We start from the raw sequence: 55,523 nt of genomic DNA on the forward strand, positions 1-55,523 counted from the left end.
GGACAGAAAAGCTTCAAGGTCACCGGCTACAACCTGACCGGCCGGCCGCTGCACGCGGTGATGACCGGATGGGACGTCGCGGCCGGCCAGTGGTCGGTGACGCGGGCCGTCGATGGGACCGCCGAGCCCGCGGCTTCGGTGGCGTTCGAGCGCACCACCGGCCTGGACGTGACCTTCGCGCCCGGCAAGACCACGACCTGGGAGTTCACCCTGCAAACGCCCGCCGCCACGCCCGTGACCGAACGCCCCGACCTCGGGATCGGCCGCGACGACGTCAAGGTCGGGCGGTCTGGGCTGACCGTCACGGTCCACAGCCTGGGCGCCAAGCCGGCCCCGGCCTCGGTCGTGGTCGTCGAGGACGCCTCGGGGAAGGAACTGGCGCGGGCGACCACGCCCGTCCTGCCGGCTCCCCTCGACCTGAAGCCGAAGACCGCCCAGGTCGCGCTAAAGGCCGGCTGGAAAACTGGCTACCGCGTGCGCATCATCCCCCCGGCCGGCGCGCCGGAGATCACCCAGCTCAACAATATCGTCACCGCCCCCTGATTTAGCTTGGAGACCCCGGAGCCGATCCGCTCCGGGGGCGTTGCTTCGCCCATGGCCGAAACCCTCACCGTACCTCGCGACCTCGTCCAGCGCCTGCGCGCCCGGCTGCCCGCCGTGACGCGCGAGCACCTGTTCGACTGCTACGCGATCAGCGAAACCACCTGGACCAAGCTGCGGGACGGCAAGCCGATCAAGCGCTCGACCCTCGAGCGGATCCTGCAACGCTACGAACGGCTGCTCGCCCACGCGGCCTGACGGCGGACGGTCTCGCGCCTACGGCCAAGCTTTAGCGGGGCGGCCATCGGGCCGATTCTCTGGATTCGCCGTCGTTCTTCGCAGGCGCACAATCGGTTCGCACCTGCGTAGAAGCGATTTCGCCGCCGGTCATCGGCTCCGGTGCTTTCCTTTAGAGGGTTGATATAGCACGCGTTTTCCGCAACCTAACGCCCGCCGACTTCCGCCGAACCGGCGTCTTAACCCTCATTCTCATGATGAGGTGACAAAGCGCGTCCGGCCCGGCAGGGTTGGCTCTCTTTTGATTCCCAGCAGATGAGCTGATTTATGAACGTTTCGGATCTGGTCGACGCCGCCGTGGCCGCCGACGACAAGCTGACCAAGACTCAGGCCAAGGCCATCATCGACGGCGTCTTCAAGTCGCTGACCGAGGCCGCCGTGAAGGGCGAGGAAGTCTCGATCCCGGGCTTCGGCAAGTTCAAGGTCCAGGCCAAGCCGGCCCGCACCGGCCGCAACCCCTCGACGGGCGCCGCCATCGAGATCGCGGCCAGCAAGAAGGTCGCCTTCACGCCGGCCAAGCAACTGAAGGACGCCGTCAACGGCTGATCCCTCGGCGAGCGGCCGGTCTCACCACCGGCCGCTCATCCTGGCCCGCCTCGCGCCGCCAGATGTCTTCCGGGTCGCCCGCGCGCCCGATGCAGGGGCTTCGCCCCTCTCCGACCTTCTCTCGACAATTCGACCATCCCGACAGCGCCTGGCCTGTTTCCCAGGGCCATGCCAGGGTCGCCGCGCATGAAGCACCTCCGACGGTTCACCGGTCTGGTCCTGGCGCTCGCCAGCCTGTGCGCCGGCGCGCGCGCCCAGACCCTCGATCGCGCGCCGGGCGAGAGCGACGTGGCCTTCGCGACGCGCGCCCTTCGGCTGCCGAAGGACTCCGACCCGCATACGACGCTCGCGAGCTGGAACGGCGTCCCGACCCTGTTCGTCGACTACACGACGGCCGACGCAGATCCGGAACGCCCGCTTGTCGCGCTGCAGCGGCAGGCCGCCGGCGGCTACCGCGCGATCGACGTCACCGTGGGCGAGCAGGAGGGTGGGACGCCCGACATCCTGGCGATCGGCTTCGCCAACGCCGATCGCGACGTCGACAGGGAGCTGATCGTCATCCTGGCCTGGTCGCAGGTCCATTACGATTTTTCCGGCACGCTCTACGAGGTCCGCCTGTTCGACGCGCCCAAGCCTGGCCAGGCGCAGCTGACGCTTCTGCCCGTCAGCGGCAAGTTCGGGGCCGGGTGCGAATGCGGTCGGCGCGACGGCCCGGACGAACACTACCGCTTCAAGACCGTGGCGGCGGTCAAGGCCGAGCTGAAGCGGCTGGGCTACTAGCTCCCACGCCGAAACAGCCGGCGGACGGCGGCGGCGTGGCTTCGGGCCACCGGCAGCCGATCACCGCTCGTCAGCACCGCGACAAGGCCGCCGCCCGGACGCGGCGCCAGTTGCACCACCCGGTCGCGCCGGACCACCGCCGAGCGATGGATGCGCACGAACACTTCAGGGTCCAGCCGCTCGACCAGGCGGCGGATCGAGTCGCGGACCAGATAGCCGCGCGCGCCCACATGCAGGCGGACATAGTCGCGCTCGGCCTCGATCCAGTCGAGATCGCGCACCAGCACCCGCTGGGCCCCGCCCCGGACCTCGATCCACAGCTCGGTCTCGAAACCGTCCGCCGCGCCCGCGCCCTCCGCCCGCAGATCCCGGACGATGGCTCGCAGTTCGCCGATCCGCAGCTCGGCGTCGCGCGCCTGGACCTGGGCGCGCGCCCGGCCCAGGGCTTCGGCCACCCGGGCGCCGTCGAACGGCTTGAGCAGATAGTCCGCCGCCGCCAGGTCGAAGGCCTGGATGGCGTAGCGGTCGAAGGCGGTGGCGAAGATCACCACCGGACCCTGCGGACCCGCCAGGGCCCGGGCCACGCCCACCCCGTCCAGCCCCGGCATCTTGATGTCTATGATCACCACCTGGGCGGCGGTCTCGCGGGCCAGGGCCAGGGCCTGGTCGCCGTCGACGGCCGCGCCGACGATCCGCACGTCCTCGACCTGGCCGACCAGGCGGTGCAGGCGGCGCAGAGCCAACGGCTCGTCGTCGGCCAGCAGGACGGTCAGGGCCGCGTCGCTCATCCCGCCCGCTCCAGCGGCAGGTCCAGACGCACCTGGAAGCCCCTTGGCGTGCGCGGGCCGCAGGTCAAGGCGGCCTGGTCGCCGTAACAGGTCTCCAGCCGCCGGCGGACGTTCTCCAGCCCCACGCCCAGGCCCGGCGGCCCGTCCACCGCCCCGCCCCCGTCGTCGGTGACGGTGATCGACAGCCGGCCGCCCTGCTGCTCGGCCACCACCTCGACGACCACCGGCTCGCTGCTGCGCGCCAGGCCGTGCTTGACGGCGTTCTCGATGATCGGCTGCAGGATCAGGTTCGGCACCAGGGCGTCCGCCAGTTCGGGGGGCGCGCGCTCGACATAGCGCAGGCGCTCGCCGAAGCGGATCTGCTCGATGGCTACGTACTGTCGCTCGCCGTCCAGTTCCTCGGCCAGGGTGACCCTCTCGCGCACGTCGCGCTCCAACGAACGGCGCAGGAATCCGGACAGGCCCAGGATCATCTGCTCGGCCCGGTCGTTCTGGCGCTCCATCACCAGGGTCGCCAGGGCGTTGAGTGTGTTGAACAGGAAGTGCGGGCTGATCTGGTAGCGCAGCATGCGGTTCTGGGTCTCGGTGGCCAGCACCCGCGCCGCCTCCAGCTTGAACCGCGCCTCGCGGGCGGCCAGGTCGGCGTGCACGGCCATGAAGATCGCCGCCCAGGCCACGAAGAACCAGAACACCGTGCGGCCGATCAGCATCACGCCCCAGAAGGTCGACTCCGGCCAGCGCGGCAGGATGGCGACATAGACGGTGTAGTCGACCACGCCGAACGCCAGCGAGCCCCCCAGCGACAGCGCCGCGACCAGGGCTAGGCGGCGCACGAACGGCCAGGGGGTCGAGCGCAGCAGCAGCGGCCCCATGGCCTGGCACATCAGCGCCCCGACCAGGCAGACCACCGCCCGCCGCAGGGCCCCGTCCCAGAAGTGCGGGGCCTTGGCGCTGACCCAGCCCAGGGTCATGGCGGCGTAGGCCAGCAGCCACACCCCCGCCGTGGCGATCAGGATGGTCCGGGTCTGCCGCCGGTCGGCCGGGCTGGTGGTCATGGGCCATTGTCGCCGCTGGCGCGCCACGCGCAAAGCGCCGTTCGCAGACGCAGCGGCGCCGTTCGCAGACGAACGAACCGCTCGCAGCAGGATGCGCGCCGTTGGTCTCGCCAGGCCTGACAGGCCCGTCCTGGCTGCCAGGATCGCGGCCGGGACTCGCAACCCACGGAGAAAACCGCATGACGGCGCAAGCCGCTCGCGTCCATCGCCGCGACGCCGTGCTGGCCGCCCTGGAGCTGTTCCGGCGGATCTATCCGCCGATCAGCCTGACCAGCGTGCGGGTGTTCCTCTATGTGGCCGACAATCCGGGCGTCAACGTCTCGGCCCTGGCCCAGGCCTGCGGCCTGACCGAGGCCGGCGCCTCGCGCGTCGCCCGCGCCCTGGCCGGACGCGGCATCGAGCGGCCGCTGCCGCCGTCGCTGGGTCTGCTGGACAGCGTGACCAGCCCGATCGACCCCCGCGAGCGCCTGCTGGGCCTGACCGAGCGCGGCCGGGCCCTGGTCGCCCGCATCGAGCTGCTGATCGCCGCCCACACGCCGATCATGCTGTCGGTCGCCCCCGTCGTCCGGTCCGACCGCGGCGACAGGCCTGCCGCTCAAGCCCATGGAGAGGCTTCGTGACCGTCTCGCCCAGGACCCCGATCAGCCCCCTGGCCGCCGTACTGGGCGGCGGGCTCACGGCCGCCGTGCTGGACATCACCTACGCCTTCGTCGCCTTCGGCCTGCGCGGCGTGAGCCCGGCCAGGATCCTGCAGTCGATCGCCAGCGGCGTGCTCGGCAAGGCGGCCTATCGGGCGGGAGCGGGTTCGGCCCTGCTGGGCGCCTTGCTCCACCTCGCCATCGCCCTGGTCATGGCCGCGGTCTATGTCGCCGCCAGCCGTCGGCTGCCCACCCTGAGCCGCCGCCCCTGGCTGTGGGGACCGCTGTACGGGATCGGCTGCTATCTGGTCATGAACTATGTCGTCCTGCTGGCGCGGTTCGGCCCGAGGCCCGTTCCGCCGCTCGATGTGCTTTTGGGCGGGGTGGCGATCCACATGGTCGGCGTCGGCCTGCCGATCGCCCTGTTCGCGGCCCGCGTGACGTTGTCGCCTCGCGCCCCTACGGCGTGACGGCCGCCGGAGCGCCTGTCTAGGTCTCACCCTGGCCAACGACCGTGGCGCTCGCCAGGCCTTCAAAGCCTTGCCTTGGGCGCGTTTCAGCCTTGTTCCAGCCATTCCGCCCATGACCCTGTCCACAGCTTCAGGCTGTGGGGATGCGGGGGATGGGCGCCAGGGGCGGAGCGCGTGAACGGAGCGCGGCGGTCGGACTGTCGATCCTGGCCCACCTGGCGCTGCTGGCCGGTCTGCTCTGGGGCATGCGGTCGCCGCCCGCCCCACCCGAGATCGTGGTCGAGCTGGACCTGGCGCCCGACACGCGATCGCCCGCGCCGCGCCCACCGTCCCGTCGTCCGCCCTCGCCCACCGCCTCTCGAGCCTCGCCCGGACAGCCCGCGGCCAGACCCGCGGTTCCAGCGCCACCCGACATCGTTCCGTCGCCGATAGCTTCCGCACCCGCGCCCACCGCGCCGTCGCCCCCGCCCAACCCCTCGCTGGGCGCCGCCCTGCATCGGACCCTGGGCTGCGCCGACGCCGACCTGCATCGCCTGTCGGAGGCCGAGCGGCGCGATTGCGAGCTGCGCCTGGCCGGCGCGGCCGGGCGCGGCGGACCTCTGGCCGGCGTCGATCCCGGCAAGCTGGCGGGCTACGCCGCCGAAAAGCAGCGCGAGCCCTTCCTGGCCCGCAAGCCCAAGAACAACTGCGTGCCCCGCGTCCAGGAAACCGACATGGCCGGCGGGCCGGGCGCGGCGCCCGACAAGGATTGGCGGACGGGCGTCGCCTGCGCCTTCTCGTTCTAGACGCCGCGCTAGGCCGCCGCGCCTTGCCGAAACTCGCGCGGCGACTGCCCGTACTGGTCGCGGAACGCCCGGCTAAAATGGGCCGAGCCGTTGAAGCCCCAGCGGAAGCAGATCTCGGAGATGGACAGCCGGGCGTGCTGCGGGCTGGCCAGGTCGGTGCGGCAGCGCTCCAGGCGTCGCGTGCGCAGGTAGTGGCTGAACGTCTCGTCGGCGCTGGCGAACAGCTTCTGGACGTAGCGGGGCGAGACCCCCTCCTCGTCGGCCACCCGGCGCAGCGACAGGTCGGGATCGGGCAGCAGGGTCTCGATGGTCTGGCACAGGCGCTGCAGGTGGGCGGTGGGCGCGCCGGTGTTGGCGCCCAGCACGTCGGTCGCCGCCCCGCCCTCGGCCAGGCAGATGGCCAGGAACTCGGTCAGCGACAGCTCGACGGGGCGAAGCTGGTCGACGGTCAGGTCCTCCAGCCCCTCGGCCGTGGCCCGCAGCAGGCCCGACAGGATGTGGGTCACGCCGGTCGCGGCCTGCAGCCGCCCCACCCGCAGGCTGACCGGGGTGATCAGCCGGTGGTCGAGGGCCACGCGCGGGGCGCGGACGAACATCAGGCGGCAGCGGGTCTCCAGCCGCAGGGCCGCGGCCTGGCCGGTCGGCCCGTAGGCGATGTCGCCGGGGACCAGCTCCTCGGCCAGGTCCTCGGTGACCAGGGTCGCCTGGCCGCTCAGCAGCACCGCCAGCCAGACGGCCGCCGGCTGGCCGCTCAGGCGCCCCGAGATCGCCTGGGCCCCGGCCTCGACCAGGGCGAACTCGATGCCCAGCGGTGAGGCCAGGCAGACCACCGAGGCGCTGGCCGGCTCGGCGTCGGACAGGCCCTCGATCGGCAGGCCCAGCCGGTTCATCGCCTCGCGCCAGGCCTGGGCCCGCTCGGCGCGGGGATGGCTGTCGGTGCTGAACGACCAGGCCTTCATGGCGCCCATTAGCCCTTCATCTGGGGAAAGATGTCGCGCGGGATGCGCACGTGGCAGCCCTGCTTGCCGTCCACCACCTGGGTGACGCCGAAGTCGCTGGCCACGCTCATCAGCGAATAGGCGTCGTTCCGCGACAGGCCGACATGGTCGGACAGCAGGGTCAGCATGTTTAGCGACGCGTCCTTCATGGCCACGTTAAGATCCTCGTGGAAGCCATGGACGATCCACCACTTTGGCGTCTCAAGCAAAGGTCCGGGCGCGACGAAGTCCTTGCGCAGGACAATCTGCATCAGCACGTTCAGCGAGCTCTCGATGGCCGTGCCGGAGATCTCGCCGTCGCCCTGGCTGACGTGCGGGTCGCCGATCGAGAACAGTCCGCCCTCGACCTGGACGGGGTAGTACATCGTCGCCCCCGCCCCGATCCGCCAGTTGTCGATATTGCCGCCGTGGGCGCCAGGCGGGATGGTGCTGACCCGGCCGTCGACGGCGGGCGCCACCCCGGCTGTCCCGAGGTGCGGCCGCGCCGCCACCCGCACGCCGTTCAGGGCCGGCTGGCGGTCGCATTCGGGGCAGCGGGTGATCGTCCCCGGGATCAGGTACTTGCCTTCGAAGTCATAGGCGTAGAGGGCGCTGGCGGTGTTGGTGTTCTGATCCAGTTCGTAGATCGTCACCCGCTCCTTCTCGCCGAACTCCTTGTAGAGGTAGCCCCAGCTGGCGGCGAGGTTGGAGCCGTAGTTGTTGCGCGGGACCATGCGCAGGTAGCGCACCTCCAGCACGTCGCCGGGCTTGGCGTCTTCCACGTAGATCGGGCCGGTCATGATGTGGACGCCGGGATTGCGGTCGTCCTCGGGGATTTCGGTGAAGATGCGGGTGACCGCCTCGTCCATCATCAGCTCGGGCGCGTCGCCGGCGTGGTGGGTGATCGCCTCGGCGCTGACCAGGTCGCCGCTCTTGATGCGCAGGGCCGGCTTGATGGACGGATCGAAATAACCCCAGTGCACGGTGGCCGGCGTGGCGTTCAGGGTGTGCAGGGCGGTGGGCAGGACGTCGGGACGGGTCTGGCCGGGTTCGCAGATGAAGGGCATCGGTCTTCGATCCTCAGGCGGCCGAGAGCGTGACCGAGGTCATGCTCAGCGAGCCGTGCTCGATGTGGTCGGGGGCGAAGGCGGCGACGTCGCCGGGCAGGCGCGCGCCCAGCACGTAGAGCAGCGGCCAGTAGTGGTCCGGCGTCGGCACCGACTTGGCGGCGTCCTGGCCCTGGGAAGCGAAGTCCACCGCGCGCTCGGGCGCGTCGTCGACGATCGCCTGCTTGATGTGGTCGTTGAACCGCTGCGACCAGTCGTAGGGCGCGCAGTGGCGCTCGTCCCAGTTCATGGCCGGCAGGTTGTGGACGATGTTGCCGGTGCCGACGATCAACACCCCCTCGTTGCGTAGCGGAGCCAGGCGCTTGGCCAGCTCGAAGTGCCACTCGGGCGGCTTGGTCGCGTCCATCGACAGCTGCACCACCGGCACGTCGGCGTCGGGATAGACCTTGCTCAACACCGACCAGGTTCCGTGGTCCAGGCCCCAGCCCTGCTGGTCCAGCGCCACCGGCTGGGGGGCCAGCAGGTCCTTCACCCGCGCCGCCAGCTCGGGCGAGCCGGGGGCCGGATACTGCATGTCGAACAAGGCCTTGGGGAAGGAAGCTCCGAAGTCGTGGATGGTGCGCGGGGCGGCCATGGCGGTGACGGCCACGCCTTGGGTCAGCCAGTGGGCCGAGACGCAGAGGATGGCCTTGGGCTTGCCGAACGCCTCGCCCATCGCCTTCCAGGTCCGGGTGGTGTCGTTGGTCTCCAGCGCGATCATCGGGCTGCCGTGGCCGAAGAAGACGACGGGCATCCGGCTCATGCGGCGACCTCCGGCCCAATGGCGCGTTGAGCGGTCTTCATCGCCGCCCAGGCCTTCTGGTAGCGCGGGGTGAGCCAGCGGTTGAACTGCACCTGCGCCCCCTCCTGCCAGGAATAGCGGCCGCGCACCGCGAACCGCGAACGCAGCCCCACCTGGACCAGTTCGTCGACACGCATGTCCTGGGCGATGATCTTGCCCGCCGAGGTCATGATCATCTCCAGCCGCTCCTCGAAGCCGGGCGTCTCGGTGGCCCCGGGCGCGACCAGCAGGCCGGTGTCCTGCTCCATGGTTTCCGGACCGGTGGGCCGCAGGATCAGGTAGATGACCATGTCGCTGGTCATCACCAGCGACAGGGTCGGCGGAATGTTGGCGAAGGTGGCGCGGTTACGGTCCACCTCGGTCAGCCCGGGGAAGATCGGCAGAACCGCCTTCTGGGTCGGGTTGAAACTGACATCCGGATGGGTCGTGCCGTTGTAGCGCAGGAAGCCGGCGTCGCCCTCGGCGGCCTCAGGGAAGCTGCACAGCTCGCTGGGAATGAAGTCGTGCAGCGGGCCGCGATGCAGCTTGTTGGCGTGGTAGCCGTCGTTGTTGTTCTCGAACATCACCTTCCAGTTCCAGGCGAACTGGCCGGTCATCGGCGGGCTCAGGCCCCCGGCGTTGGCCAGGTCGTAGCTGGCGATGGCGTCCTCGACCGCCTTCAGGCGGGGGGCCAGCGGCGGGGCCTCGGCGTCGAAATTGATGAAGATGAAGCCCAGCCAGACCTCGACCTTGAAGCCCGGCAGCCGGACGGCCTTCTTGTCGAAGTCGCAGGCCCGCTCCATGGCCGGGGCGTTGACCAGGTCGCCGTTCAGCGAATAGACCCAGTGGTGGTAGGGGCAGACGAAGCCGCGGGTGTTGCCCCGGCCCTCGGCCACCAGCATGGCGCGGTGCTGGCACACCGCCGACATCGCCTTGATCTCGTTGGAGCGGTTCCTGGTGACGATGATCGGCTCGCCGATGATCGTGGTGGTGAAGTAGTCGCCCTGCTCCTTCACCCAGTCGACCCGGCCCACGCACAGCCATTCGTGATTGAACAGCGCCTCCTTCTCGAAGGCGTAGAAGGCCGCGTCGGTGTAGCAGGCGGGCGGCAGGGTCTCGGCCGCGTCGACGTCGAGCATCGAGCGCGACAGGCCGTCGAAGAAGGCGTCGTTCAGGTGGGGTGCGGCCAGGTGGGGTGCGGCGGGCGTGGGGCCCATGGCGGATGCGCTCCTTCGACTAATCGATACGAAGGCTAGGCGCGGCGCGCCCGTCGGTCTTGCACCAGCGCGCACGATAACTTGGCCGTCGCCCGATGCCCGGGCGGCGTCGCCGACTTCTCGGGCGGAAATGAGCAAAAGACGCGCAAGGCGCGCGCATCGCCGACTTTGCGGGACGCGCACGGAAAGCGATCGGGCGCGCTGGGGAAAGACGCGCCTGGCGACGATGCCTAGCCTCGGGTCCAGACAGCTTCCAGAGGACCACGCCCGTGGACATGACGCTCGCCGACGACCTGACGATCTCGGACCTGAAGCCCGGCTTCGGCGCGCGGATCCACGACATCGACCTGCCGTCCGCCTCGGACGCGCAGATCGACAAGGTGGTCGCCGCCTTCCACCGCCACGGGGCCGTCGTGGTGTCCGGCCAGACCATGACGCCGGACGACCTGATGCGCTTCATCGGCCGGTTCGGCGAGCCCGAGGACCACACCCAGACCCGCTTCACCCTGCCCGGCTATCCGAAGATCTTCATCCTCAGCAACCGGGTGGTCGACGGCAAGCCGATCGGGGCCCACAACGACGGCGTCGGCTGGCACACCGACTACAGCTACAAGCCCGAGCCGGTGATGCTGACCATGCTCTATGCGGTGGAGGTTCCCGACGAGGGCTCCGACACCCTGCTGGCCGATGGCTGCGCCGCCTGGAACGCCCTGTCGCCGGAAAAGCAGGCGCAGCTGCTGCCGCTGAGCCTGCATCACAGCTACCGGCACTTCATGGCCACCCGCGAGTTCGGCGCGCAGATCCTGTCGCTTGAGATGGCGGCGGCCAATCCCGACGTCGAGCATCCGCTGATCCGCACCCACCCCGCCGACGGCCGCAAGGCGCTGTGGCCCTCGACCGGCACGGTGACCGAGGTGATCGGCAAGCCTGGTCCCGAGGGCCTGGCCCTGATCGACGAGCTGGTGGAATTCATGACCGGCGACGACTTCGTCTATCGCCACAAGTGGGCCAAGGGCGACCTTCTGATGTGGGACAACCGCTGCACTCTGCACACCGGCACGCTCTACGACGACACCAAGTACTTCCGGACCATGCACCGGCTATGGGTGAAGGGCGACAAGCCTTATTGATCCTAGGGGCTCCCCCCGTGGGGGAGCTGTCGCGAAGCGACTGAGGGGGGAGTATCTGGGAGCGCCCAGCCCCTCCCCCCTCCGGCCCTTCGGGCCACCTCCCCCACAGGGGGAGGATCTTGTTTTCCAGGAGTTTCAATGACCCAGACCTGGCTGATCACCGGCGCATCCGGCGGGCTCGGGCGCGAGATCGCCCTGGCGGCGCTCGCCCGCGGCGACGTCGTGTTCGGCACGGTGCGCAAGCCCGAGGCCGCCGCGGCCCTCGAGCGGCTCGGCGTCCGCGCCCTGGTGCTGGACGTCACCGACGAGGCCGCCGTGCGCGCGGGCGTCGCCCGGGCCGAGGCGGCGGCGGGAGCGATCGACATCCTGGTCAACAACGCCGGCTATGGCTTGGTCGGGGCGGTGGAGGAGGCCTCGCTCGACGAGGTCCGCGCCCAGTTCGAGACCAATGTGCTCGGCCCGATGGCGATGCTGAAGGCGGTGCTGCCGGCCATGCGCGCCCGTCGCGCCGGGCGGATCATCAACATCACCTCGGTCTCGGGCCTGGCGGTCTGGGCCGGCACGGGGGTCTACTGCGCCAGCAAGTGGGCGCTGGAGGGCCTGACCCAGACCCTGGCCGCCGAGGTGGCCGAGCTGGGGATCAAGGTGACCAATGTCGCGCCGGGCGGCCTGCGCACCGCCTTCGCCAGCGGCTCCAAGGCCGTGGTGGCCGGCAAGATCGCCGACTATGACGGCGTGGCCCGCGACGCCGAACGGATCATGGCCGATCACGCCGGCCACGAGCCGGGCGACCCCGTGAAGGCCGCCCAGGCCATCCTGCGCATCGCCGACGAGCCCGCTCCGCCCCTGCACCTGCTGCTGGGCGAGGACGCCCTGAAATACGCCGGCTACGCCGCCGCCGGCCTCCAGGCCGACATCGACGCCTGGAAGGACCTCACCCTGTCGATCGGCTTCGAATGAGCCGTGAAATCCTCGTCCTTCGACAGGCTCAGGATGAGGATTTCAACTGATCCGCCCTCGCATTCGCCCTCATCCTGAGCCTGTCGAAGGACGAGGGCGTCCCACCCGCCTTGCAAGGACACCTTGATGACCAACACCCTGATCTTCGTCGACCTCGCCTCGGACGACCCCGACGCCGCCGGCCGGTTCTACGCGGAAGTGTTCGGCTGGGAGAACGACGCCCGGCCCAAGGGCGAATACCACCGCATGGTGCCCGGCGGCTTCTTCAAGAAGAGCGACGGGTCCGACAGCGAGATCGGCAACCTGCACCTGGGGATCTTCAAGGCCGCCAACGCCCGCCCCCATCCCGAGCCCGCTGGCGTCGAGCCGCGCGGCCTGTCGACCGAGGGCCGCAAGCCGCGCATCTGGGTGCTGATCGGCGACGACGACAGCGCCGACCGGATCCTGGGGACGGCCGCCGGACTCGGCGCGGAGCTGCTGTGGCGCGACCACTACTGGGCCGAGTTCAACGGCTACAACCACGCCTTCCGTGACCCCTGGGGCAACGAAATCGTGCTGTGGGGCAAGGCGGGGGCCAGCCCGGAGGTCCCGGAAAGCTTCACCCGGGAATAGGCGGGTTCACCGGAATTCCAGCACATCGCCGTCCAGCGGCGTCTGGTCGCGCCGGGCCGACGGCGGAGCGGGCGAGACCTTGGTCGTCTGGTCGAGGGCGTCGCTGACGCGCTCGCGGCCCAGGTAGTCGAAGCGCTCGATTACGAACGGCAGGCCCTCGGATTCCTCGAAGGTCGGCGCGTCGGTGACCTGGAAATGCAGGTGGGGCGCGTTGGCGGCGCCCGACTGGCCCAGCAGGCCGATCACGGCGCCGCGCTTGACCCGGTCGCCGGTCTTGACGGTCAGGCTTCCAGGCTGGAGGTGGGCGTAGGACACGAAGGCCTTGGGCGCGATCTCCAGCACCACGAAATTGCCCATCAGCGACCGGGCGGTCAGCTCGGCGGGCGCGGGCGGGCTGGTCATCGGCCTGTTGTCGGGCTGACCGTCGCGGGCGTCGCGCACCACCCCGTCGGCCACGGCCAGCACCGGCGCGCCGTAGCCCGCCCAGTCGGCGTTCGTCGACTCGGTCAGCTTGTCGAGGGCGGCGCGCACGGCGTGCCCCGCCCCGTCCAGCCCGAAAAAGTCGATGGCGTAGCGCTGCGGAATGGTCACCCGGCCGTTGGCGGCCACCGGGCTTCCCCAGTGGTGGGACAGGTGATTGCCCGGGCCCTCATGGGCCAGCCAGCGCCCCGCGCCCAGCGGCGGGCCGATGACGATCGGCGGCGCGGCGTCGACCGGCGTGCGGACGCCGTCGACCAGTTGCTCCGGCCCGGCCGGCGGCCGGAACTCCAGCTGGTGGCGCAGGACCTTTGGCGGCCTGGCGCCGGCCGGCAGGTCGAGCCACAGGAACAGCACCACCCGCCCGCCGCCCTCCACCGGAACGCCGCCGCGCGCCACGTCGGCCGGATGGGCCAGCAGGTCGTTGACCTGGGCGTCCACGAAGCTGGCCAGCGGCCTGGCGTCGTCGTCAGCATAGACGCTCACCCGCCGCAGGATCAGCGCGCCAGTGTCCTTGTAGAAATTGCTGACATGCAGCTCGTAGGCCAGGTGGGTCACGCCGTCGCTGGCAACCGTCGGCCGGGGCGGCGCTGGAACCCGGACCTCCACGGGAGCCTGGGCGAAGGCCTGGATGGGCGGAGCGACCGCGGCTTGGGCTTGGGTTTGGGCTGCCGCCAGCACGGCGACCAAGGCCAGGCCGAGGAGGAATCGACGCGACTTCACCAGGACGGCCTCCCATGCTCCGCCTGTTTGAGAACGCCCTGCCCGCCCCTGTCAAACATCAAGCGATTGGCGAGGCCTGGACGGATCGATCTTCAAGGCCGTGCGTGGTCCTCGTCCTTCGACAGGCTCAGGATGAGGACCCTCTACCGACCCGGCAGTAGAAACCTCATCCTGAGTGTCGAAGGACGAGGTTTCGGCCCCGGAGCTAAAGCCCTAGAACGGCCGGTCGCCCGCCACGGTCACCCGGTAGCCCGTCCGGGTATCGGGGAAATAGTCCCAGATCGCCTGGTGCCAGGTGCAGCGGTTGTCCCAGAAGGCCACCGAGTTCTTCTTCCAGCGGAAGCGCACCTGGAAGTCCGGGTTGGAGGCGTGCTGGTAGAGATAGCTGAGGATCGCGTTGCTCTCGGCCTTGGACACGCCGGCGACATGGGTCGTGTAGGACGGATTGACGAACAGGCTCTTCCTGCCGCTGACCGGATGGGTGCGGACGATGGGATGGGTCGAGCAATTGTACTTGCGGTCCAGGTCCGGGAAGATCGCCTTGTAGACCGGATTGGCGTCGTGCACCGCCGACAGCCCCTCCAGATAGGCCTTCATCCGGTCCGACAGGGTCTCGTAGGCCGCGTACATGCTGGCGAAGCAGGTGTCGCCGCCGTCGTCGGGCAGGACCTTCATGTAGAGGATGCTGCCCAGGGGCGGCTCGGGATCGCAGGTCAGGTCCGAGTGCCAGTTCTCGCCGGCCACGAACTTGGAATTGGCGTCGGCGTGGATGGCCACGATCTCCGGGTGCTCGGGCAGGCCGGGCACGCCCGAATGGATCGCCAGGTTCCCGAACTTGCGGCCCAGGTCCTTGTGGGCCTGGTGGTCCATCTGCTGGTCGCGGAAGAAGATCACCTGATATTGGGTCAGGGCCCGGTGGATCTCCTCGAACTGGCGATTGCTCAGCGGCTTGCCCAGGTCGACGCCGAAGATCTCGGCGCCGATCCGGCGGGTCATCGGCCTCACATCGAGCACGTCGTAGGCCATGTGGCGCAACTCCAACTAAATGGTCAGGAACCCGCCGCGCACATAGACGAGCGGGGCCTTGGCTTCGTCGACCACGACGCGCAGGACGCGGCCGACCAGGATCTCGTGATCGCCGCCGTCGTGGGCGGCGTGCAGCTCGCATTCGACCGCGGCCACCGCGCCGGCCAGCAGCGGCGCGCCGCAAACCCCGGCCTCGACGGCGGTCAGGGCGAAGCGGTCGTCGGCCCCGCTCCTGGCGAAGCGGTGGGCCAGGTCGCCCTGGTCGCTGGCCAGGATGTTGACGCAGAACGTCCCGGCCTGGCCCAGCGCCGCCAGGGTGCGGCTGTCGCGCTTGAGGCAGACCATGACCAGCGGCGGGTCCATCGATACCGAGCTGAAGGCGCTCACGGTCGTGCCGACCAGGCGCTGCTCGTGACGGACGGTGACCACGGTCACCCCCGCCGCGAAGCTGCCCATGGCCTTGCGGAAGTCGTGCGGCTCGGGGGCCATGTCCCTGGCGACGGCGCTCATCCTTCGGCCCCGAACGGGTTGTCGGGATAGACCGCCGAAGCCGGACGTTTCCCGCTGTCCTCGGGACTGGCCCGGCCGCAGACCGCCAGGGCGGTCAGGGCGTAGACCAGGGCGCTGTCGACCAGGTCCTGCGGGGTCGGCCGCCAGCGCTTGAAGCCGGTGGTGATGGCCGGGATGCGGTGCATGTTGAACACGTTGTGGTCGCGCCACATGCTGGAATAGACCGGGTTGGCCAGGGCCACCGGATGGCCCAGGCTCAGCCGGGTGGCGTCGTCGACGGCGGCGACCAGCGGGGCCACCTCGCGGGCGTCGGCCTCGAAGCCGTGGCGCACCACCACCGGCTCGATGTCGATGCGGCCCAGGCCGGCGTCGCGGACCATGGCCTCAAGCGAGTGCTGGACGTCGGCCACCCGCTGCTTCGGTGTCAGGCCCACCTCGAGATAGAGGTTCACCAGCTCTGTCCCGGCCCCGAAGGCGAACGGGATGCCGCCGCGGATCGAGGCGATCTGCGACTTGGGCTGGGCCACGCCGCCGGGGCTGTCGTAGCGATTGGCCTTCTCGTATTCGCCGCTCCAGGCGTGGATGGCCTCGGTCAGCTTGCCGATCTTGTAGATCGGGTTGGGATGCTGGGCCGCCGTCTCGGGATGGTCCAGCAGCGGGGTGAACACCCCCTCCCCCCACACCTGGAAGCGGAACACCGCATAACCACAGCCCACCCAGGTCAGGCCGAAGTCGCAGCCCTCGGCGGCGATGGCGTAGTCGGGGGCGACACCGCCGTGATGGAACAGGTAATGGGCGCCGATATCCTTGCCCATATAGGCGACGCCGCGGTGCTCCTCGATCGGCTCGGGGCCGATCTCGCCGGGACAGGCGGTCAAGTACATCTTGCCGGCCAGCTCGTAGCCGGCCGTCTTCAGCGCCTTGGCGGCGATCAGGAAGCAGCTCATCGGCCCGCGATCGTTGGCGATCGGGTAGCCGTACAGCTTGCCGTCCTCCAGCCAGCACTTTTCCCATTCGGGATTGGCCAGGGTCTCGGGCGCGTACTTGTAGGCGTCCAGGTCCGGGTTCCAGGTCGGCGCCTCGGTGTCGAGGTGGGCGGTGAACAGCAGGTTCTTGCCGACACCCTTGCCGCCATGCGTGCCGATGATGTTCGGACGTTCCGGCGTCGCCCCGACCTTGCGCGGCGAGAAGCCCTCGCGCGCCATCCAGTCGTGGACGTAGGTGGCGACCTCCAGCTCCTTGCCCGAGGGCGCGGGGATGTTGCCCAGGGTCAGAGCCAGCTCGACGAGCTCGTCCTGGCTGATCGCGGCGGCGATGGCGGCGCGGTCCTCGTCGGTGACCTGGTAGGGCGCGCTGGCGCCCAGGGGCGGAAATCCGTCGGCCATGCTCAGGCGGCCCCTTTCCAGGCGTCGGCGATCGCGGCCGTGTCGGTCAGGATCGCGCTGTTCAGTTCCATCACCTTCAGCGACGCCTCGTGCATGTCCGCCTCGTAGGCGGCGCAGGCGTCGGCGGCGACGAACACGTGGTAGTCGAGGTCGAAGGCGTCGCGGACGGTGCTGTCGACGCAGCACTCGGTTGTCAGGCCGGCCACCACCAGGGTGTCGACGCCCATGTCCCGCAGGCGCTGATCGAGGTCGGTGCCGACGAAGCCGCTGTAGCGGGTCTTGCGCACCACCGGTTCGCCCGGCGCCGGCTGGGGCCCGTAGAACTCGGATCCGGCCTGGCCGGCCCGGCACAGGGCGGCGTCGACGTCCGGGTTTCCCCCGCGCCGGCGCAGGCGCTCGTTCCAGGCGGGCGAGTCGGTCTCGGGCGTGGTCGACAGGCCGACGAACACCACGGACGCGCCGGCCGCGCGGGCGTCGGCGACCAGCTTTTCGGCGGCCGCCAGGGCGGGCTTGACCACGCCCATGTCGATGAACGCGCCCAGCGCCCCGTCCGGCGAGGCGAAGTCGACCTGCATGTCGACCACCAGCACCGCCGTGCGGCCCGGCGCGATCCAGGCGGCCAGGTCGTCAGTCCCGCTCACGAATAGACCGCCCGCAGGCCCGGCAGGATGTCGGCGCCGAACATGGTCAGGCCCTCCACATAGTCCGGGAAGATCAGCATCAGCCCGTCCAGCTCGCAGTAGGTGACGAATTCCTCGATCTGGGCGGCGCAGGTGGCCGGCGCGCCGACCACGGTGTGGGTCATGAAGGCCCCCTGCTGTTTTGCGACAGTGTCCAGCTTCTCGGCCGGCACGCCCCAGCTGGCCAGCATGGCCAGGATCGCGCCCATGTCGGCGCCGTCCTTGTAGTGCTCGACCATGGCCGCGGCCTTGGCGTCGGTGTCGCCGTGGACCACCGTGCACATGGCGTAGGTCTTGATGGTCTTGCCCATCGCCTCGGCGGTCGTCTTGGCGCGCAGCGAGGCGTCGCGGCGCTCGTCGGGCGTGCGGCCGCCGATGAAGCAGGCGTCGGCCTCGCGCACCGAGAACTGGAAGCCGCGGTCGGACATGCCGGCGCAGACGATCTCGGGACGCGGCTTGGCCAACGGCTTGGGCTTGGACTGGCAGTCCTTCATCGTGAAGAACTTGCCGGCGAAATCCACGCTGTCCTCGGCCCACAGGCGCTTGACCACCTTCGTCCATTCCTCGGTCAGGGCGTAGCGGTCGTCGTGCGACAGGCTGTCGTCCCAGGCCCCCATCTGGTCGAACTCGCCCTTGTAGGCGCCGGCCACGATGTTCAGCCCCGCTCGGCCGCCGCTGATGTGGTCGAGCGTGGCGATCATCTTGGCGGCCACGGCCGGGTTCTGCAGCAGCGGGTGGATGGTGGCCCAGATCCGCACGTTCTTGGTGGCCTCGGCGATGCCGGCCATCATGGTCACCGACTCCAGGGCCGTGCCCCAGTGGTCGGTCTCGCCACCGAAGCCGCGGAACTTGCCCATCGACATCACGAAGTCCATGCCGACCTGGTCGGCGGTCACCGCCGCGGCCCGGTTCTGCTGGTAGAGGCCGTCGAGGACCGGGGTGGTCTTGGAGATGATCCAGCCGCCGTTGGCGACCGGCAGGAAGACCCCGAAGTCCTTGTGCTTGGATGGACTGTGGAACATGGCGGCTCCTCCTTACGCGGCGTCTTGAAGCATATCAGGGACCGGTTCGGCGACCGGCTCTTGTGCGATGGCTTTGCGCGGCGGCCGCATGAAACAGGCCGCCACGAAGATTACGCCGATAATGGCGGCGCACACCTGGAAGGTTGGCGTGAAGCTGCCCAGACGGTCGCGCATCTCGCCACCGACCACCGGGCCCAGGGCCGAGACCGCGCCCACCAGGCAGACCAGGGAGAAGATCTCCAGGTTGTTCTTGCGGCCATAGTAGTTGAGCAGAAGGATGCTGACCGCCAGCACGGTCAGGCCGAACCCGATCCCCACGCCCACGGCGAACAGCACCAGCAGCGGCCAGCTGGCGGCGTGGCCCAGGGCCAGCAGACCGACGGCCATCATCCCCTGGGCGCCGGCCAGCAGCCAGCGCGGGTCGACGCGATCGCCCAGCAGGCCGCCGCCCATCCGGGCCGCCACCTGCATCAGGGATTCCAGGCTGATGGCCGCGATCGCCACGGCCGAGGCCACGTGGAGTTCGCTCAGGTGGGTGGGCGCCAGGCTGACGGCGGTCACCCCGCCCAGCAGGTGGGCGAAATAGGCGGCCATGATCACCCAGAACTGCGGGGTGGCGACGGCTTCCTTCACCGTCCAGTCGACGGCGGTGCGATAGACCTTGGTGTTGGCGGGCGCGGCCTGGATGTCCTCAGCCACGGCCTTGTCGGTCTGGGCGGCGGCGGCTTCCAGCCAGGCGCGGCCGCCGACCAGGGCCGCGCACAGGGCGCCGACCACCACCGAAGCCGCGGCCTGGGCCCACCAGTAGGGCCGCCAGCCGCCATGGGCCGCGGCCATGCCCGTCACCACCATCCACGGCCCGGCGACCCCGCCCAGCGAACCGATGGTGAAATAGATCCCGAACGGCAGGGCGCGCTTCTTGAACAGCATCGACAGCACGTGGGTGCCGGGAATCAGGGCCATCATCTGATAGCCCGCGCCCAGCAACGCCGTGCCCAGCCAGTAGACCAGCAGCCCCGGCGACAGCGCCAGGCAGGCGAAGCCCGCGACCATCACCGCCGAACCGGCCAGGATGGCGCCGCGCACCCCGATCTTGCGGATCAGAATGGCGGGAAATTTCGACGAGGCGCCGCAGAACGCGCCCAGCAGGGTGAACCCGAGAAAGCCGTGGAAGAAACTCCAGCCGTTCTCCTTGATCATCGCCGGCAGCACCACGCCCAGCGACGAGAAGGTCGAGGCGGTGATCAGGAACAGCAGCAGGCTCAGCGCGCCGAGCAGCAGCCAGGACCTCCACGGGATCGTCGTCGACATGGGCCTTTGGCCTCCGTCCAAGCTGGATCCCGCGCCCCGTCCCATCCCTTGAGACGGGGGCGCGGGACGGGGAACTAGAACTTGCGCGACAGGGTCACGCGCCACTCGCGGCCCTTGCTGGGCAGCGCGCCGAGGTTGGCGTAGCTGTCGGCGTCGGGCGTGAAGTAGAGCTTGTCGAACAGGTTATCGATGTTGGCCGTCACCGTGTACGGCCCGTACTCGTAATAGGCAGAGGCGCTGGCGACGGTGTATTTCGGATAGACGATGGGATCCTGCACGAGGGTCGCGGTCTTGCTCACCATCGTCGCGCCCAGGGTGGCGCCCACCTTGCCCCACCCATGGGGATCGCTGGTGTAGGCCCCGTAAAGGCTCATCACCGAGTGCGGGATCAGGCTGTAGGCATAGTCGCCGCCCCGGCCGGGCAGGCTGGAGAAGTCGAAGGTCACGAAGCCGCCGCCGTAGCCGTTCACGCCCGTGAAGCCGGCGGTGTAGGCCGGGATGTAGGCGAAGCTGTGGTCGGGCCCCTTGACCGTGGTGTGCTGGTTGCTGCCCGCGAAGGTGAAGCTGAAGTGCTCGCTGGCCAGCCAGCGGACTTCCAGTTCCACCCCCTTGGCGCGCGTGCCCTGGACCGTGGGATTGGTCCCGCTGGTCAGTTGGGTGCGGTTCTGGCGATAGGCCGACAGCGAGCCGACCAGCGTGCCCTTCAGGAGCTGGAACTTGACGCCGGCCTCGGCCAGGTCGCTGTCCGACAACCAGGAGTCGTTGGCCACCAGGCTGGCGGCGATATCGCCGGCCTGGCTCATCTCGAGCGCCGAGGCCTTGGCGTAGGTGATGTAGGGCAGGACGCCGATCGGCGTCTTGTAGCTGAGGCTGGCCGAATAGGTGGCCTTGCCCTTGGAGTCCTTCTGCTGGCCGACGACCTGGAAGGTGTAGAGGCCCGTGTCCTCGGACTTGACGTCGTAGTCGTCGTAACGGCCGCCCAGCATCAGGTTCAGCGCGCCCAGATAGATGTCGCTGGTGAAGAACACGCCCGACTGCGTCCAGGTGCTGGAATTGTCGTTTTCCCAGCCTAGGCCGGTCACGCCAGCCGGTTCGGTGCTGAAGGGGTCGTCGATGATGTCGGTGGCCGTGGCGCCGTGGCTGATGTCGCGCCGGTCCAGGGCGATCATGCCGCTGTTGTAGGCTTCGCGCCGGCGACCGTCGAACGACCGGTAGGACGCGCCCACGAACGACTTGCTGGTCACCGGGCCCAGATCGTAGGCGAAGTTGTAGGTCACCCGCCCTTCCCAGACCGAGCTGTCGAACCAGGCCGGATAGCCGTACGAGACGAAGCGCTTGTTCTCCTGGTCGTCGTAGAACAGCTGCGCCTTGATCGAGCTGGTGGGCGACAGTTCCTTGGCCAGGTCGAAATAGAGCGTGTTGGTGTCGGTCTTCGAGAAGTCGGCCGGGCTGATATAGACCGTGCGCGGCGACAGCTTGGTCGTGCCGACGCCGGTATCCAGCGTATGGCGGGCCAGATTGTCGGCGGCGTTGGGCTGGAACAGCAGAAATCTGTTGGGCGCGTCGATGTAGAGATAGCTGCTGAAGGGGTAGAAGCCCGTCTCGCCCGGCGTGATCTTGCCGTTGCCGTCGCTGTCGACCAGGGTGGTGTCGCGGCCGGTGGTGTAGGTCCCGTTGTCGATCAGGCCCTGGGTCAGGCGGTTCCAGCCCGGCGTCTGCACGTCGCCGTCCGAGTGGTACTTCATGCCGCCGAACGCCGTGGTCCAGCCGTCGCCCAGGTCGAAGTCGGCCGAAATCTCGCCGGTCTGGCGGCGCGGATAGACGCCCTTGTAGAAGCTGTGGCTGTCCTCGACCTCGCCATAGGCGTAGACGCCGCCGGTCACCGGACCCAGGTTCACCGGCAGGCCGATCTGGGCCGTGGCGTTCTTGCGGTTGTACGAGCCGTAGGTGGCGGTGATCTCGCCTGTCGGCTCGCTGAGATAGCCGCCCTCGTTCCGGCCCGACTTGGGGATGAAGTTGAGCATGCCGCCCACCTTGCCCGAGCCGTAGATCGGGGTGGGCGGACCGCGCACGATCTGGATCTGGTCGGCCGCGCCGATCGGGGTGGAATAGGTGCCGCGGTTCTCGATGCGCTTGAAGCCGCGGAAGTAGTTCTCGGCCAGGGTGCCGCGGATGTTGAGCGCGCCGGGCACGCCGTAGAAGCTGGCGGTGTAGGTGCCGGGCGAGACGGCGGTCAGGCCGTCGATGGTCTCGATGCCGTAGCGCTGCAGGGTGGTGTCGCTGACGAAGCTGGCCGAGCGCGGGGTCTCCAGCAGCGGCTTGTCGAGGCCGAACACGGTGTTGTTGGGCTTGGTCTCCAGCAGCCCCGCCTTGTCGCGCGCCTTGACCACGATCTCGTCGACGGCGGTCGAGGCGTCGGCCGGGTCAGCCGCCGGATCGGCGGCGAAGGCGGGCGACGCGACGACGGATAGAGCGAGCAGAACAGCGACGGAAGATCCCGCCATCAAGAGCCGTTGGTTCGACATGACGTCCTCGTTCGAGGTCGTCGCGCCCATCACCCGCGGTGATATCCCCAGGACGACGCCTCTTGAGGACCAGCATCGCCCAGCCGCCGCCGGCTGGCCGGATCGGCGTCTGACATTTTGAAGGAAATGTCTCCACCGCCCGGTTCTTGCTCAGCCGCCGCCCCTTTTCGCACGACGGGGGTCAAGAAACTTGATCCACCGCGCACAAGGAGCCGCCAAAAGCGTAGGGCGCAGGGTCAGCGCGGGCCGGTGGCGATCCAGACGACGTCGCCGCGGTCACGATCGTGGACCCAGGACATGGACCGGGCGCCGTCCCAGGCGGCGGTGACCAGGCCGCCGGCGATGACGGCCATGAAGGCAAGGCTGCGGAGCGTGGCGAGCGCGGACATGGACGGGCCTCCTCGGCGGAAAGGATGCCGCCCCAGGAGTTGCCGCCTGGTTGACGGGCCCTTCCGGGCGGCGCGACCGTCTGACGCGCCCGATCGCAGGAGCGCTGAACCTTCCGCAAGCGCCAGGGATCGTCCGCACACGGACGCCGTCGCAAAACTGTCGCCAAACTGTGACAAATGACTTCGGCATGGGACGTAGAGTTCGCATGTCCCTTCTCGTTCGCCCCCGCAAACTAGGAAATGCCCCGATGAAGACCCTGCTCGGAGCCACCGCCGCGCTTGGCCTGCTGGCCGGCGCGTCCAGCGCCCACGCCGCCCGCGACTACGTCTGGGCCGCCGGATCGTCGACCGTGTTCCCCTTCTCCACCCGCACCGCCGAGAACTTCGCCAAGAAGACCGGCAAGAAGGCGCCCAAGGTCGAGAGCCTGGGCACCGGAGGCGGCATCAAGATGTTCTGCGGCGGCATGGGCGAGAAGTTCCCCGACATCGCCAACGCCTCGCGTCCGATGAAGAAGTCCGAGTTCGAGGCCTGCAAGGCCAAGGGCGTCAACAACATCGTCGAGCTGAAGATCGGCTTCGACGGCATCGTCGTGGCCATGGACAAGTCCGCTCCGGACTACAACTTCAAGGTCGAGCACCTGTATCTGGGCCTGGGCCAGACCGTGCTGCGCGGCGGCCAGTTCGTGGCCAATCCCTACAAGACCTGGAAGGATGTCGGCGCCGGCCTGCCGACCAACCGCATCCTGGTCTACGGCCCGCCGCCCACCTCGGGCACCCGCGACGCCTTCGTCGAGCTGGCCATCGAGGCCGGCGCCAAGAAGTTCCCGACCGCCAAGGCCCTGCACGACAGCGACGAAAAGGCCTTCAAGGCCAAGGTCGACCCGCTGCGCACCGACGGCGGCTGGGTCGACGCCGGCGAGAACGACAACGCCATCATCGGCACCATCGAGAAGACCCCGGGCGCCCTGGGCGTGTTCGGCTACAGCTTCCTCGAGGAGAACGCCAATCGCATCAAGGGCGCCAGCGTCAATGGCGTCAAGCCCACGGCCCAGGCGATCGCCAGCGGCCAGTACCCGCTGTCGCGCTCGCTGTACCTGTACGTCAAGAAGGACCAGGTCGGCGTGACCCCGGGTCTGAAGGAGTTCGTCGCCGAGTTCGTGTCCGACGCGGCCACCGGCCGGGGCGGCTACCTGCAGGGCCGCGGCCTGATCCCCCTGCCCCCGGCCCAGCATGAGGCCATGAAGGCCGCCGCCGGCAAGCTGTCGCCGATGGCCGCGCCGAAGTCGTAGGTCTTCGTCCAGAGCTTATGGAAACGGCCCCGGAGCGATCCGGGGCCGTTCTTCGTTGTCCCTGTCACCAACAAGCACGTCATCCCGGGCCCCTGTGCCCGGGATCCCTGGCTCAGCCGATAGTGAAGCGCCTTGGCGCGCCAGCGCGCCACACCCCTGCACCTGCAGCGGAGAGAGGGGTCCCGGGCACAAGGCCCGGGATGACGATGGCTATTTGCGAATACAGGCCGAGCGGAAACTCAGTTCGTCGGCTGCTCGGCGGGCGCGCGGGAGGTCATGCCCGCGGCGGCGGCGTCGTCGGCCATCTGGGCGTCGACGGTCGGCGGCTCGGCGGCGGGGGGCGGAACGGTGACGACCGGCGGCGGCGCCGCAGGCTTGGGCGCAGCGGCCACCGGGGCCGGGCGGGCGGCGGCGACAGCGGCCGCGTCCTCGGCGGCAGTACGGATCTCGGCTGGTCCTGGCTTGTAGCCGCCGTCGAAGTCCATGGAAGAGGCGATCAGCAGCACGCCGGCGGTGGCGATGGCCCCGACCAGGGCCCCCAGGAGAATCCATCCGAACGGGTTGCTATGACGTTCGGCCTTGGCCATCCGGGCTTCCTCTGACTCTGCGGCCCCCTTACGAGCCGACCCAACGCCGGACGGGTCCGACGTCGACATGGACGAAATTGCTGACGGGGTAATAACCCACGCCGCCGCGTCCCAGATCCAGGGCCGCGGCCCTCAGTCGATCCAGCGCGACGTCCTCCAGATAGACGTCCATGGCCTTGCCGTCCATGTGCAGGCTGCGCTTGGCGACCTGGCCGCTGCGTTCGTGCAGCATGGCGTTGGTGCGCGGCGAGCGGTAGCCGGAGATCACCTGGAAATGCGACTTGGTCTCGGTCTTCTGGGCCAGGGCCGACAGCGTGTCGAACAGCTCCGGATGCATCGAATAGACGTCGCCGGTGCGGTAGTCGCGCAGCACCTTGTCCAGGGCCTGGACGGCGTCGGGCACGTACTCGCCCTTGTCGAAATAGACCGCTTCCAGCTTTTCCTGGGTATGGATGTTGTGCAGCTTCAGCCAGCGCGGGGCGTGGGAAGCGGCCGAGGTGCGGGCGACCGGAGCCGCGACCGGCGGGGCGGCGGCGGCCGGCAGGCCTTCGGCGGGCAGGCCCTCGGCGAGGTCCGACTGGCTTTGCAGGAGGTCGCCGATCGGGTCGGAGACTCCCAGTTTCGATTGGGCGAAGGCCGCCATCGGCCCGACCGCGCTTGCGCCGAGCACGCCGAGGCCAAGCCCCAACAGCTTGCGTCGTTCGATCATGATTACGCTTCCCCGGACTGACCCCGCGCGACGCCGGAAGGCCGGATCGCCGCACTTGGCGACCCTCACGCGAGCACTAAAACGCCAGAGTCTTTACGAAACGGCCAAGGCCTTCCAAACGGAAGGCCAGCCGAAACGAAAGGCTGCTGCCCCGGGAAGAGGCCTTACGCGTCGCCGCGGGTCAAGCTGGGCCGGGGGCTCCTGCGGCGATACGCTGCACCAGCTCCCTATCCCAACCATACGGGTCGTCGCGGAAGTTCATCTGCCCGTCCGGGGTCATATAGGCCGTCCAGTAGAGCAGAAATACGGCGATGGGCTGGGCCAGGGGGGCGCGCACCGTCTTGCCCGCCGCCAGGGTGGCGTCGACGACGTCCGGCTGCCAGTCGGGGCTGGAGGCCAGCAGCTGCTTGGCCAGCGGGATCGGCTTTTCCAGCCGCACGCAGCCGTGGCTGGCCAGGCGGCTGAAGCTGGCGAACTTCGAGCGGCTGGGCGTGTCGTGCAGATAGACGCCGTAGGGGTTGTCGAAGTCGAACTTGACCAGGCCCAGGGCCGCCTTGGGCCCCGCCTTCTGCTGCAGCCGCGAGGTCCCCTCGCCCGTCGAGATGACGACGAAGTCGTTGCGCTTCAGATAGCCGGGATTGGCCCGCTCCTTGGGCCACAGCTCCTTGGCGGCGATCGACGAGGGCACGTTCCACGGCGGATTGAGCACGATCGAGCGGATCGTCGACTGCAGCATCGGCGTCTCGTCGCCGGGGCGGCCGGTCACCGCCCGCATGGTCAGGTTCGGGGCGTCGTCATGGAAGACGCTCATCACCGCGGCGGCGATATTGACCTGGATGCGGTCGGCCGGCAGCTGCTGGGGCAGCCAGCGCCAGCGCTCCATATTGGCCAGGATCTGGTCGATCCGGCGCTCGACCGGCACATTCAGAGCCGCCAGGGTTGCGGGCCCCAGACCGCCGTCCGGATTGAGGCCGAAGCGCTTCTGGGCGCGCATCAGGGCCTGCTGCAGGGCGGCGTCGAACACCGGGGCCCTGTCGACGGCCACGGTCGCGTCCTCGACGGCCAGCCGGGCCTCCAAGGCGGCGATGCGCGGATCGCCGGTCGCGCCCAGCTTCAGTGGCTCGCCCGTCGCCAGGGTCTTCCAGCCGCCGACCGCGGCGATGTCGCGATAGGTCGCCAGGCCCTTCCGCAGGGTCTGATAGCCGGTATAGGGCGGCGGCAGGCTGTCGAGCCACGGGCCCAGGCGGTCCTGGGCGGCGGCCTGGACGAAGTCCGGGCCCGGGTCGTAGGGCGCGGGACGCAGGCCCCAGTCGCCGAGGAAGGCGTCCGGCGCCAAGCGGCCGGTGCGCACGGCCTTGGCGTAGCGCAGGGTCAGACCGATCAGCTGGGCCTGCCCCGCCTGACGGGCCCCGGCGTCGCGGGCGTTCAGCAGCGGCAGGACCGTGTCAGGCGCGAAGGCCACGGATTCGAAGCCGTGGGTGTAGGCCTGGCCCAGGGTCCGCAGCAGCAGCTCGACCTGGTCGGACCGCAGGACCACGCTGGTCGGCGGCGGCAAGGCGGGCTGCTGCGGGACCCGCACCAGGGGCGGATTCTGGAGCTGGGCGGCGGCCGACGACAGCGAGAAAAGAGAGACCGCGCCGCCAAGCAGCGCGTCACGTTTGGTCCAGGACTTGGTCACCGTCGAAAGGTCTCGCGCACGCTCGCACGCGGCCGGTCCGCGCGTCCTCAAATGGCCGCCGCGACCTAGGCTCGTCAATGTCCGTATCATTGAAGGCCAACGGTTCAGACAGCTTATGGTTCTTTATTCTCAATGCGGAACCTTAAGGCCACACTGGCGGTTTGATCCCACGTCGGGGCGCGTGGTCGCGCCCTTTCATCGTCAGGATTCCACTCATGAGGATCGCCCAGGTTCCGCCCCTGTACGAAGCCGTCCCGCCACGCCTTTACGGCGGCACCGAGCGGGTCGTCGCGCACCTCACGGACGCCCTGGTCGACCTGGGCCACGACGTCACCCTGTTCGCCTCGGGCGACGCCCGCACCAAGGCCGAGCTGGTGGTCGTGCGCGACCAGGCCATCCGCCTGGACCCCGCCCTGCTCAAGTCGGACCTGGCGGCCCACATGGCCATGCTGGCCGAGGTCCGCCGCCAGGCTCGCCGCTTCGACGTGATCCATTTCCACACCGACATGATCCACTTCCCGATGTTCGAGGACATGCCGGGGCGGACCCTGACCACCCTGCACGGACGGCTGGACCTGAAGGACCTGCCGGGCGTCTATCGCCGCTGGCCGCAGTTCCCGCTGGTGTCGATCTCGGACGACCAGCGCCGGCCCCTGCCCTTCGCCAACTGGGCCGGCACGGTGCTGCACGGCATGGCCGAGGAGATCTACGATTTCCGAGTGAAATCAGATGGTTACCTGGCTTTCCTGGGCCGCATCTCGCCCGAGAAGGGTCCTGATCGGGCCATCGCCATCGCCAAGCGACTGGGCAAGAGGCTCAAGATCGCCGCCAAGATCGACGCCGCCGATCGGGCCTATTTCCACGACGAGGTCGAGCACCTGCTGGACCACCCGCTGATCGAGTTCATCGGCGAGATCGGCGACCACGAAAAGTCCGCCTTCCTGGGCGGCGCCGACGCCCTGCTGTTCCCGATCGCCTGGCCCGAGCCGTTCGGTCTGGTGATGATCGAGGCCATGGCCTGCGGCACGCCGGTGATCGCCTACGACTGCGGCTCGGTGCCCGAAGTGATCGAGGACGGCCTGACCGGCTTCATCGTCCGCAACGAGGACGAGGCGGTCGCCGCCGTCCGACGCCTGGGCGACCTGGATCGCCGGAAGATCCGCCGTCGATTCGAGACACGATTCTCGGCGACCGCCATGGCTCGTCGCTACCTGGACCTTTATGGTCGACTTGAAGAAGCGTCCGCGCCGCCGCGCCTGACGCTGGCCCAAAGCGCCTGATCCGGCCTTCACGCGGTCGCCGCGTCGGAGACATGATCAGGTTTTAGGAATCGGGAACCCGCCCGCCGAGCCCGCGCGGCGCGGCGGGTTTTCGAGGGACCTCAGCGCAAGGGGCCAAAGGACATGGACGATCTCACACCCGGCCCGACCCCGAGCGGCGCCGTCGAGCAGGGCGAGACGGGCGAACCGCGCGTCCCCTACCGGCTGTTCGCCCTGAAGGACAAGGACACCTTCCTGGTGGCCGACGCGTTCGGCGACGTGCTGGGCGCGGCCGACGGCCTGTTCCACGACGACACCCGCCTGCTGTCGCGGCTGCGCCTGCTGATCGGCAACCGGGCGCCGGCCCTGCTGAGCGCGGCGGTGTCGCAGGACAACGTGTTCTTCACCTCCCATTCCACCAACGAGCCCCTGCCCGCCCTGGGCGGAGCGGCGGCGCCGCACGGCGCGATCCATATCGAGCGCAAGCGGTTCCTGTGGGACCAGCGGCTGTACGAGCGCCTGCGCTTCGTCAACTACAGCCGCGACATGGTCATCCTGCCGGTCGGTCTGGAATACGACGCCGACTTCCACGACATGTTCGAGGTGCGCGGCTCCAAGCGTCCGGCCCGCGGCCGGGTTCTGCCCGCCGAGACCAACGGCCGCTCGGTGACCTATGTCTATGACGGCCTGGACGGCCTGCGGCGCACCAGCATCGTCTCGTTCTCCGAACCGCCGGGCCGCCTGGGGCCGCAGCGCGCCGACTTCATGTTCATGCTGACGCCCGAAACCCATTTCGACCTCTACGTCGAGGTAGGGGTCGAGCCCGCCCATCCGCCGACCCGCGAGCGGTGGCGGGCGGCGGCGGCCCGGGCCCGCATCGACATGCGCAACCGCCGGCGGCGCGGGGCGCGGCTGCACAGCTCGGGCCGACTGTTCAACGACTGGCTGGAAAAGTCGCGGGCGGATCTCGCCCTGCTGACCACCCAGTTCGCCACCGGCCCCTATCCCTATGCCGGCATCCCCTGGTTCTCGACGCCGTTCGGCCGCGACGCGATCATCACCGCCTGGCAGGTGCTGTGGATCGAGCCCAGCCTGGCCAAGGGCGTCCTGGGCTATCTGGCCGAGCACCAGGCCGAGGAGGTCAGCGCCTTCCGCGACAGCGCGCCCGGCAAGATCATGCACGAGACCCGCAAGGGCGAGATGACCGCCCTGGGCGAGCTGCCGTTCGGCCGCTACTACGGCGGGGTCGACACCACGCCGCTGTTCGTGGCCCTGGCCTGCGCCTATGCCGAGCGCACCGGCGACCTGGCCTTCATCGAAAGCCTGTGGGAGCCGCTGCTCAACGCCATCGCCTGGATCGAGCACTTCGGCGACAGCGACGGCGACGGGCTGATCGACTACGCCCGCGGCCTGGACTCCGGCCTGTCGAACCAGAACTGGAAGGACAGCGAGGACAGCGTCTTCCACGAGGACGGCAAGTTCCCCGACGGTCCCATCGCCGTGGTCGAGGTCCAGGGCTACGCCTTCGCCGCCTTCCGGGGCATGGCCGACCTGGCCGAGCGGCGCGGCGATCACGCGAACGCCGAGCGCTGGCGGGCCAAGGCCGAACACCTGCGCCTGGAGGTCGAGACCAAGTTCTGGATGGAGGACAAGGGCTTCTACGCCATGGCGGTCGACGGCCACGGCAAGCCCTGCCGGGTGCGCGGCTCCAATCCCGGCCACCTGCTGTTCTGCGGCCTGCCCTCGCCCGAGCGCGCCGCCAAGGTGGCCGACGCCCTGCTGTCGGCGGCGTTCCACAACGGCTTCGGCGTGCGGACCCTGGCCCAGGGCGAACCCCGCTTCAATCCGATGAGCTATCACAACGGCTCGGTCTGGCCGCACGACACGGCGATCTGCGCCATGGGCCTGGCCCGCTACGGCCACCGCGACGGGGTGGTGGAGATGACCTCGGGCCTGTTCGAGACCGCCGCCCACTACGAGATGCGCCTGCCCGAGCTGTTCTGCGGCTTCCCGCGTCAGCCGGGCGAGCCGCCGGTGGCCTATCCGGTGGCCTGCCTGCCCCAGGCCTGGGCGGCCGGCTCGGCCTTCATGATGCTGCAGGCGTGCCTGGGGATCACCGTCGACGGCTGGCGCGGCGAGGTGCGCCTGACCGACCCGCGCCTGCCGATCGGCATCGACCACCTGCAGGTCGACGGCCTCAGGATCGGCGGCGTCTGCACCGACATCACCTTCGAACACATCGGCGCCCATGTGGCGGCCCACACCAGCAAGTCGTCGCCGGTGCCGATCCTGATCCGGCGCTGACCGCCCTTCCGCGCGAAAACCCGAACCGAACCAAACCCGAAAGACGAGCTGGACCAAACCATGCCGCAGAACCTCGACCTTTTCCCGATCGGCAACTGCGCCGTCAGCGCCCTGATCGACCGCGGTGGCCGCTTCGTCTGGGCCTGCGCGCCGCGCATCGATTCCGACCCGGTGTTCAGCGCGCTGCTGGGCGGGCTGGAGCCCGGCGATCCGGCCGCCAAGGGCGTCTGGGAGGTCGTGGTCGACGGCGCCACGAGCGTCGAGCAGGACTACCTGCGCAACACCCCGATCCTGCGCACGGTGATCACCGACGCCGACGGGGCCAGCGTCGAGGTCATCGACTTCGCCCCGCGCTACCAGCAGTTCGGCCGAAGCTTCCGGCCCACCGCCTTCATCCGCCTGATCCGGCCGCTGACCAGCGTGGCGCGGATCACCATCCGCCTGCGCCCGACCGCCGACTGGGGCGCGCGGGCGGCCGAGCACACCCACGGCTCCAACCACATCCGCTACCTGTGCTCGGACATGACCCTGCGCCTGTCCACCGACGGGCCGGTGTCGCACATCCTGGAGGAACGAACCTTCCGACTGGAGCGGCCGATCGCCATGTTCCTGGGCGCCGACGAGGGCTTCAACGCCGACATCGGCGCTACCTGCAACCGCATGCTGCAGCAGACCCAGGAATACTGGATGGACTGGGTGCGGGGCCTGGCCGTGCCGCTGGACTACCAGAGCGCGGTGATCCGCTCGGCCATCACCCTGAAGCTCTGCATGCACGAGGAGACCGGGGCGATCGTGGCGGCCATGACCACCTCGATCCCGGAACACGCCGACAGCGGCCGCAACTGGGATTACCGCTACTGCTGGCTGCGCGACGCCTATTACGTGGTCCAGGCCCTGAACCGGCTGGGCGCGGTCGACATCCTGGAGAACTACCTCGGCTACCTGCGCAACATCGTCGACCGGGCGGCGGGCGGGCACATCCAGCCGCTGTTCGCCGTGGGCTTCGAGCCGCAGCTGACCGAGCGCTTCGCCCCCGCCCTGCCCGGCTATCGCGGCATGGGGCCGGTGCGGATCGGCAACCAGGCTTACGAGCACCAGCAGCACGACGTCTACGGCCAGATCGTCCTGTCCACGGTCCAGGCCTTCTTCGACGAGCGCCTGCTGCGGCCGGGCACGGTCGAGGACTTCCAGAACCTGGAGCCGGTGGGCGAGCGGGCCTTCCAGCTGCACGACCAGCCCGACGCCAGCCTGTGGGAGTTCCGCGGCCGGGCCAATGTCCACACCTATTCGGCGGTGATGTGCTGGGCGGCCTGCGACCGGCTGGGCAACGCCGCCGCCCGCCTGGGCCTGGACGACCGCGCCGACTTCTGGAACCAGCGCGCCGCCCAGGTGCGCCAGACCATCGACCAGCGCGCCTGGAACCAGACCCTGGGCCGCTTCGCCGCCACCTTCGAGGGCGACGAGCTGGACGCCAGCCTGCTGCAGCTGGTCGACTTGCGCTTCATCGAGGCTACGGACCCGCGCAACGTCGCCACCGTCGCCGCCATCGAGGCCGGCCTGCGCAAGGGTTCCTACCTGCTGCGCTACGCCATCCCCGACGACTTCGGCGCCCCGCAGACGGCGTTCAACATCTGCACCTTCTGGCTGGTCGAGGCCCTGTACCTGGCCGGGCGGATCGACGAGGCGCGCGAATTGTTCGACGAGATGCTGGCCCGCCGCACCACCGCCGGCCTGCTGTCGGAGGACATCGGCTTCGCGGACGGCGAGCTCTGGGGCAACTACCCGCAGACCTATTCGCTGGTCGGCCTGATCAACTGCGCCGTGCTGCTGAGCCGGCCGTGGACCTCGGTGCGGTAGCGGCTAGCCGCCGCCCGCCACGCCCTCCGGCGCGATCCGCACGTGCGCATCGGTGAGGTGAAACCCGTGCGCGTGGCTGATCGCCCCCTTGCGAAACCCCTCGCGATCCTGACAGAACCGACGGGTGACGGAACACAGGACACAACGCCTCGCCGCACTGGACGGCCTGCGGGCCGTGGCGGCGCTGGGGGTGCTGCTGTACCACGTCGCCGACTGGTCGGGACGGCCGGGCCGGTTCGCCCACGGCTATCTGGCGGTGGATTTCTTCTTCTGCCTCAGCGGCTTCGTCCTGGCCCACGCCTTCGAGCGGCGCGAGATCGGCTGGCCGGCCTATCTGTGGATCCGCGTCGTGCGGATCTGGCCGCTGCTGGTGCTGTCGACCCTGATCGGCGCGATCCTGACCTCGCGGCACAGCCCGCCGTTCTGGCCCAACCTGGCGCGCGGCCTGCTGCTGGTTCCGCGCCTGGGCCATCCGGCCGAATGGACCTTCCCCACCCTGTTCCCGTTCAACCCGCCGGCCTGGTCGCTGTGCCTGGAGGTGATCGTCAGCGCCCTGTGGTTCCCGCTGCGGCGAGCGCCCGACCTGGTCGTCGCGGCCATCGTCTTCTGCAGCGGGGCGGTGATGGCCTGGGTCGCGCTGGGGCTGAACGGGGTCGAGACGGGCTGGGACCAGGCGACCTTCTGGCTGGGCGTGGTGCGGGCCACCTTCAGCTTCGGCCTCGGCTGGCTTGGCTGGCGCTACCGGGCCCTGGCGCCGCGACCCCGCCTCGTGCTGCCGGCCGTGGTCCTGCTGGCGGTCCTGGTCATGCCGCTGGCGCCCCGGCCCTGGAACGGGGTCTACGACTTCGCCTGCGTGGCGGTGCTGTTCCCGCTGCTGGTGCTGACCGGCGCCCACGACCCCAAGGGCGCGGCCGGCGCGCTGTGCCGGACGACCGGCGACGTCTCCTACCCGCTCTACGCGCTGCACTGGGCCACCTGGGCGGTGATGCTGCGGCTCTATCCCGACGGCTGGAGGCCGCTGCTGCCGGTGTGGTTCCCGGCCCTGGCCGTGGTGCTGGCGCCAATCGTGGCGTGGATCGCGTTCCGGCTTTACGACGCGCCCGTGCGGCGATGGCTGCGCGCTTGGAGCCCCGCGACGAAGACGCTCAGCATCGGATAGCGCCCGTCCCCGGCCGCTGCCCATCCATCCAGTCGACCGCCTCGACCACATGGTCGCGCTGGCCGTCGAGGATCGCGGTGTGACTGGCCAGGACGTCGATGACCACCGCGCGGCAGGCGCGCCCGGCCGGGGCGACCTGGGCGGCGCGCCAGGCGCGGTCCAGCGGCTTGTCCGGCGTCCGGCTGGCGACGATCACCGCCACCGGGATGGTGGGACGCAGCGGCGGCAGGGCGTCGACGGCGGCCAGGCCGGGCAGGAAGGCCCGCTCTTCCCGCAGGCTGGCCTGGACGCTGCTGCGCCCCGTCCAGGCCTTGCGCCGCCGGGCCGCCGCCTCGGCGGCCGGCGAGATGTCGTCCAGCAGCGGGACCAGGCGGGTCAGGCCGACGGCGCGGGCGAACGGCGTGAAGCCGGCCAACCGCGCCTCGCGCTTCAGGTCGGCCATGGCCAGCGGCTGGTCCTTGACTTCGGTCCCTACGGCGTCGACCAGCACCAGCCCCGCCGTCCGCGCCGGCCACATCCGCGCGAAGGCCTCGACATAGAGCCCGCCGTTCGAATGCCCCGCCAGGATCACCGGCCCATCGCCCTCCTCGGCCGCCACCAGCGCCTCCAGGCGCGTGGCGATGGCGAGCGGCGAGCGGTCCAGGTCGTGGATCGCCGCCAGGCCGACGCCGTCGCGGTCGTAGGCGCAGACCCTGCCCTTGGCGGCCAGGTCCTCGGCCACCAGCGACCAGTCGGCCGCCCCGCCGAACGCCCCGGCCTCGAGGATCACGGTCGGACGCGAGGTCTTGCGGCCCAGGCATTCCAGTTGGCCGCCCGCGACGCCCTCCGGCCGGAGCCCCCCTTGCGTCGCGCATCCGGCCAGCAGCAAGGCGACCAACAGCACGGTCATTGGTTTCATAGGAGGGTCCCGGTCGTTGCGCCCATTCGACGACGGCGGGCCGCGAAGTCAAACGTCCGGCAAACCAGGACGTGACGGGCTGAGCCGATGATGCTTTCCTGCCCATCGACACGTCGCGAGGATCCATGCCGACAAGCCTTCTGATCGCCGGCCTGCTGGCCGCCGCCTCCAGCCCCGCCGCCCCCGATCCGCTGGCCTATTTCGAAGGCGCCTGGGACTGCGCCGGCCGCTTCGAGCCGTCGAAGAAACCCCTGGCCTCGGCGATGGTCTTCAGCCACGACCCCGACACCGCGGCCTTGCTCAAACGGCATCGCGACGCGGCGCCGGGAACCTACAAGGCGGCGGAGACCTGGAGCTTCGCGCGGGGCGCGGGCGGCTTTCGCGCCGCCATCGCCGACGGCTTCAGCGGCCTGCGCTGGTACGCCTCGCCCGGCTGGGAAGGCGATCGCTGGACCTGGACCCGCCAGGGGGCGAGCGAGCCAGGCGAGCAGTTCATCTATGTCCGCACCGGCTCGGCGACCATGACCGTGGATTGGATGATTTCGCGGGCCGGCGCGCCGATGGTCCTGGGCGACACCCTGGCCTGCAGGAAGGCTTAGGGTCTGTGGGTTTTGGGCCGAATTCCTCGTCCTTCGACAGGCTCAGGATGAGGAATTCTACTCAGCCGCCTTACCAGTAGCCCTCATCCTGAGCCTGTCGAAGGACGAGGGCGGCGCCTCGACGCCAAACGCCCAACTCCACACACCCTAGGACGCCTTCTTCCGCGCCGCCGACTTCCTGGCGGCCGGTTTCCTGGCCGCGGGCTTGGTCGCCGCGCCCGGCTTCTGGCCCAGGCTCTTGCGCAGGGCTTCCATCAGGTCGACGACATTGGTGTTGTCCGGCTCCTCGACCGTGACCTTGGCCTTGCCGCCCTTTTCCTTCTGCTTGATCAGGGCGCGCAGGGCGTCCTCGTAGCGGTCCTTGAACTGGCTGGGGTCGAACGGGCCTTCCTGCTGCTCGATGATCTTCTCGGCGATGGCCACCATCTGCGGGTCGGCCTTCCGATCGGGAATATCGTCGAACAGCTCGGCGGAGTCGCGCACCTCGTCGCGGCTGCGCAGGGTGTAGCAGACCAGGCCGTTGTCGCGCGGCTCGATGGCGAGCAGCCGCTCGCGCGTATGCATCACCACCCGGCCCAGGGCGATCTTGCCCGCCCCGGCCATGGCGTCGCGGATCACGGTGTAGGCGTCCAGGGCCAGCTTGCCGTCCGGAACCAGGAAATAGGGATTGTCCCAATAGAGCCGGTCGATGTCGGCGGCGTCGACGAAGCGCTCGATGTCGATGGTGCGGGTGCTTTCCAGCCGCACGCTCTGGATCTCCTCGGGCGTCAGGATCACGTAGTGATCCTTCTCGTACTCGTAGCCCTTGACCAGTTCCGAGCGGTCCACCGGCCCCAGGTCCGGATCGGTGGCGATCATCTTGATGCGGTTGTGGGTCTTGGGATGCAGCAGGTTGAACCGCACCTCGCCGCCGGGGCTGGTGGCCGTGTACATCGCCACCGGACAGGTGACGAGCGACAGCCGCAGGTGGCCTTGCCAGGTCGGCCTAGGCGCCATGACCTCAGGCCCTCCCGCCGGCCCGCACCGCCAGGGCGCGCGGCGGCGCCAGGGCGAGCTTGGCCCCGTCCGACTTGGTCCCCTTCGCCTTGGCCAGGGCCGGCGCCCGCACCGGTTCGCGTAGCTGGGCGACGAAGTCGTCGCGCCAGGCCGTGACGTCCTGGCGGGTGACGTTGTCGATCAGGCTCTCGAAGCGCCGCTTGCGCTCGTCCAGGTCCATGTTCAGGGCCCGGGTCAGAGCGTCGGAGATCTCTTCGGGGCTGTTGGGGTTGATGATCAGCGCCTCCTTCATCTGCCGCGCCGCGCCGGCGAAGCGCGACAGGATCAGCACGCCCGGGTCCTCCGGCGTCTGCGAAGCGATATATTCCTTGGCCACCAGGTTCATGCCGTCCCGCAGCGGGGTGACCAGGGCGGCCTTGGAGGCGCGATAGACCCCGGCCAGCTCGTCGCGGCGGTAGCTGCGATTGAGGTAGCGGATCGGGTTGTAGTCCATGTCGGCATAGGCGCCGTTGATCCGGCCGATCAGCCCGTCCAGCCGGGCGCGCAGGTCCTGGTAGGCCTCGACCTCGTCGCGCGAGATCGGGGCGATCTGCAGCAGCATGACCTCGCGGCGCGCCTGCGGATTGTCGTGCAGGAAGCGTTCGAAGCCGATCAGCCGCTCCTCCAGCCCCTTGGAATAGTCCAGGCGGTCGACGCCGACGACCATCTTGCGGAATACGCTGTGGGCCATCAGCCGGTCGTAGACGCGCACGGCGCGCGGGCTTTCCTTGATGCGGGCGAAATCCTCGGCGTCGATGCCGATCGGGAAGGCCGCGGCCTGGGTGACCTGGCCGAAGGCGGTCAGCCGCCCGTCCTCGGTGCGCTCGCCGCCCACCTCGTTGAAGACGTAGCCTTCGAAGGCCTGGACGCTCTCCTCGGTCTGGAAGCCGACCAGGTCGTAGTGGAACAGCGCCTCGACCAGCGGCCGGTGGCGCGGCAGGGTCACGACCAACTGGTGGGCCGGCCAGGGGATGTGCAGGAAGAAGCCGATGCGGTTGGTCACGCCCAGCCGCCGCAGCTCCCGCGCCATCGGGATCAGGTGGTAGTCGTGCACCCAGATGATGTCGTCCGGCTCGATCAGCGGCAGCAGGGTCTCGGCGAAGCGCCTGTTGACCCGGTCGTAACCCTCGCCGAACGAACGGTCATAGGCGGTCAGGTCGACCCGGTAGTGGAACAGCGGCCACAGGGTCTTGTTGGCGTAGCCGTTGTAATATTCCTGGTAGTCGCCCTCCTCGAGGTCGACCGTGGCCACCGTCACACCCTCGACCTTCTGCATGTTCAACTGGCCGGTGAACTCGGTGGTGGTCTTGCCGCTCCAGCCGAACCAGATGCCGGAATATTCCCGCAAGGCCGCGGCCAGGGCCATGGCCAGGCCGCCGACGCTTTCCTCGCCCTTGCCGACGGGTGGATTGACGCGGTTGGAAACGACGATCAGACGGCTCATGCGGCGGCCCTTCCGATTGAAGCGCTCAGCCAGTCGAGCACGGCGTTGAAGTCGTTCAGGCGATAGGTCGCCTGGGTGGGACGCTCGGACGGGCCGACCAGCACGCCGTAGCCGCCCAGGCGGGCGGCGGCGGTGAAGCCGTCCTCGTCGGTCAGGTCGTCGCCGACGAACACCGGCGCGGAGCCATCGAACGGAACCTCGCGCAGGAAGGCCGACACCGCCTTGCCCTTGTCCTGGCCCGGCGTGCGCAGTTCGGCGACCATGTCGCCCAGCTGCAGCACCAGCTCCGACGCGCTCGCCAGCCGCTCGGCCGCCTCGATCACCGCGTCGGCCGCCGAGGGCGCGTTGCGATAGTGCAGGCCGACGCTGAGGCCCTTGTCCTCGAACAGCAGGCCCTTGTCGCCGCGCGCCAGGTCACGCAGCACGTCGCGGGCGTGGTCGATGTCGGGATGGGGCTGGACGCGGTCGACGCCGTTGACCCCGCGGCGCACCAGGCCGTGGACGGCGGCGACGAACTTCACCCGGTCTTCCAGGATGCGGTCGACATCCTCCAGCGCGCGGCCGCTGACGACGGCCAGGCGACCGTCCAGCGCCCGCGACAGGGCGTCGAGCAGCGCCGCGCGCCGCGGGTCGGGCCCCACCTGGTCGGGGCGGGGCATGATCGGGGCCAGGGTTCCGTCAAGATCGAGAAACAACGCCGCGCGGGGCGGCAGGGCGAGTGGTGGTGGCGGCAAATCGCTCGGCGCACGCCGAACGACTGACCCGAACGCGGTCATGGCGAGAAGGCCCTCTCCGATGATTACAGGCCCTTGAAACGCGCGTTGGCGGGGTTTCGATCCCCCGAAAGACGGCCAAGCCGGGTCACGATGCGCTCACGGGGATGTGCGCGAACGGCGGTTGACCTTGAAATCCTAGAGGGTGGCTGCCTTCAGGACGGCCTGGCCCAGGGCCGTGTAGTCGCCGTCGAAGTGGTGGCCGCCGGGCAGCCTGACCCGGCGGATCGTGTCGGCGGGCAGGCTCGGACAGATGTCCAGCCGCTCCTTGTCGCCATAGATGCAGGTCATCGGCAGGCCCTTCAGCGCCTCGACCGCCGGGGCCACCGGGAAGGAGTCGGCGGTCGGACGGTTCAGCCAACTGGCCGGATGGAAGGTCAGGTCGCCGTGCGAGCCGGTTCCGATCAGCACCAGCCCCTGGATCTGGCCGCGCAGGTCGGCCGGCAGCAGGGGCACGATGGCCGGCAGGGCGTCGGCCCCGAACGAATAGCCGACCAGCACGATCTTGCGCCGGCCCCACTGCGCCTCGCGCCGGCGCAGCTGATCGGCCAGATCGTCGGCCAAGGCCTGGGGCGGGCGCTTGCCCAGGAAGTAGCGCAGAGAATTGACGCCCAGCACCGGCACGCCGCCGGCGGCCAGCGCCTTGGCCACGCCCTGGTCCAGGCGGCCCCAGCCGCCGTCGCCCGAATAGAGCACGGCCAGGGTGTCGCCGGGCGCCGTGGCCGGCGTCTCGACCAGGCGCGGCGCGACCTTGGCCTCGGCGATTCCGGCGAAGGCCAGGCCGAGGACGGCGGCGAGGGTCAGAAGGCGAGCGCGCGGGGTCATGCCCTCATTGGTCCTCCTCAATCTTGGCCATGCCGGGGCGAAGGTGGGGCGACGCGGCGGCTTTGGCCGGCCCCCGCCCAGATTACGGCGAATTCACTTCGCCCGTTCCGCTACACGTGTAACGCTACAAATGTAGCGCCACTTCCAATCGCGAGGCCGCCGTGATCGAATCCCTGCCCAGACGCGAACGCGAGGTCTTCGAGACCCTGTGCCGGCTGGAGGCCGGCACCGCCGCCGGCGTCCGCGCCGCCCTGTCCGACCCGCTCAGCGACTCGGCCGTCCGCACCCTGCTCTCGCGCCTGGAGGCCAAGGGCCTGGTCGAGCGGACGCCCGGCCCCGACGGCTTCCGCTACAGCCCCGTCCAGCGGACCGAGACCGTCGCCGCCGGCGCCCTGCGGCGGATGATCGACACCTTCTTCGCCGGCTCGGCGGCCAGCGCCGCCACGGCCCTGCTGGGCCTGGGCCAGCGCCTGACCCCGGAAGAGGCCGCCGCCCTGGAGCGGATCATCGACCAGTCGGTGGAGCGCAAGCCATGACCTGGACCCTGCTCGTCTCCCTGCTGGTCAAGTCCAGCCTGGTGGCCGGGGCCGGCCTGGCCTGCGCGCGGTTCCTGACCCGGCGTCCGGTCGAGCGGGTGGACATCCTGCGCGCCACGGTCTGCCTGCTGCTGGCCCTGCCGGTGATCATGAACGTCCTGCCCGTCCTGGACCTGGCCCTGCTGCCTGCCTCGCCGCCGCCCGTCCCCCTCGCCGCTCCGGCCGGTCTGGCGGCCGAGACCACCGCCAACATGGCGACGCCGAGCGCCTCGCCCTGGCCTTCGCTCGGCCTGGTCGGCGGCCTGTGGCTGCTGGGCTTCGCCGCCATAGCCGGCCGGCTGCTGCTGGGGCTGCGCACTCTGAGCCGCTGGACCCGCCAGGGCCGCCCGGTGACCAGCGGCGACTGGCTGGCCCCGCTGGAAGGCCTGGCGCCCGAGGACCGTCCCGACCTGGTCTGCAGCGACAGGATCGCCAGCCCGCTCAGCTGGGGCGTCGCGCCCGGCTCCATCCTGGTCGACCCGGCCAGCCTGGCGCAGCCCCGCGCCGCCCCGGCCATCCTGGCGCACGAAATGGCCCACCTGCGCCGCCACGACTGGATCTTCCTGGTCCTGTCCCGCCTGGCCCTGGCGATCTTCTGGTTCAACCCGCTGGTCTGGCGCCTGCACGCCGTGCTCGGCGAACGCTCGGAGGAAGCCGCCGACGCCGCCGCGGTCCAGACGATCGATCGCGCCCTCTACGCGCGGGCCCTGATCGGCCTGGCCGCCTGCCCCGCCCCTTCCGCCCGCCCTGTCCTGGGCGCCGCGACGGCCATGGCCGCCGACGCCCGGACGCTGAAGACAAGGATCGCCTGCCTCATGACCGACACCGCCGCCCGCCGCCGGCCGCTCACCGTGGCCCTGGCCATCGCCGCCCTGGCCGCCGTCGCCACGCCCCTGGCCGCCCTGGCCGTCACCCGCCAGGACTGGGTCGCGCCGCCGCTCCCGCCCGCGCCGCCGCCGATTCCGGCGCTCGCGGTCCCGCCCGCGCCCCCGGCTCCCCCCGCCCCGCCCGCCCCGCCTGCCCCACCGCTGGAAACGATCGTCATGGCCGCCCTGGGCCCGCCGCCTCCGCCGCCGCCTCCCGCGCCTCCTCCGCCCCCCGCTCCGCCCGAACCGCCACCTCCCCCGCCGCCGCCGCCGCCGCCGCCTGAACCTTCGACAGGCTCTGGCTACAGCTATTTCCGGTCCGCGACGCCCGAGGAGGCGAAGGCCGCGATCGAGGCTCGCGCCCGCGCCGCCGAAGCCCGCGCCCAGGCCGCCGAGGCCCGGCGCCAGGCCCACGAGGCGCGGGACCAGGCCCGCCGCGCCGCCGACCAGGCGCGCCTCCAGGCCGACCAGGCCCGGGTCAATGGCGAACAGGCTCGCAGGATCGGCGAACAGGCCCGCCAGGAGGCCGCGCGCCAGATGGTCAAGGCCCGCGCCCAGATGGCCCAGGGGGCCGTTCAGATGCGCCAGGGCGCCCAGCAGATGCGCGACGAGGCCGCCCGCCTGCGCAACCCCGCCTACCGCGCCAAGCAGATCGAGGACAACCGCGCCCGGGGCAACATCGTCACCGACGCCGAGCTGCGGGCGCTGATCGACAGCCTGCCCTCACAGGCCGACGACCTGGACCGCCAGGCCGACCACCTGGCCCAGGAGGCCCGCACGGCCAGCTAGGAGACCAGCGTCTCTGAAGAGTGTCGGTCGCCCTAACCGTTGTCATCCCGGAAGCCTCGTAGAGGCTGTCCGGGACCCAGGGGACTGGGCTGGCGCGTTGCGGTTCACCTGGATCCCGGACAAGCGCTATGCGCTTTCCGGGATGACAACAGGGAAATGCCGCGCCGAACTTGGCTGACAGCCCCCCTCACCCCAACCGCTTGATCGCCGCCTTCAGGGGCTTGGCGGAATCGAAATAGTCCTCCCAGGCCGTGCTCTTGGCGATCAGGGCGGGGACGGTGCGGATCGTGTACTTGGTCGGGTCCAGCCCCGCCTTCACCTGGGTCCAGTTCAACGGCATCGACACCGTCGCCCCGGGCCTGGCCCGGGCGGATAGAGGCGCGACGGCGGTCGAGGTGCGGTCGTTGCGCAGGTAGTCCAGAAAGATCCGCCCCTCCCGCGCCTTCTTGCTCATGGTGATCAGGTACCGGTCGGGGGCGTCGGCGGCCATGCGGGCGCAGACCTCGCGGGCGAAGGCCTTGGCGGCGTCCCACGGCACCTTGTCCGAAAGCGGCGTGACCACGTGCAGCCCCTTGCCGCCGGTGGTCTTGCAGAAGCTGGCCAGGCCCAGTTCCTCCAGCCGGTCGCGGATCTCGCGGGCCCCGGCGATCACGTCCTCGAAGGTGACGCCCGGCGCGGGGTCGAGGTCGAACACCAGGCGGCCGGCGACCTCGGGATCGTTCGGCTGACAGTTCCACGGATGGATCTCGACCGCGGCGATCTGGGCGGCGGCGATCAGCGCCTCGATCCGGTCGAACTGGATGTAGGGCTGCTTGTCGCCCTTCACGCTGACCAGTTCGATCAGCGACGACATCCCGCGCATGGCGTGGCGCTGGAAGAAGGTCTCGCCGCCGACCCCGTCCGGGACCCGGATGATCGAGGCCGGCCGGCCCTTGATGTGCGGCAGCATCCATTCGCCCACCGCCGCCATGTAGCCGGCCAGGTCGATCTTGCTGGCCGGCGCGCCGTCGACATCAGGCCACAGCGGCTTGTCGGGCTTGGAGATCGTCACGCCCAGCACGATGCTGTCCGCCTTGGCGGTGACGGTCGTCTGCGTTTTCGGCGCCGCCTTGGCGGCCTTCGGGGCGGCTTTCGGCGTCGGCTCCGCCAGCTCGGCCGTCTCGGCCGAGGCGGGAACCTCAGCCTCGACCTCCGCGGCCGGCTTGTCCTCGCGCAGGCCCTTGAACGAGGCCTGGCGGATCGAGCCGTCGCCGGTGAAGCCGGCATATTCGATCTCGGCCACCAACTCGGGCTTCACCCAGTGGACATTGGCGGCCTTGCGGGGCGCGCCCTTGCCTTCGAACGGCGAGGTGTCGCTCTCCAGCGCCTTTAGCCGCGGCAGCAGCTTACCGACCTTGTCGCGGCCAAAGCCCGTGCCGATCCGGCCGACATGGGCCAGCTTGCCGTCGCGATAGACCCCGGCGATCAGCGAGCGGAAGGCCGCGCCTGTCGTCGTCCAGCCGCCGATCACCACCTCGTGCCCGGCCCGGCACTTGGCCTTGGTCCAGGTCTCGCTGCGGCCCGAACGGTAGGGCGCGTCCAGCCGCTTGGAGATGATGCCTTCCAGCTCCAGCTTGCAGGCCGACAGCAGCACCGCGTCGCCCGCCGTCTCGAAATGGTCGACGTAGCGCAGCCGCGCCTCGTCCTGCCCCATCATCGTCTTCAGCCGCGCCTTGCGCTCGCGCAGCGGCAGGTCGCGCAGGTCCTCGCCGTCCAGGGCCAGCAGGTCGAAGGCGAAGAAGATCAGGTCGCCGCTGTCGCCGTCCGACAGGGCCGCCTGCAGACCGGCGAAGTCGGGCTGGCCGGCCGCGTCCAGGGCCACCACCTCGCCGTCCAGGATGCTGTCGGGCAGGTCGGCGGCGGCCTCGGCGATGGCGGCGAACTTCTCGGTCCAGTCCAGGCCCTTGCGGGTGCGCAGGGTCGCCCGGCCGTCCTCGACGCGCAGCTGCACGCGGTAGCCGTCGAACTTGATCTCGTGCGCCCAGCCGGGGCCGGTGGGCGGGCGGTCCAGGGACTTGCACAGCTGGGGCTCGATGAAGTCCGGCAGGACGGCGGGCTTTCCTTTTTTACTCCGTTCATCCCGGCGAACGCCGGGACCCAAGCTGAGCTTATTGCTTCGCGCAGCGCCGGAACCGCCATGGCCGCTTGGGTCCCGACTTTCGTCGGGATGAGTGGATTTGAAAGTGCGCGTCTCCAGCGCCTCCTTCTGCGCCGCCTCGCGCTCGGCCTTGGTGCGCGAGGTCCAGACCGCGTCGCCCTTGCCCTTGGTCTTCAGGATGAACGGCGACGGCCCCCGCCCCTTGCCGGCCGCGATGTCGGCCATGGTCCGGCCCGAGGCGATCGAGGCGTCCTCCTCCAGGATCGCGGTCCCCTCGCCCGGCCGCGCCGCCTCGTCCTTGTGCTTGATCAGCAACCAGTTGGAGCGCTTGCCCCCTTCTTGTCGCTTGGGGCCATCCTTGGCGTTGCGGTCCCAGTTCATCCGCACCAGCACCCACGAGCCGTGCAGCCGCTCGCCTTCCAGCACGAACTTCAGCTCGCCCTTCTTCAGGGCCTTGGCCACGTCCTCGAAGCCTGGCTCGGGCGACCAGTAGCCGCGGTCCCACAGCTGCACCGTGCCTCCGCCGTACTGGCCCTTGGGGATCGTGCCCTCGAAGTCGCCATAGTCCAGCGGGTGATCCTCGACCTCGACCGACAGCCGCTTGTCGGCCGGATCCAGCGACGGACCCTTGGTCACCGCCCACGACTTCAGCACGCCGTCGACCTCCAGCCGGAAATCGTAGTGCAGGCGCGTGGCGTCGTGCTTCTGGATGACGAACCGCGCGTGCGGCGCGGGCGCGACGGCCGTGTCGCCGCTGGGCTCGGCGGTCTTGTGGAAGTCGCGCTTGCGGCGATATTCGGCGAGCTGTCCCTGGGCCATGGCGAGATTCCCTGTCTGCCGCGGCATTTTCAAGCGAAGCAGACCCCGGCTTCTTGAAGAAAATGCGCAAAACAAAAAGCCGGAGCTCCGGCCCGACGTGGTCAGGACGGAAAAGGCTCTAGGGAAATCACCGCCCGGGGGTGGTGGTTCCGGATCGCTCGGCGTCGATCCGCTTGACCAGGGCCTTGGGCGCCAGGATTCGCCAGGCCTGGGCCAGCAATCCCGCCAGTTCGGCCTCGTCGATCGCGTCCAGCCGCACCAGCACGGCGGGGAAGCCTCGATAATGGTCGTCGTCGAAGAAGCGCTCGGGCGCGGCCTCCAGCAGCATCTCCTTGGTCTCGCGTCGGCAGCGCACGGCGATCACGCCCTCCACCACTTCGCGGCGAGCCTTGGGATGGGCGCGGGCCAAATAGGACCAGGCGATTCCCTTGCCGCGCACATCGAACGCCAGACGCCCCCCTTCCGGGCTGGCTTCGACCTCGGGCAGGGCCAGGGCCAAACGGTGAAGAGCGGCGAGATCGACCATGACCGCCGATGAAAGCGCCCAGAACGCGGGCGCGGCAATCCCCTTGCCACCGGCGCCGCGTGGCCGATTGTCAATGACACCGGTTTCCATTATGCACGACCAAAGCCCGTCGAACGGGACTGTAGTGTGTTAGCGCGAGGGAGGATTCGCGGCGTGACCGTTTCCGAGGCCGAGAGCGAGGTGTTCGCACCGGCGTCCATCGCACCCCAATTCGTCGACGCGCGCCTGAAGGGCGTGTCGGTCCCCGGCTATCCGGGCGGCGTCCTGCCCCAGTCCATGGCCGAGGGCTACGCGGTCCAGGACCTGGCTATCGACATGTGGCCCGACGAGCTGGTGGGCTGGAAGGTCGGCCTCGTCCCGCCGCAGCATCGCGAACGCCTCGGCGCCGAGCGCCTGGCCGGCTGCATCTTCAAGACCAAGGTCTGGGACGCGGGCGACGCGCCCACCCCGTTCCGCGCCATCGCCGGCGGCTTCACCGCCGTGGAGGCCGAATTCGTCATCCGCCTGGGCCAGGACGCCCCGGCCGACAAGACCGAATGGACCGCGCAGGAAGCCGCCGACTATGTGGGCGAGCTGATCGTCGGCATCGAGATCGCCGGCAGCCCGCTGGCCACGATCAATCTGCTGGGCCCGCCCATCGTCGCCTCGGACTTCGGCAACAACGACGGCCAGATCCTGGGTCCGGTGATCGAGAACTGGCGCGAGATCGCCTGGGAAGACATGCCGGCCGAGACGTTCATCAACGGCGTGTCCGTCGGCAAGGGCGGCGCGGCCTCGATTCCCGGCTCGCCCCTGGCGGCCCTGGCCTTCCTGCTGGGCCACGTCGCCTCGCGCGGCCGTCCGCTGAAGAAGGGCATGCTGGTGACCACCGGGGCCAGCACCGGCATTCATGACATTGCCGCGGGGGACACGTCCCGCGTAGACTTCGGCCCGTTCGGAAGCGTCGCCTGCGTCGCCGTCCCGGCTTAACGATCGGAAAACCGGCGGGGGCGTCGGAATAACTACAAGCCCAAGGGTGAGGATGTGACGTCCATGGACGCTCCAACGATGCCGGCTCCGTCTGCGAAGATCGGGCGGTACAGGTGGGTCATTGTCGGCCTGCTGTTCCTGGCGATGGTGATCAACTATGTCGACCGCCAGACCATCGGCCTGCTGAAGGCCGACCTGAGCAAGGAATTCGGCTGGGACGAGACCCACTACGCCGACCTGGTGTTCTATTTCCAGCTGGCCTACGCCGTCGCCTACATGGCCTGGGGCAAGATCATGGACAAGATCGGGGCCCGCTGGGGCTTCGGCATCGCGTTCCTGATCTGGCAGATCGCCCACATCGGCCACGCCCTGGCGCGCGGCTTCGGCGGCTTCGCGGTCGCCCGCATGGGCCTGGGCATCGGCGAGGCCGGCGGCTTCCCGGGCGGCATCAAGGCCGTGGCCGAGTGGTTCCCCAAGAACGAGCGCGCCCTGGCCACCGGCATCTTCAACGCCGGCACCAACATCGGCGCCATCGTCACCCCGCTGGTGGTGCCGGGCATCGTCCTGGCCTTCGGCTGGCAGATGGCCTTCATCGTCACCGGGATCGCCGGCCTGCTGTGGCTGCCGCTGTGGCTGATCGTCTATCGCCGCCCGCGCGAGCAGACGCGCCTGTCGGCCGCCGAACTGGCCCATATCGAGCAGGATCCCGCCGACCCGGTCGAGAAGATCGGCTGGGTCAAGCTGCTGGGCAAGAAGGAAACCTGGGCCTTCGCCCTGGGCAAGTTCCTGATCGATCCGATCTGGTGGATGTTCCTGTTCTGGCTGCCCGACTTCCTGGGCAAGCGCTACGGCCTGGACCTGAAGTCGTTCGGCCCGCCGCTGATCGCCATCTACCTGATGAGCGACGTCGGCAGCGTCGCCGGCGGTTGGCTGTCCTCGCGCCTGATGAAGGCCGGCTGGAGCATCAACGCCGCCCGAAAGACCACCATGCTGGTCTGCGCCCTGCTGGCCATGCCGGTGATCTTCGCGGCCAATGTCGACAGCCTGGTCGTCGCCGTCCTGATCATCGGCGTCGCCACCGCGGCCCACCAGGGCTTCTCGGCCAATCTCTACACCCTGCCGTCGGACGTGTTCCCGCGCGGCGCGGTGGGTTCGGTCGTCGGCATCGGCGGCATGCTGGGCGCGGTCGGCGGCATGGTGTTCTCCAAGTACATCGGCAAGGTGCTCGACCAGATCGGCACCTACACCCCGATCTTCCTGGTCGCCGGCAGCGCCTATCTGATCGCCCTGCTGGTGGTCCACCTGCTGACCCCCAAGATGGAGCCCGTGAAGATCTAGCGGTCGTCACGCGCGCCTGGAAAACGAGCCCCCGGTCGCGAGATCGGGGGCTTTTTCGTGGGGAGGCGGTATAAGGCCGCATGTCTTCCCCCCTCCCCTTCAAGGTCGCCCTGGTCGGCTACGGCTTCGTCGGCAAGACCTTCCACGCCCCGCTGATCGCCGCCACGCCCGGCCTGCTGCTGCACACGGTCGTCTCCAGCGACCCCGCCAAGGTCCTGGCCGACCATCCCGGCGTGAAGGTCGTCGCCGACCTCGACGCCGCCCTGGCCGACGCCGAGATCGACCTGGTGGTGATCGCCACCCCCGACCCGCTGCACGCGCCCCAGGCCCACGCGGCGCTGGACGCCGGCAAGGCCGTGGTCATCGACAAGCCGTTCGCCGCCACCCTGGACGAGGCCCGCGCCCTGGTCGACCACGCCAGCCGGGCCGGCAAGTTGCTGAGCGTGTTCCACAACCGCCGCTGGGACAGCGACTTCCTGACCCTCCAGGCCCTGATCGCCGACGGGTCGCTGGGCGAGGTCGTGCAGTACGAGAGCCATTTCGACCGCTTCCGCCCGGTGGTCCGCGACCGCTGGCGCGAAAAGCCCGGGGCCGGCGCCCTGCTGGACCTGGGCCCGCACCTGATCGACCAGGCCCTCCAGCTGTTCGGCCCGCCCCTGGCGATCCAGGCCGACCTGGCGGTGCAGAAGGACGGCGGCCAGGCTCCGGACTATTTCCACCTGGTCCTGCGCTATCCGCGCCTGCGGGTGCTGCTGCACGCCAGCCAGATGACGATCGACTCGCGCCTGCGGATGGCCGTGCACGGGACGAAGGGCAGCTTCGTCAAGCAGGGCCTGGATCAGCAGGAGAACGCGCTGAAGGCCGGCGTCGCCCCGGGCTCCGAAGGCTGGGGCGCCGACCCGAGGCCAGGGACCCTGACCGTGACCGACGGCGAGGGAACGGCCAGCCGCGAGGTCGAGGGCGTCCCCGGCGACTACCTGGCCTATTACGCCGCCATCCGCGACGCCCTGTCGGGCCACGGTCCCAATCCGGTCCCGCCGGAGGAAGCCCTGGCGGTGATGACGCTGATCGACCTGGCCCAGCGCAGCGCCGCCGAAGGCCGGGAGCTGGCCCTGTGAGCGACGCCGAACTGCTGGCCGCCATCGCCGCCCAGGAAAAGGCCCTGGTGTTCCAGCACTTCACCCTGGAGGACGCCTGGAGCCTGGGAACCGCCCTGCGCGACGCGGCCCTCGCCCGCGCCGCGCCGGTGGCGATCGACATCAGCCTGCGCGACCGCCCGCTGTTCCACGCCGCCCTGCCGGGCGCGGGTCCGGACAACGCCGACTGGGTGCGCCGCAAGCGCAACACGGTCCTGACCCTGGCCACCAGCACCCTGGCCGTGGGCCTGAAGCTGAAGGCCTCGGGCGAGACCCTGGAGCAGCGCTACGGCCTTCCGCCCCGCGACCATGCGGCCCACGGCGGCGGCTTTCCGCTGACCTTGGCGGGTCTGGGCTGCATCGGCGCGATCACGGTATCGGGCCTGCCGCAGGTGGAGGATCACGCGCTGGTGGTGGAGGTGCTGGAGCGGGTGCTGAAAGCCTGACGGGGTCGCTCGTCAAATGTTGTCATCCCGGCCGTAGCGCAGCGAAGAGCCGGGACCCAGGAGACTGGGCGAATGCGGTGCGGCCGCCCCTGGATCCCGGACAGCCTCTGCGAGGCTTCCGGGACGACAACCGGTATGCAGCGCTTAGCCTTCAGCAGGCTCGTCCACCGCCACCGGATCATCTCCAGCCCCCACATCCCCCTCCCCCTCGTCCGGCGCCTCCGGCAGCGGTGTCGGGCGCTCGATCCGGGCGCGGATCTCCGGGTCCTTCAGCAGGGCCACCCGCATCACCTCCCGCGCCCGCGGCGCGGCGGCGCTGGAGCCGAACTGGCCGCCGTGCTCGATGATCACTGACAGGGCGTAGCGGGGGTCGTCATAGGGGGCGAAGGCGATGAACAGGTTGTGGTCCTTCAGGCGCCAAGCGATCCCCTGGTTGCTGCGCGAGGCCCCGGCCGCGTACTGGCGCACCTGGGCGGTGCCGGTCTTGCCGGCCATCTTCACGTCGCCCAGACCCAGCTGGCTCTGCTTGAAGGCCCCGCCGGTCGGATCGTTGGCCACCGCCGCCATGCCGGCCCGCACGATCTCCAGGTGCGCCTGGCTGAACGGCAGGTCGGGCACGGCGTCGCCCTGCGGCTGCTCGACCCCGCCCACCGACTTGACCAGGCGCGGATTGAGCGCCTTGCGGCCATTGGCCAGCCGCGCGGTCATCACCGCCAGCTGCAGGGCGTTGACGTTGATATAGCCCTGGCCGATGCCGTACGGCACGCTGTCGCCCGGATGCCAGACCGGGTCGCGCTTGAAGGCGGTCTTCTTCCAGTCGCGCGAACCGACCAGGCCCTTCTTCTGGCCCGGGATGCCGATGTCGAAGGTCCCGCCGTAGCCGAAGGCCTTGGCCGTGGCGGCGATCGGGTCGGGGCCGATGCGCAGGGCCATCTGGTAGAAATAGACGTCGCAGCTGTTCTTGATGGCGGCGTGCATGTCCTGGGCGCCGTGGCCGCCCTTCTTGTGGCAGTGCCAGACCCGGCCGCCGAACGCCCAGCCGCCGGCGCAGACCACCCGCTCGGTCGGGTCCACCCCCGCCGTCAGGGCCGCCATGGCCACGGTCGGCTTGAAGGTCGAGCCGGGCGGATAGGTGCCGGTCATCACCTTGTCCAGCAACGGCTTGCGCTCGTACTCGGCCAGGGCCCGGTATTCCGGCCCGGACAGGCCCTTGACGAAGCGATTGGCGTCGAAGCTGGGGGCCGAGGCCATGGCCAGCAGGTCGCCGTTGCGGCAGTCGATGACCACGATCGCCCCGCTTTCGTCACCCATCACCTCAAGCGCGCGGTTCTGGATGTCGGCGTCCAGGGTCAGGCGGATGTCGGCGCCGGCCTTGGCCGGAATGTCGCCCTCCGGGTCCAGCCGCACCGTGCGGCCCTGGGCGTCGACCTCGGCCTTGTTGGCCCCGGCATGGCCGCGCAAGGGGGCGTCGAAGGCCTTTTCCACGCCCAGCTTGCCGATCCGGAAGCCCGGATGGTGCAGCAGCGCCTGGTCCTGGGTCGGATCGTCCTTGGCCTTGTCGAGATCCCGGTCCGAGACCTTGGCGACATAGCCGATCACGTGGGCGAAGGCCCCGCCGAACGGATAGACTCGCACCTCGCCCATGTCGGCCGTCACCCCCGGCAGCTCCGGCGCCCGGATGTTGACCCGCGAGAACTCCTCCCAGGTCATGTCCTCCATCACCGCCACCGGGGTCTTCTTCGGGGCGTGGGCCAGGTCCTTGAGCAGGCGGGCGCGGCGGGCGGCGTCGATGGGCACCAGCAAGGCCAGTTCGTCCAGGGTCGCCGGGGCGTCGAATCCCGTGTCCTTGGTGACCAGCAGCCGGAAGTTGGGCCGGTTGGAGGCCAGGGCCACGCCGTTGCGGTCGTAGATCGCCCCGCGCGGCGGCGAGACCAGGCGATAGTTGAACTGGTTGCCGGCCGAAAGCTTCTGGTAGCGCTGGGCCTCGACCAGCTGCAGCTGGGCCAGGCGGCCGCCCAGGGCCAGCAGGCCCGCCCCCGCCAGGCCGCCCATCAGGAACGCCCGGCGGTGGAACATGCCCTGCCGCTGGTTGACCTCGGAAAAGAAGATCGCCGGCTCGCTCATCGCGCCGCCCCGCGAACGGACGGGGCAAAAACGGACGGGGCAAAGACGTCAGACGACGTCGCTCGACAACGCGCTCGAAGCGCGGCGGCCAGGGGAGTCATGGGATGGGAAGGGCCGCGCGCTGGAGTTGATCTGCGCGCAGAGTGGACCTGCGCCGGCCGCCGTCAAGCGCCCGGCCCGGCTTGCTGAAAATAAATCCGTCGCCGAGCGTGAAGCCCTACGGCGCCACCGCCTCGGCCCCGTTCACGGCGAAGCCGTGCTGCTGGAGCGTATAGGTGCAGCTGGGGCAGATGGCCCGGTTGGCGACCACCGCCTTGAGCACGGCGCCCTGCCACACGCCGCCGTTCTGGACGGCCGAGGAGAACACCGCCAGCGCCTGCTGCTCGGCGTCGTTCATGTGCCAGGTGCCCTGGCCGGGCGTCGGCGACGCCCCGCCCAGCACCGGGACGTGGAGCGCGGTTTCCATCTGGCTGAGCAGCGTGCCGGTTATGCCGCTGGCGCTGGCGCCCGCCTCGGTGACCAGCACCGCCCGGTTGCCGTTCTGCAGCTTGATCACGGCCGCGCAGTACGAGGTGTAACTCAGGGTTCGCGCGGGGAGATAGCCGACGATGAAGTTCATCGCATTGCGCGCCAGGGTGAGAGACTTCACGCTTTCCTCCATGAAAGTCAGGCGTTGGGGGCCAAGGGTGGCCAGCGAGCTGGATAAACATTAAGGCGAATGGGATTCCACTGAAAGCCTGGATTGCATTTCGCGAAATGCAAGACGCCGGAGCGCGCCGCCCGGCGAGTCAGGGCTGTCGCCTATGATCAAAAGCGGCTGTCATCCCGGACGAGCGCGAAGCGCGAAGATCCGGGACCGACGCGTGAGCTCGGAGCTTCCGGCGGTCCCGGATCGGCGCCCGGCTTCGCCGAGCTTGTCCGGGATGACAGCTTCTTTCGGCGCGCATCCGTTTTCCATGGCCCCGCCAGCAAGGCCCGGACGCGCAACCAAGAGCACGTCCGAGAAAAATCCCCTCATCGCTCACGGCGCGTTTTCCCAACGATTACAACGTCGAAATTTCGCTTATCCTCCCCCTCCCACGCCGCCGCATAATCACTGCACCACAAGGCGATGGGGAGGGCGCTAAGGCCTGCGACCTTCGCGGCCTTGGGGTGCGGTCGAGCGGGAAACGCTCGTCGGCGGCGGCGCGCTCTCAAGGCGGGCCGTGACCTTGCATCCTCCAGGGCCGGCCGGGCATGGAACACTAAAACGGCGTGGATGCGAGGGCTGGCGAGGGTCAAGGCGGGCGGTGACGCCCGCCGCAAGGGACGGGGCTTCGCGGGCCTCGCCCTCCCGTCGGGGGCCAAGACCGGCGAGGTCCGAACAGGGCCGATCGCCGGACGCTCCCGGATAACGACCGCGCGGAGCGTGGGTCCTGGTCGAAACGGTATTGTCTACAAAGCTTCCGGGCCTGGCCCGGCGCTCCGCAGCCCTCCCCAACTTCAGCGGCTCGCCGCGTGAGGCGGTCAAGCCGTGTCCAGAGCTGGGGACAGGCGCATGCGCCTGTCCCCGTCCGCATCAAGGAGATCCCGATGCCGAGAACCCGCACCCGCGTCCTCAACCGCACGCGCCCCCACGATCCTGACTATCCGCCAGCGCGCGTGGCGCACATCCGCCGCGACCTCCGCAAGAAACTCGCCAAGCACTTCGGCGCGCTGCGCCGCGCCGAAGCGGCCGTCGCCCAGCAAAAAGCCCCCGGCCTTGCGACCGGGGGCTCTGCTGGTTCAGCCGACGAGGACGAAGACTAGCGGATGACCCGCGCGCCCTTGCCCTTCATCACGGCCTCGACCTCGGCCTGGCGCACCATCGAGGTGTCGCCGGGGGTGGTCATGGCCAGGGCGCCGTGAGCCGCGCCGTACTCGACGGCGGCCTGGGGGCCCTTGCCTTCCATGAAGCCAAAGGCCAGGCCCGAGGCGAAGCCGTCGCCGCCGCCGACGCGGTCGTAGATCTCGAGGTTCTCGCGCATCATCGAGGCGTAGAACTCGCCGCCGGCGTAGAGGATCGCCGACCAGTCGTTGACCGAGGCGGTCTTGGCGTTGCGCAGGGTGGTGGCGGCGACCTTGAAGTTCGGGAACTCCTTCACCGCCGTCTGGATCATCTTCTTGAAGTTGGCCGGGTCGATCGAGCTGATGTGCTCGTCCAGGCCTTCCACTTCAAAGCCCAGGCAGGCGGTGAAGTCTTCTTCGTTGCCGATCATCACGTCCACGTACTGGGCGATGTGGCGGTTGACCTTCTGGGCCCCTTCCTTGCCGCCCTGCGACTTCCACAGGCTGGCGCGGTAGTTGAGGTCGTAGGAGATCACCGTGCCGTACTTGCGAGCCACCTCGACGGCCTCGATCACGGCTTCGGCGGTGTTGGACGCCAGGGCCGCGAAGATGCCGCCGGTGTGGAACCAGCGCACGCCTTCCTCGCCGAACAGCTTTTCCCAGTTCACTTCGCCGGGACGGATCTGCGAGGCGGCCGAGTGGCCCCGGTCGCTGCAGCCCAATGCGGGACGAACGCCGAAGCCCTTTTCGGTGAAGTTCAGGCCGACGCGGGTGTTGCGGCCCAGGCCGTCGAAGTCGCGCCAGATGACGTGGGAGGTGTCGACACCGCCCTGCATCATCAGATCCTCGACCAGCCAGCCCAGGTCGTTCACCGGCAAGGCGGTGACGGCGGTCGAGCGCTTGCCCCAGCACTTCTTGAAGGCGCGGGCGACGTTGTATTCGCCGCCGCCTTCCCAGACGTTGAACTGACGGGCGTTGCGAACCCGGCCGAAGCCGGGGTCGAAGCGCAGCATCACTTCACCGAAGGAGGCGCAGTCCCACTTCGTTTCCGAAGCCGGGCGGATGTTGAGGATGTTGTCGGTCATTTAGGCTTTCCCACGAACCTTCTTGATGAGTTCCACCGTCTCGCGGACCTTGGCGGTGATGCCGGCGTAGTCGCCCGCGTCGAGCAGTTCTTGCGTGATCAGCTTGGAGCCCATACCGGCGGCCACGATGCCCGCGCCGAACCACTTCTTGACCGAGGCTTCGTCGGGATCGACGCCGCCCGTCGGCATGATGCGGGTCCAGGGCATCGGGCCCAGCACCGCCTTGATGAAGTCCGGGCCGCCGACCGACGAGCCGGGGAACACCTTGACGATCTCGCAGCCCAGTTCCTCGGCGTAGGAGATTTCCGAGGCCGAGCCGCAGCCGGGCGAATACGGGATCTTGCGGCGGTTGCAGACCTTGGCGACGTCGGCGTTGAGGATCGGGCCGACCACGAACTTGGCGCCGTTGGCGATGTAGATGCCGGCGGTGGGCGCGTCGACGATCGAGCCCACGCCCATGATCACGCGCGGATCGGCCGAGGCGAAGTGCCTGGTGACTTCGTAGAAGACGTGGCTGGCGAAATCGCCGCGGTTGGTGAACTCGATGCAGGGCGCGCCGCCGTCGGCGCAGGCCTGGATCACCTTCTTACAGACCTCGACGTCCGGGTGATAGAAAACCGGGATGACGCCCTGGTCCATCAGCGCCGTCAGAACGGCCATGCGGTCTTTCACCATCAGTACTGCTCCTCAAAGGATCGATCTTGCGTGCGGCCCCGTGTGAAGGCCTCGGCGTGGAAGATTTCGCCGTCTTCGGCGCTGGGCGACCGTTTAGACCGCGTCGCGCGCGGACGCCACTCCGCAGGCTCCCCCGACGTCAATTCGCGCGTCTTGCCTGCGTGGCTGTCGTCCTTCGTTTCCAGGCCCATTTCCCGGACGCCGTCCCGATCGTCGCGGGTCCGGGCGTGCGGGGCTCTCAAAATAAAGGGCGCCGGACCGAGGCCCGACGCCCGAAAGTTTGCGCAGGAGCGAACTCTAGAAGAGCCGCGGACGCCCGGGACCGGGTAGGCCGGTCCAAAACGTCAGGCGAAACCGGCGGCAGATTGGCCAGGCCACTTTGCCACCGGTGTCATTTAGGAATCTACTCCGAAGCGACGCCTTGTGCAAGCGGCGTCAAAACGTTGTTTTGGTTTTGACGGCGGTGATGAAAATGGAGGCTAGGGACACGCCCTTGCGGCGTGTCCCCGTCAAGCGGCAGGGATTGGGGACACGCCGCAAGGGCGTGTCCCCGTCAGCAACCGTCACCCCGTATTCCGCAACCCCGCCGCGATGCCCGCCACGGTCAGTTGGATGGCCAGACGGAGATTCTCGTCCTGGTCGCCGGCCCGGCGGCGGGCCAGCAGCTCCAGTTGCAGGTGGTTCAGCGGATCGACCGACAGCCCGGCCAGGGCCACCGACTCCGCCAACTCCGGCTGGTTGTCCAGCAGGGCCGAGCCGCCGCGGATCGCCAGGGCGATCTGGCGGGCGCTGTCGTGCTCGCGCTGGATCGTGTCGAAGATCCGCTGGGCGTTCGCCTTGTCCGGAGAAAGGTCCCTGTACCGGGCCGCTATGCCCATGTGGCTCTGGGCCAGGGCCAGCTCCATGTTCGACAGCAGGGCCCCGAAGAAGTCGAAACCCCCGGCCAGGTCCTGCAGCTGCTGGGTGGAGAGCCCTGCCCGCTCGACGCCGGCCGCGAAGCCGTACCAGCCGGGCAGCATGAACCGAGCCTGCGACCAGCTGAACACCCAGGGAATGGCCCGCAGGTCCTCGATCTTGCGGCTGGCG

Annotated in this window: 53 protein-coding genes (2 of these 53 cut by a window edge); 23 read left to right on the forward strand and 30 right to left on the reverse strand. The window is 69.6% G+C overall.

Annotated elements, in window-relative coordinates:
- The 4 genes from J2X41_RS10415 to J2X41_RS10430 all read left to right on the forward strand — a co-directional run.
- Positions 1 to 543, forward strand: the end of a protein-coding gene (locus J2X41_RS10415) for a LamG-like jellyroll fold domain-containing protein (protein ID WP_310081656.1). Its footprint begins 3,237 nt before the window's first position; 543 of the gene's 3,780 nt are visible here — the last part of the coding sequence; its start codon lies off the left edge, out of view; the stop codon is at positions 541 to 543.
- Positions 544 to 594: 51 nt separating this feature from the next.
- Positions 595 to 798 carry a hypothetical protein gene (locus tag J2X41_RS10420; RefSeq protein ID WP_028037776.1) on the forward strand — a complete coding sequence of 68 codons (204 nt, stop codon included), beginning with the start codon at positions 595 to 597 and terminating at the stop codon, positions 796 to 798.
- A 306-nt stretch (positions 799 to 1,104) separates the two neighbouring features.
- Positions 1,105 to 1,383, forward strand: a complete 279-nt coding sequence (locus J2X41_RS10425; protein WP_028037777.1) for an HU family DNA-binding protein — start codon at positions 1,105 to 1,107, stop codon at positions 1,381 to 1,383.
- Between the two features lie 186 nt (positions 1,384 to 1,569).
- The gene (locus J2X41_RS10430; RefSeq protein ID WP_310081659.1) at positions 1,570 to 2,163 is read left to right on the forward strand and encodes a hypothetical protein; all 594 of its coding nucleotides are present in this window, start codon (positions 1,570 to 1,572) and stop codon (positions 2,161 to 2,163) included.
- Here J2X41_RS10430 and J2X41_RS10435 read toward each other — a convergent pair.
- Together J2X41_RS10435 and J2X41_RS10440 are read right to left on the reverse strand one after the other, a co-directional pair.
- Positions 2,160 to 2,951: a LytTR family DNA-binding domain-containing protein gene (locus J2X41_RS10435; protein WP_310081661.1), complete on the reverse strand. Its 792-nt coding sequence runs from the start codon at positions 2,949 to 2,951 to the stop codon at positions 2,160 to 2,162. The two genes, J2X41_RS10430 and J2X41_RS10435, sit on opposite strands and share 4 nt — an antisense overlap.
- Positions 2,948 to 4,006, reverse strand: a complete 1,059-nt coding sequence (locus J2X41_RS10440; RefSeq protein WP_310081663.1) for a histidine kinase — start codon at positions 4,004 to 4,006, stop codon at positions 2,948 to 2,950. Before J2X41_RS10440 ends, J2X41_RS10435 begins: the two co-directional genes overlap by 4 nt.
- A 179-nt stretch (positions 4,007 to 4,185) precedes the next feature.
- Here J2X41_RS10440 and J2X41_RS10445 point away from each other — a divergent pair, with 179 nt between their 5' ends.
- From J2X41_RS10445 to J2X41_RS10455, 3 genes are all read left to right on the forward strand, one after another.
- Positions 4,186 to 4,626: a MarR family transcriptional regulator gene (locus tag J2X41_RS10445; RefSeq protein ID WP_310081665.1), complete on the forward strand. Its 441-nt coding sequence runs from the start codon at positions 4,186 to 4,188 to the stop codon at positions 4,624 to 4,626.
- Positions 4,623 to 5,114, forward strand: coding sequence for a hypothetical protein (locus J2X41_RS10450; protein ID WP_310081667.1), 492 nt, complete (start codon positions 4,623 to 4,625; stop codon positions 5,112 to 5,114). Before J2X41_RS10445 ends, J2X41_RS10450 begins: the two co-directional genes overlap by 4 nt.
- Positions 5,115 to 5,266: 152 nt before the next feature.
- Positions 5,267 to 5,899 (forward strand): hypothetical protein, encoded by a 633-nt coding sequence (locus tag J2X41_RS10455; protein WP_310081669.1) that lies wholly within the window; start codon positions 5,267 to 5,269, stop codon positions 5,897 to 5,899.
- An 8-nt stretch (positions 5,900 to 5,907) separates the two neighbouring features.
- On the opposite strand, the gene J2X41_RS10460 is transcribed toward J2X41_RS10455, so the two are convergent.
- Genes J2X41_RS10460 through J2X41_RS10475 form a run of 4 tightly spaced genes read right to left on the reverse strand, consistent with a single transcriptional unit; the run spans position 5,908 to position 9,980 of the window.
- Positions 5,908 to 6,858 (reverse strand): helix-turn-helix domain-containing protein, encoded by a 951-nt coding sequence (locus J2X41_RS10460; RefSeq protein WP_404979924.1) that lies wholly within the window; start codon positions 6,856 to 6,858, stop codon positions 5,908 to 5,910.
- Positions 6,859 to 6,866: 8 nt separating this feature from the next.
- On the reverse strand, positions 6,867 to 7,943 hold the full coding sequence (locus J2X41_RS10465) for an acetamidase/formamidase family protein (protein WP_310081673.1): 1,077 nt from the start codon (positions 7,941 to 7,943) through the stop codon (positions 6,867 to 6,869).
- A 13-nt stretch (positions 7,944 to 7,956) separates the two neighbouring features.
- Positions 7,957 to 8,745 (reverse strand): 4,5-DOPA dioxygenase extradiol, encoded by a 789-nt coding sequence (gene ygiD / locus J2X41_RS10470; RefSeq protein ID WP_310081674.1) that lies wholly within the window; start codon positions 8,743 to 8,745, stop codon positions 7,957 to 7,959.
- Complete coding sequence (locus tag J2X41_RS10475; RefSeq protein WP_310081677.1) at positions 8,742 to 9,980, reverse strand: SRPBCC family protein; 1,239 nt, start codon at positions 9,978 to 9,980, stop codon at positions 8,742 to 8,744. Before J2X41_RS10475 ends, ygiD begins: the two co-directional genes overlap by 4 nt.
- Before the next feature lie 275 nt (positions 9,981 to 10,255).
- Between J2X41_RS10475 and J2X41_RS10480 the strand changes: the two genes are divergently transcribed.
- The 3 genes from J2X41_RS10480 (at position 10,256) to J2X41_RS10490 (ending at position 12,682) form a co-directional block, all read left to right on the forward strand.
- Positions 10,256 to 11,110: a TauD/TfdA family dioxygenase gene (locus tag J2X41_RS10480; RefSeq protein WP_310081774.1), complete on the forward strand. Its 855-nt coding sequence runs from the start codon at positions 10,256 to 10,258 to the stop codon at positions 11,108 to 11,110.
- Positions 11,111 to 11,248: 138 nt separating this feature from the next.
- Positions 11,249 to 12,070: an oxidoreductase gene (locus J2X41_RS10485; protein ID WP_310081678.1), complete on the forward strand. Its 822-nt coding sequence runs from the start codon at positions 11,249 to 11,251 to the stop codon at positions 12,068 to 12,070.
- Positions 12,071 to 12,196: 126 nt separating this feature from the next.
- A complete protein-coding gene (locus J2X41_RS10490; RefSeq protein WP_310081680.1) occupies positions 12,197 to 12,682 on the forward strand; it encodes a VOC family protein in 486 nt (161 codons plus the stop codon).
- A gap of 6 nt (positions 12,683 to 12,688) precedes the next feature.
- Here J2X41_RS10490 and J2X41_RS10495 read toward each other — a convergent pair whose 3' ends face one another.
- The 9 genes from J2X41_RS10495 to J2X41_RS10535 form a co-directional block, all read right to left on the reverse strand.
- Positions 12,689 to 13,882, reverse strand: coding sequence for a M23 family metallopeptidase (locus J2X41_RS10495; protein ID WP_310081682.1), 1,194 nt, complete (start codon positions 13,880 to 13,882; stop codon positions 12,689 to 12,691).
- A gap of 213 nt (positions 13,883 to 14,095) precedes the next feature.
- The gene (locus J2X41_RS10500; RefSeq protein WP_310081684.1) at positions 14,096 to 14,908 is read right to left on the reverse strand and encodes a TauD/TfdA family dioxygenase; all 813 of its coding nucleotides are present in this window, start codon (positions 14,906 to 14,908) and stop codon (positions 14,096 to 14,098) included.
- Positions 14,909 to 14,923: 15 nt separating this feature from the next.
- The gene (locus J2X41_RS10505) at positions 14,924 to 15,418 is read right to left on the reverse strand and encodes a flavin reductase family protein (protein ID WP_310081686.1); all 495 of its coding nucleotides are present in this window, start codon (positions 15,416 to 15,418) and stop codon (positions 14,924 to 14,926) included.
- Positions 15,415 to 16,803: a peptidase M20 gene (locus J2X41_RS10510; protein WP_310081687.1), complete on the reverse strand. Its 1,389-nt coding sequence runs from the start codon at positions 16,801 to 16,803 to the stop codon at positions 15,415 to 15,417. The genes J2X41_RS10505 and J2X41_RS10510 overlap by 4 nt, the downstream gene beginning before the upstream one ends.
- 2 nt (positions 16,804 to 16,805) lie before the next feature.
- Positions 16,806 to 17,444 carry a cysteine hydrolase gene (locus J2X41_RS10515; protein WP_310081689.1) on the reverse strand — a complete coding sequence of 213 codons (639 nt, stop codon included), beginning with the start codon at positions 17,442 to 17,444 and terminating at the stop codon, positions 16,806 to 16,808.
- Positions 17,441 to 18,505 (reverse strand): LLM class flavin-dependent oxidoreductase, encoded by a 1,065-nt coding sequence (locus tag J2X41_RS10520; protein WP_310081690.1) that lies wholly within the window; start codon positions 18,503 to 18,505, stop codon positions 17,441 to 17,443. Before J2X41_RS10520 ends, J2X41_RS10515 begins: the two co-directional genes overlap by 4 nt.
- Before the next feature lie 12 nt (positions 18,506 to 18,517).
- Positions 18,518 to 19,816, reverse strand: a complete 1,299-nt coding sequence (locus J2X41_RS10525; RefSeq protein ID WP_310081692.1) for an MFS transporter — start codon at positions 19,814 to 19,816, stop codon at positions 18,518 to 18,520.
- A gap of 74 nt (positions 19,817 to 19,890) precedes the next feature.
- Positions 19,891 to 22,341: a TonB-dependent receptor gene (locus J2X41_RS10530; protein WP_310081693.1), complete on the reverse strand. Its 2,451-nt coding sequence runs from the start codon at positions 22,339 to 22,341 to the stop codon at positions 19,891 to 19,893.
- Between the two features lie 236 nt (positions 22,342 to 22,577).
- Entirely contained in the window at positions 22,578 to 22,730 is a 153-nt protein-coding gene (locus tag J2X41_RS10535) for a hypothetical protein (RefSeq protein WP_310081695.1), read from the reverse strand.
- Between the two features lie 248 nt (positions 22,731 to 22,978).
- On the opposite strand from J2X41_RS10535, the gene J2X41_RS10540 reads away from it, so the two are divergent.
- Positions 22,979 to 24,019, forward strand: coding sequence for a substrate-binding domain-containing protein (locus tag J2X41_RS10540; protein ID WP_310081697.1), 1,041 nt, complete (start codon positions 22,979 to 22,981; stop codon positions 24,017 to 24,019).
- Between the two features lie 239 nt (positions 24,020 to 24,258).
- Here J2X41_RS10540 and J2X41_RS10545 read toward each other — a convergent pair whose 3' ends face one another.
- The 3 genes from J2X41_RS10545 to J2X41_RS10555 all read right to left on the reverse strand — a co-directional run bounded on the left by J2X41_RS10545 (position 24,259) and on the right by J2X41_RS10555 (position 26,993).
- A complete protein-coding gene (locus tag J2X41_RS10545; protein WP_310081699.1) occupies positions 24,259 to 24,606 on the reverse strand; it encodes a hypothetical protein in 348 nt (115 codons plus the stop codon).
- A 28-nt stretch (positions 24,607 to 24,634) separates the two neighbouring features.
- Positions 24,635 to 25,315: a DUF882 domain-containing protein gene (locus tag J2X41_RS10550; protein ID WP_310081701.1), complete on the reverse strand. Its 681-nt coding sequence runs from the start codon at positions 25,313 to 25,315 to the stop codon at positions 24,635 to 24,637.
- A 181-nt stretch (positions 25,316 to 25,496) separates the two neighbouring features.
- The gene (locus J2X41_RS10555; RefSeq protein ID WP_310081702.1) at positions 25,497 to 26,993 is read right to left on the reverse strand and encodes a L,D-transpeptidase family protein; all 1,497 of its coding nucleotides are present in this window, start codon (positions 26,991 to 26,993) and stop codon (positions 25,497 to 25,499) included.
- 215 nt (positions 26,994 to 27,208) lie between these two features.
- Here J2X41_RS10555 and J2X41_RS10560 point away from each other — a divergent pair, with 215 nt between their 5' ends.
- The 4 genes from J2X41_RS10560 to J2X41_RS10575 all read left to right on the forward strand — a co-directional run bounded on the left by J2X41_RS10560 (position 27,209) and on the right by J2X41_RS10575 (position 33,572).
- A complete protein-coding gene (locus tag J2X41_RS10560) occupies positions 27,209 to 28,273 on the forward strand; it encodes a glycosyltransferase family 4 protein (protein WP_310081704.1) in 1,065 nt (354 codons plus the stop codon).
- Positions 28,274 to 28,396: 123 nt separating this feature from the next.
- The gene (locus tag J2X41_RS10565; protein ID WP_310081706.1) at positions 28,397 to 30,556 is read left to right on the forward strand and encodes an amylo-alpha-1,6-glucosidase; all 2,160 of its coding nucleotides are present in this window, start codon (positions 28,397 to 28,399) and stop codon (positions 30,554 to 30,556) included.
- 60 nt (positions 30,557 to 30,616) lie between these two features.
- A complete protein-coding gene (locus tag J2X41_RS10570) occupies positions 30,617 to 32,413 on the forward strand; it encodes a glycoside hydrolase family 15 protein (RefSeq protein ID WP_310081708.1) in 1,797 nt (598 codons plus the stop codon).
- A gap of 124 nt (positions 32,414 to 32,537) precedes the next feature.
- Positions 32,538 to 33,572 carry an acyltransferase gene (locus J2X41_RS10575; protein WP_310081711.1) on the forward strand — a complete coding sequence of 345 codons (1,035 nt, stop codon included), beginning with the start codon at positions 32,538 to 32,540 and terminating at the stop codon, positions 33,570 to 33,572.
- Here the strand turns inward: J2X41_RS10575 and J2X41_RS10580 are convergent.
- Positions 33,559 to 34,461, reverse strand: coding sequence for an alpha/beta hydrolase (locus J2X41_RS10580; protein WP_310081713.1), 903 nt, complete (start codon positions 34,459 to 34,461; stop codon positions 33,559 to 33,561). The genes J2X41_RS10575 and J2X41_RS10580 overlap by 14 nt on opposite strands.
- Before the next feature lie 134 nt (positions 34,462 to 34,595).
- On the opposite strand from J2X41_RS10580, the gene J2X41_RS10585 reads away from it, so the two are divergent.
- Positions 34,596 to 35,069 (forward strand): hypothetical protein, encoded by a 474-nt coding sequence (locus J2X41_RS10585; RefSeq protein ID WP_310081715.1) that lies wholly within the window; start codon positions 34,596 to 34,598, stop codon positions 35,067 to 35,069.
- 147 nt (positions 35,070 to 35,216) lie between these two features.
- On the opposite strand, the gene J2X41_RS10590 is transcribed toward J2X41_RS10585, so the two are convergent.
- The 4 genes from J2X41_RS10590 to J2X41_RS10605 form a co-directional block, all read right to left on the reverse strand.
- On the reverse strand, positions 35,217 to 36,065 hold the full coding sequence (locus J2X41_RS10590) for a Ku protein (RefSeq protein WP_310081716.1): 849 nt from the start codon (positions 36,063 to 36,065) through the stop codon (positions 35,217 to 35,219).
- 4 nt (positions 36,066 to 36,069) lie between these two features.
- The gene (locus J2X41_RS10595) at positions 36,070 to 37,548 is read right to left on the reverse strand and encodes a trehalose-6-phosphate synthase (RefSeq protein WP_310081717.1); all 1,479 of its coding nucleotides are present in this window, start codon (positions 37,546 to 37,548) and stop codon (positions 36,070 to 36,072) included.
- Complete coding sequence (otsB, locus tag J2X41_RS10600; RefSeq protein WP_310081719.1) at positions 37,545 to 38,324, reverse strand: trehalose-phosphatase; 780 nt, start codon at positions 38,322 to 38,324, stop codon at positions 37,545 to 37,547. The genes J2X41_RS10595 and otsB overlap by 4 nt, the downstream gene beginning before the upstream one ends.
- Before the next feature lie 135 nt (positions 38,325 to 38,459).
- Positions 38,460 to 39,146 carry an AcvB/VirJ family lysyl-phosphatidylglycerol hydrolase gene (locus tag J2X41_RS10605; RefSeq protein ID WP_310081721.1) on the reverse strand — a complete coding sequence of 229 codons (687 nt, stop codon included), beginning with the start codon at positions 39,144 to 39,146 and terminating at the stop codon, positions 38,460 to 38,462.
- Positions 39,147 to 39,307: 161 nt separating this feature from the next.
- Between J2X41_RS10605 and J2X41_RS10610 the strand changes: the two genes are divergently transcribed.
- Positions 39,308 to 39,682 carry a BlaI/MecI/CopY family transcriptional regulator gene (locus J2X41_RS10610; protein ID WP_310081722.1) on the forward strand — a complete coding sequence of 125 codons (375 nt, stop codon included), beginning with the start codon at positions 39,308 to 39,310 and terminating at the stop codon, positions 39,680 to 39,682.
- Complete coding sequence (locus J2X41_RS10615; RefSeq protein WP_310081723.1) at positions 39,679 to 41,376, forward strand: M56 family metallopeptidase; 1,698 nt, start codon at positions 39,679 to 39,681, stop codon at positions 41,374 to 41,376. The genes J2X41_RS10610 and J2X41_RS10615 overlap by 4 nt, the downstream gene beginning before the upstream one ends.
- Positions 41,377 to 41,563: 187 nt before the next feature.
- On the opposite strand, the gene ligD is transcribed toward J2X41_RS10615, so the two are convergent.
- Positions 41,564 to 44,332: a DNA ligase D gene (gene ligD, locus J2X41_RS10620; protein WP_310081725.1), complete on the reverse strand. Its 2,769-nt coding sequence runs from the start codon at positions 44,330 to 44,332 to the stop codon at positions 41,564 to 41,566.
- Between the two features lie 127 nt (positions 44,333 to 44,459).
- On the reverse strand, positions 44,460 to 44,858 hold the full coding sequence (locus J2X41_RS10625; protein WP_310081727.1) for an MmcQ/YjbR family DNA-binding protein: 399 nt from the start codon (positions 44,856 to 44,858) through the stop codon (positions 44,460 to 44,462).
- Between the two features lie 153 nt (positions 44,859 to 45,011).
- Between J2X41_RS10625 and J2X41_RS10630 the strand changes: the two genes are divergently transcribed.
- From J2X41_RS10630 to J2X41_RS10645, 4 genes are all read left to right on the forward strand, one after another.
- A complete protein-coding gene (locus J2X41_RS10630) occupies positions 45,012 to 45,827 on the forward strand; it encodes a fumarylacetoacetate hydrolase family protein (RefSeq protein ID WP_310081729.1) in 816 nt (271 codons plus the stop codon).
- A gap of 63 nt (positions 45,828 to 45,890) precedes the next feature.
- Positions 45,891 to 47,165, forward strand: coding sequence for an MFS transporter (locus J2X41_RS10635; protein ID WP_310081731.1), 1,275 nt, complete (start codon positions 45,891 to 45,893; stop codon positions 47,163 to 47,165).
- Between the two features lie 80 nt (positions 47,166 to 47,245).
- On the forward strand, positions 47,246 to 48,283 hold the full coding sequence (locus J2X41_RS10640; protein WP_310081733.1) for an oxidoreductase: 1,038 nt from the start codon (positions 47,246 to 47,248) through the stop codon (positions 48,281 to 48,283).
- Positions 48,280 to 48,747, forward strand: a complete 468-nt coding sequence (locus J2X41_RS10645; RefSeq protein WP_310081734.1) for a heme-degrading domain-containing protein — start codon at positions 48,280 to 48,282, stop codon at positions 48,745 to 48,747. The genes J2X41_RS10640 and J2X41_RS10645 overlap by 4 nt, the downstream gene beginning before the upstream one ends.
- Positions 48,748 to 48,891: 144 nt before the next feature.
- On the opposite strand, the gene mrdA is transcribed toward J2X41_RS10645, so the two are convergent.
- Positions 48,892 to 50,871, reverse strand: a complete 1,980-nt coding sequence (mrdA, locus tag J2X41_RS10650; protein ID WP_310081736.1) for a penicillin-binding protein 2 — start codon at positions 50,869 to 50,871, stop codon at positions 48,892 to 48,894.
- Between the two features lie 217 nt (positions 50,872 to 51,088).
- A complete protein-coding gene (locus J2X41_RS10655; RefSeq protein WP_310081738.1) occupies positions 51,089 to 51,520 on the reverse strand; it encodes a hypothetical protein in 432 nt (143 codons plus the stop codon).
- A 923-nt stretch (positions 51,521 to 52,443) separates the two neighbouring features.
- Here J2X41_RS10655 and J2X41_RS10660 point away from each other — a divergent pair.
- Positions 52,444 to 52,659, forward strand: coding sequence for a hypothetical protein (locus tag J2X41_RS10660; RefSeq protein WP_310081739.1), 216 nt, complete (start codon positions 52,444 to 52,446; stop codon positions 52,657 to 52,659).
- Here J2X41_RS10660 and J2X41_RS10665 read toward each other — a convergent pair.
- The 3 genes from J2X41_RS10665 to ppc all read right to left on the reverse strand — a co-directional run.
- Positions 52,656 to 53,762, reverse strand: a complete 1,107-nt coding sequence (locus tag J2X41_RS10665) for a sugar kinase (RefSeq protein WP_028037821.1) — start codon at positions 53,760 to 53,762, stop codon at positions 52,656 to 52,658. The genes J2X41_RS10660 and J2X41_RS10665 overlap by 4 nt on opposite strands.
- Positions 53,763 to 54,437, reverse strand: coding sequence for a bifunctional 4-hydroxy-2-oxoglutarate aldolase/2-dehydro-3-deoxy-phosphogluconate aldolase (locus J2X41_RS10670; RefSeq protein ID WP_028037822.1), 675 nt, complete (start codon positions 54,435 to 54,437; stop codon positions 53,763 to 53,765). It abuts the gene before it with no gap.
- Positions 54,438 to 55,000: 563 nt separating this feature from the next.
- A protein-coding gene (gene ppc, locus J2X41_RS10675; protein ID WP_310081740.1) for a phosphoenolpyruvate carboxylase crosses the window boundary here: on the reverse strand, positions 55,001 to 55,523 show its 3' portion. The gene runs 2,195 nt beyond the window's last position; only the last 523 of its 2,718 coding nucleotides appear in the window; its start codon lies beyond the right edge, outside the window; it ends in the stop codon at positions 55,001 to 55,003.

This window comes from Caulobacter sp. BE254 (assembly GCF_031457295.1).
In the GTDB taxonomy this organism is placed as follows: Bacteria; Pseudomonadota; Alphaproteobacteria; order Caulobacterales; family Caulobacteraceae; genus Caulobacter.

Coding starts and splice junctions, on each gene's coding strand:
- J2X41_RS10420 (WP_028037776.1), top strand. CDS start 595: ATGGCCGAAACCCTCACCGTACCTCGCGACCTCGTCCAGCGCCTGCGC.
- J2X41_RS10425 (WP_028037777.1), top strand. CDS start 1,105: ATGAACGTTTCGGATCTGGTCGACGCCGCCGTGGCCGCCGACGACAAG.
- J2X41_RS10430 (WP_310081659.1), top strand. CDS start 1,570: ATGAAGCACCTCCGACGGTTCACCGGTCTGGTCCTGGCGCTCGCCAGC.
- J2X41_RS10435 (WP_310081661.1), bottom strand. CDS start 2,951: ATGAGCGACGCGGCCCTGACCGTCCTGCTGGCCGACGACGAGCCGTTG.
- J2X41_RS10440 (WP_310081663.1), bottom strand. CDS start 4,006: ATGACCACCAGCCCGGCCGACCGGCGGCAGACCCGGACCATCCTGATC.
- J2X41_RS10445 (WP_310081665.1), top strand. CDS start 4,186: ATGACGGCGCAAGCCGCTCGCGTCCATCGCCGCGACGCCGTGCTGGCC.
- J2X41_RS10455 (WP_310081669.1), top strand. CDS start 5,267: ATGGGCGCCAGGGGCGGAGCGCGTGAACGGAGCGCGGCGGTCGGACTG.
- J2X41_RS10460 (WP_404979924.1), bottom strand. CDS start 6,858: ATGAAGGCCTGGTCGTTCAGCACCGACAGCCATCCCCGCGCCGAGCGG.
- J2X41_RS10465 (WP_310081673.1), bottom strand. CDS start 7,943: ATGCCCTTCATCTGCGAACCCGGCCAGACCCGTCCCGACGTCCTGCCC.
- ygiD (WP_310081674.1), bottom strand. CDS start 8,745: ATGAGCCGGATGCCCGTCGTCTTCTTCGGCCACGGCAGCCCGATGATC.
- J2X41_RS10475 (WP_310081677.1), bottom strand. CDS start 9,980: ATGGGCCCCACGCCCGCCGCACCCCACCTGGCCGCACCCCACCTGAAC.
- J2X41_RS10480 (WP_310081774.1), top strand. CDS start 10,256: ATGACGCTCGCCGACGACCTGACGATCTCGGACCTGAAGCCCGGCTTC.
- J2X41_RS10485 (WP_310081678.1), top strand. CDS start 11,249: ATGACCCAGACCTGGCTGATCACCGGCGCATCCGGCGGGCTCGGGCGC.
- J2X41_RS10490 (WP_310081680.1), top strand. CDS start 12,197: ATGACCAACACCCTGATCTTCGTCGACCTCGCCTCGGACGACCCCGAC.
- J2X41_RS10500 (WP_310081684.1), bottom strand. CDS start 14,908: ATGGCCTACGACGTGCTCGATGTGAGGCCGATGACCCGCCGGATCGGC.
- J2X41_RS10505 (WP_310081686.1), bottom strand. CDS start 15,418: ATGAGCGCCGTCGCCAGGGACATGGCCCCCGAGCCGCACGACTTCCGC.
- J2X41_RS10510 (WP_310081687.1), bottom strand. CDS start 16,803: ATGGCCGACGGATTTCCGCCCCTGGGCGCCAGCGCGCCCTACCAGGTC.
- J2X41_RS10520 (WP_310081690.1), bottom strand. CDS start 18,505: ATGTTCCACAGTCCATCCAAGCACAAGGACTTCGGGGTCTTCCTGCCG.
- J2X41_RS10525 (WP_310081692.1), bottom strand. CDS start 19,816: ATGTCGACGACGATCCCGTGGAGGTCCTGGCTGCTGCTCGGCGCGCTG.
- J2X41_RS10530 (WP_310081693.1), bottom strand. CDS start 22,341: ATGTCGAACCAACGGCTCTTGATGGCGGGATCTTCCGTCGCTGTTCTG.
- J2X41_RS10535 (WP_310081695.1), bottom strand. CDS start 22,730: ATGTCCGCGCTCGCCACGCTCCGCAGCCTTGCCTTCATGGCCGTCATC.
- J2X41_RS10540 (WP_310081697.1), top strand. CDS start 22,979: ATGAAGACCCTGCTCGGAGCCACCGCCGCGCTTGGCCTGCTGGCCGGC.
- J2X41_RS10545 (WP_310081699.1), bottom strand. CDS start 24,606: ATGGCCAAGGCCGAACGTCATAGCAACCCGTTCGGATGGATTCTCCTG.
- J2X41_RS10550 (WP_310081701.1), bottom strand. CDS start 25,315: ATGATCGAACGACGCAAGCTGTTGGGGCTTGGCCTCGGCGTGCTCGGC.
- J2X41_RS10560 (WP_310081704.1), top strand. CDS start 27,209: ATGAGGATCGCCCAGGTTCCGCCCCTGTACGAAGCCGTCCCGCCACGC.
- J2X41_RS10565 (WP_310081706.1), top strand. CDS start 28,397: ATGGACGATCTCACACCCGGCCCGACCCCGAGCGGCGCCGTCGAGCAG.
- J2X41_RS10570 (WP_310081708.1), top strand. CDS start 30,617: ATGCCGCAGAACCTCGACCTTTTCCCGATCGGCAACTGCGCCGTCAGC.
- J2X41_RS10580 (WP_310081713.1), bottom strand. CDS start 34,461: ATGACCGTGCTGTTGGTCGCCTTGCTGCTGGCCGGATGCGCGACGCAA.
- J2X41_RS10585 (WP_310081715.1), top strand. CDS start 34,596: ATGCCGACAAGCCTTCTGATCGCCGGCCTGCTGGCCGCCGCCTCCAGC.
- J2X41_RS10590 (WP_310081716.1), bottom strand. CDS start 36,065: ATGGCGCCTAGGCCGACCTGGCAAGGCCACCTGCGGCTGTCGCTCGTC.
- J2X41_RS10595 (WP_310081717.1), bottom strand. CDS start 37,548: ATGAGCCGTCTGATCGTCGTTTCCAACCGCGTCAATCCACCCGTCGGC.
- otsB (WP_310081719.1), bottom strand. CDS start 38,324: ATGACCGCGTTCGGGTCAGTCGTTCGGCGTGCGCCGAGCGATTTGCCG.
- J2X41_RS10605 (WP_310081721.1), bottom strand. CDS start 39,146: ATGACCCCGCGCGCTCGCCTTCTGACCCTCGCCGCCGTCCTCGGCCTG.
- J2X41_RS10615 (WP_310081723.1), top strand. CDS start 39,679: ATGACCTGGACCCTGCTCGTCTCCCTGCTGGTCAAGTCCAGCCTGGTG.
- ligD (WP_310081725.1), bottom strand. CDS start 44,332: ATGGCCCAGGGACAGCTCGCCGAATATCGCCGCAAGCGCGACTTCCAC.
- J2X41_RS10625 (WP_310081727.1), bottom strand. CDS start 44,858: ATGGTCGATCTCGCCGCTCTTCACCGTTTGGCCCTGGCCCTGCCCGAG.
- J2X41_RS10635 (WP_310081731.1), top strand. CDS start 45,891: ATGGACGCTCCAACGATGCCGGCTCCGTCTGCGAAGATCGGGCGGTAC.
- J2X41_RS10640 (WP_310081733.1), top strand. CDS start 47,246: ATGTCTTCCCCCCTCCCCTTCAAGGTCGCCCTGGTCGGCTACGGCTTC.
- mrdA (WP_310081736.1), bottom strand. CDS start 50,871: ATGAGCGAGCCGGCGATCTTCTTTTCCGAGGTCAACCAGCGGCAGGGC.
- J2X41_RS10660 (WP_310081739.1), top strand. CDS start 52,444: ATGCCGAGAACCCGCACCCGCGTCCTCAACCGCACGCGCCCCCACGAT.
- J2X41_RS10665 (WP_028037821.1), bottom strand. CDS start 53,762: ATGACCGACAACATCCTCAACATCCGCCCGGCTTCGGAAACGAAGTGG.
- J2X41_RS10670 (WP_028037822.1), bottom strand. CDS start 54,437: ATGGTGAAAGACCGCATGGCCGTTCTGACGGCGCTGATGGACCAGGGC.